This window comes from Streptococcus australis (assembly GCF_019930045.1).
Classification (GTDB): domain Bacteria; phylum Bacillota; class Bacilli; order Lactobacillales; family Streptococcaceae; genus Streptococcus; species Streptococcus australis_D.
The window spans coordinates 1-43,474 of the sequence record NZ_JAHZQQ010000012.1 but is presented as its reverse complement, the minus strand read 5'-3'; the positions used below and the strand labels follow the sequence as shown (position 1 = coordinate 43,474).

At 42.1% G+C, this 43,474-nt stretch carries 32 protein-coding genes and 2 pseudogenes; 8 read left to right on the top strand and 26 right to left on the bottom strand.

What is annotated here, in order from left to right:
- Positions 1-77: 77 nt before the first annotated feature.
- The 7 genes and pseudogenes from K1J10_RS04040 to pbp1b form a co-directional block, all read right to left on the bottom strand.
- Positions 78-1,049 (bottom strand): annotated as a pseudogene (locus K1J10_RS04040) (glycosyltransferase family 2 protein); the annotation flags it as partial.
- The gene (locus tag K1J10_RS04035) at positions 1,042-1,182 is read right to left on the bottom strand and encodes a hypothetical protein (protein WP_006595142.1); all 141 of its coding nucleotides are present in this window, start codon (positions 1,180-1,182) and stop codon (positions 1,042-1,044) included. The pseudogene K1J10_RS04040 and the gene K1J10_RS04035, both read right to left, overlap by 8 nt.
- A 9-nt stretch (positions 1,183-1,191) precedes the next feature.
- Positions 1,192-1,980, bottom strand: coding sequence for a hypothetical protein (locus K1J10_RS04030; RefSeq protein ID WP_223355952.1), 789 nt, complete (start codon positions 1,978-1,980; stop codon positions 1,192-1,194).
- Positions 1,981-1,982: 2 nt separating this feature from the next.
- Positions 1,983-3,134, bottom strand: a complete 1,152-nt coding sequence (wecB, locus tag K1J10_RS04025; RefSeq protein WP_223355951.1) for a non-hydrolyzing UDP-N-acetylglucosamine 2-epimerase — start codon at positions 3,132-3,134, stop codon at positions 1,983-1,985.
- Between the two features lie 389 nt (positions 3,135-3,523).
- Entirely contained in the window at positions 3,524-7,177 is a 3,654-nt protein-coding gene (gene rpoC, locus K1J10_RS04020; protein WP_223355950.1) for a DNA-directed RNA polymerase subunit beta', read from the bottom strand.
- Between the two features lie 150 nt (positions 7,178-7,327).
- On the bottom strand, positions 7,328-10,897 hold the full coding sequence (gene rpoB / locus K1J10_RS04015) for a DNA-directed RNA polymerase subunit beta (RefSeq protein ID WP_048717467.1): 3,570 nt from the start codon (positions 10,895-10,897) through the stop codon (positions 7,328-7,330).
- 421 nt (positions 10,898-11,318) lie between these two features.
- A complete protein-coding gene (gene pbp1b / locus K1J10_RS04010; RefSeq protein WP_223355949.1) occupies positions 11,319-13,760 on the bottom strand; it encodes a penicillin-binding protein PBP1B in 2,442 nt (813 codons plus the stop codon).
- A 199-nt stretch (positions 13,761-13,959) separates the two neighbouring features.
- Between pbp1b and tyrS the strand changes: the two genes are divergently transcribed.
- Positions 13,960-15,216, top strand: coding sequence for a tyrosine--tRNA ligase (gene tyrS, locus K1J10_RS04005; RefSeq protein WP_048717469.1), 1,257 nt, complete (start codon positions 13,960-13,962; stop codon positions 15,214-15,216).
- Between the two features lie 56 nt (positions 15,217-15,272).
- Complete coding sequence (locus K1J10_RS04000) at positions 15,273-16,115, top strand: methyltransferase domain-containing protein (protein ID WP_223355948.1); 843 nt, start codon at positions 15,273-15,275, stop codon at positions 16,113-16,115.
- Positions 16,116-16,164: 49 nt separating this feature from the next.
- On the opposite strand, the gene K1J10_RS03995 is transcribed toward K1J10_RS04000, so the two are convergent.
- The 10 genes from K1J10_RS03995 to K1J10_RS03950 all read right to left on the bottom strand — a co-directional run bounded on the left by K1J10_RS03995 (position 16,165) and on the right by K1J10_RS03950 (position 30,541).
- Positions 16,165-17,463 carry a response regulator transcription factor gene (locus K1J10_RS03995; protein WP_223355947.1) on the bottom strand — a complete coding sequence of 433 codons (1,299 nt, stop codon included), beginning with the start codon at positions 17,461-17,463 and terminating at the stop codon, positions 16,165-16,167.
- Between the two features lie 12 nt (positions 17,464-17,475).
- Positions 17,476-19,122, bottom strand: coding sequence for a sensor histidine kinase (locus K1J10_RS03990; RefSeq protein WP_223355946.1), 1,647 nt, complete (start codon positions 19,120-19,122; stop codon positions 17,476-17,478).
- Positions 19,123-19,124: 2 nt separating this feature from the next.
- Complete coding sequence (locus K1J10_RS03985; protein ID WP_223355945.1) at positions 19,125-19,736, bottom strand: YesL family protein; 612 nt, start codon at positions 19,734-19,736, stop codon at positions 19,125-19,127.
- 194 nt (positions 19,737-19,930) lie between these two features.
- Positions 19,931-21,412, bottom strand: coding sequence for an ABC transporter substrate-binding protein (locus K1J10_RS03980; protein WP_135783139.1), 1,482 nt, complete (start codon positions 21,410-21,412; stop codon positions 19,931-19,933).
- A gap of 63 nt (positions 21,413-21,475) precedes the next feature.
- Positions 21,476-22,408, bottom strand: a complete 933-nt coding sequence (locus K1J10_RS03975) for a carbohydrate ABC transporter permease (RefSeq protein WP_195612386.1) — start codon at positions 22,406-22,408, stop codon at positions 21,476-21,478.
- 13 nt (positions 22,409-22,421) lie between these two features.
- Positions 22,422-23,351, bottom strand: coding sequence for an ABC transporter permease (locus tag K1J10_RS03970; protein WP_048691310.1), 930 nt, complete (start codon positions 23,349-23,351; stop codon positions 22,422-22,424).
- Positions 23,352-23,566: 215 nt separating this feature from the next.
- Complete coding sequence (locus K1J10_RS03965) at positions 23,567-25,447, bottom strand: beta-N-acetylhexosaminidase (protein ID WP_223355944.1); 1,881 nt, start codon at positions 25,445-25,447, stop codon at positions 23,567-23,569.
- Positions 25,441-26,310, bottom strand: a complete 870-nt coding sequence (locus tag K1J10_RS03960) for an ROK family protein (RefSeq protein WP_223355943.1) — start codon at positions 26,308-26,310, stop codon at positions 25,441-25,443. The genes K1J10_RS03965 and K1J10_RS03960 overlap by 7 nt, the downstream gene beginning before the upstream one ends.
- Positions 26,311-26,394: 84 nt before the next feature.
- The gene (locus tag K1J10_RS03955) at positions 26,395-29,040 is read right to left on the bottom strand and encodes an alpha-mannosidase (protein WP_223355942.1); all 2,646 of its coding nucleotides are present in this window, start codon (positions 29,038-29,040) and stop codon (positions 26,395-26,397) included.
- Between the two features lie 220 nt (positions 29,041-29,260).
- Complete coding sequence (locus K1J10_RS03950) at positions 29,261-30,541, bottom strand: glycoside hydrolase family 125 protein (RefSeq protein WP_223355941.1); 1,281 nt, start codon at positions 30,539-30,541, stop codon at positions 29,261-29,263.
- A gap of 193 nt (positions 30,542-30,734) precedes the next feature.
- On the opposite strand from K1J10_RS03950, the gene K1J10_RS03945 reads away from it, so the two are divergent.
- Positions 30,735-32,813 (top strand): GH92 family glycosyl hydrolase, encoded by a 2,079-nt coding sequence (locus K1J10_RS03945; protein WP_223355940.1) that lies wholly within the window; start codon positions 30,735-30,737, stop codon positions 32,811-32,813.
- 53 nt (positions 32,814-32,866) lie between these two features.
- On the opposite strand, the gene K1J10_RS03940 is transcribed toward K1J10_RS03945, so the two are convergent.
- The 9 genes from K1J10_RS03940 to K1J10_RS03900 form a co-directional block, all read right to left on the bottom strand.
- Complete coding sequence (locus K1J10_RS03940; RefSeq protein WP_223355939.1) at positions 32,867-33,412, bottom strand: DUF6287 domain-containing protein; 546 nt, start codon at positions 33,410-33,412, stop codon at positions 32,867-32,869.
- A gap of 384 nt (positions 33,413-33,796) precedes the next feature.
- Entirely contained in the window at positions 33,797-35,296 is a 1,500-nt protein-coding gene (locus tag K1J10_RS03935; RefSeq protein WP_223355938.1) for a zinc ABC transporter substrate-binding protein AdcA, read from the bottom strand.
- Positions 35,297-35,304: 8 nt separating this feature from the next.
- A complete protein-coding gene (locus K1J10_RS03930) occupies positions 35,305-36,108 on the bottom strand; it encodes a metal ABC transporter permease (RefSeq protein WP_223355937.1) in 804 nt (267 codons plus the stop codon).
- A complete protein-coding gene (locus K1J10_RS03925; protein WP_223355936.1) occupies positions 36,101-36,805 on the bottom strand; it encodes a metal ABC transporter ATP-binding protein in 705 nt (234 codons plus the stop codon). Before K1J10_RS03925 ends, K1J10_RS03930 begins: the two co-directional genes overlap by 8 nt.
- Positions 36,805-37,242, bottom strand: a complete 438-nt coding sequence (locus K1J10_RS03920; protein ID WP_223355935.1) for a zinc-dependent MarR family transcriptional regulator — start codon at positions 37,240-37,242, stop codon at positions 36,805-36,807. The genes K1J10_RS03925 and K1J10_RS03920 overlap by 1 nt, the downstream gene beginning before the upstream one ends.
- A gap of 517 nt (positions 37,243-37,759) precedes the next feature.
- Positions 37,760-37,957, bottom strand: coding sequence for a hypothetical protein (locus K1J10_RS03915; protein WP_223355934.1), 198 nt, complete (start codon positions 37,955-37,957; stop codon positions 37,760-37,762).
- A gap of 36 nt (positions 37,958-37,993) precedes the next feature.
- Positions 37,994-38,806, bottom strand: a complete 813-nt coding sequence (locus tag K1J10_RS03910) for an Nmad3 family putative nucleotide modification protein (RefSeq protein WP_223355933.1) — start codon at positions 38,804-38,806, stop codon at positions 37,994-37,996.
- A complete protein-coding gene (locus K1J10_RS03905; RefSeq protein ID WP_004182165.1) occupies positions 38,803-39,492 on the bottom strand; it encodes a hypothetical protein in 690 nt (229 codons plus the stop codon). The genes K1J10_RS03910 and K1J10_RS03905 overlap by 4 nt, the downstream gene beginning before the upstream one ends.
- A gap of 292 nt (positions 39,493-39,784) precedes the next feature.
- Complete coding sequence (locus K1J10_RS03900; RefSeq protein ID WP_223355932.1) at positions 39,785-40,231, bottom strand: helix-turn-helix transcriptional regulator; 447 nt, start codon at positions 40,229-40,231, stop codon at positions 39,785-39,787.
- 321 nt (positions 40,232-40,552) lie between these two features.
- Between K1J10_RS03900 and K1J10_RS03895 the strand changes: the two genes are divergently transcribed.
- From K1J10_RS03895 to K1J10_RS03875, 5 genes and pseudogenes are all read left to right on the top strand, one after another.
- Entirely contained in the window at positions 40,553-41,026 is a 474-nt protein-coding gene (locus K1J10_RS03895; RefSeq protein WP_223355931.1) for a hypothetical protein, read from the top strand.
- Between the two features lie 40 nt (positions 41,027-41,066).
- The gene (locus K1J10_RS03890) at positions 41,067-42,263 is read left to right on the top strand and encodes a replication initiation factor domain-containing protein (protein ID WP_223355930.1); all 1,197 of its coding nucleotides are present in this window, start codon (positions 41,067-41,069) and stop codon (positions 42,261-42,263) included.
- 2 nt (positions 42,264-42,265) lie between these two features.
- Positions 42,266-42,652 carry a hypothetical protein gene (locus K1J10_RS03885; RefSeq protein ID WP_061599443.1) on the top strand — a complete coding sequence of 129 codons (387 nt, stop codon included), beginning with the start codon at positions 42,266-42,268 and terminating at the stop codon, positions 42,650-42,652.
- A 59-nt stretch (positions 42,653-42,711) separates the two neighbouring features.
- Positions 42,712-42,906 (top strand): DUF3173 domain-containing protein, encoded by a 195-nt coding sequence (locus K1J10_RS03880; protein ID WP_000598356.1) that lies wholly within the window; start codon positions 42,712-42,714, stop codon positions 42,904-42,906.
- 3 nt (positions 42,907-42,909) lie between these two features.
- Positions 42,910-43,350 (top strand): annotated as a pseudogene (locus tag K1J10_RS03875) (tyrosine-type recombinase/integrase); the annotation flags it as partial.
- Between the last annotated feature and the right edge of the window lie 124 nt (positions 43,351-43,474).

The window sequence follows — 43,474 nt, the reverse complement described above, 5'->3', positions numbered from 1 at the left end:
CTGACACACTTGAAAGCTTATTTGATTAACACTCCGCAACTTTACTTGAGTGTTTACACAAAATTATTGACAGAATCCAAATCAGAAAGAACAATGGCAAAGTTAAACCAAAAGAAGATACAAGAATAGTTAAAGACTTCTAACTTAACACGCCAGTTTCCTTTGCCAAATAAGTGTTTAAAGTTGGAAAGTACAACCTCGTAGTTCCCTTTTGCCCAACGTTTCCGTTGCATGTAGTAGGTTTTTAGGGTCTCTGGCTCTTGTTGGAAGGCTTCCGAGTTGTAGGCCAAAGCGATCAGTTTTCCGCTTTGCATGATCTTGAAGGAAATATCCGTGTCCTCCGTCAAGGCACCATTCTTCCAACCACCGATACTTTTGACAAATTCTGTTTGGATAATAAAGTTGGTACCTGGAATCCGTCCGATTTTGAAGAGATTCCACATCCCGACGTGGTGAACCCGTTGGGTCACGACGATTTCTTGGTTGATACAACGCGTCAAGAAATTCTGGTTGGCATTTCTCGTCTTGTTGCGTCCAAATGAAGCAACATGGCGTTCTGGATCTTTAAGAACTTCCTTGACCAAGAAATAAAGAGCATTTTTCTCAGGCATGGCATCCGCATCATAGACACAGATATAATCTCCTGTCGCCATCTTCAAGGCATCATTCAATACTCCAGCTTTCCCACCTGTACCGGTACGGTCAATAATGGTCACGTCTCGGCCAGCGTATTCCGGAAGGGATTTGACAGCTAGACATTCCTCATAGGTACGATCCGAGCAGTTATCTGCAAATAGAAGCAACTCCACACGATCATGAGGGTAATTCATATCCAAAATCGCCTTAGCAGTTTGAGCAATCACCACATCTTCATTGTGGGCAGGTACCACGATAGTTACTTTAGGATAATAGAGAAGCGGGCTTGTATCCACACGGAAATCACTGTGTTTCAACCAGAATTGAACCGCTGAAATCAAGATCACCAAGCCCCAGGCTAGAGACAACCAGATAGAAATCAAGGTGAAAATCATTAAAATTTGACTAATCATGGTCCACCGCCTTAAAGTTTTTGTTTACCCGATGGTAGATGACCAAGTAGGCAATGAATAATGCACAGAAGCACACCGCAAAGAATAGACTAATCCCTAAGGCTAGCCCAAAAAATAGGTTTGTAAGAGTCATCGGTTCCTCCTAATATTCCACAATAATATCCGTTTCAAGTTGACGTTTCAAGTTACTAATGGCTTCCTGGTAGCTATGGAATTTCGTCCGATTGGTCGAATCCACCACCAAGTATCCTTTTTGGAATTGAATCGCTTGATTACCGTCTTCTCCCTTAAAGACCAGAGATTCTAATTGATTTTTTAAATACAACTGATAATATTCTTGCAAATTTCGTTGCTGACTATTCGTAAGTACTAGGAAATTGCCATCTGAAACATAATAAAGTCTCTCATCTTGTATCAAATGGTGGCCAATCAGATAATGAATTTGGTTCAGCGTCCGATTGTACTCACGAGGATGAATTTGATAGAAGAGTTCCTCATGCGACCAATGAATCAAAAGAGCTTGTAATTTCTGTTCTTGTTGAACACCTGAGTGTTCCAGCAAGCCACGGTAGGCAACTCCAGCGTCTTCTTCTTGATTTTGAACCTTGGCAACTTCTTTAAATAAGTAGTAGCGAATTTTTGATAGTATTCCAATCAGAATAGGGAAAGAGAAAAGCAATAACAGTGCCTGGTTTGCAGGGATATACACAACTCCTGCCACCAGAAAGACAATTCCTAAACCGACTGAAATTAAAATCGTCCAGGTCAGAAGCAAATTGGATAAGACAAGAGAGGCAAACAAGGCTAACACGAGAAAGAGAGCTTCCTCAATGATAATTTCCCGTGCAAAGAATAGACAGTATATCAGGACGGCCAATACAAAGCCGACTAAAATAAGCATCCAGTCTCCTAAATAATTCCTTCTTTTCATTCCTAAATCTCTCCCTCTATAAATTCAGATACCGAGTCAACGAGGCCATAATAGTGCTGAATGGCTTGAACAATCCGCTCAGATGCCTTCCCATCTCCATATGGATTTCGAGCCGAAGCCATTTTTTGATACAGATCTGGATCCGTTAACAGAGCCGTCATTTCCTCCTTCACGCGCTCAGGGTCGGTTCCGACCAATTTTAAAGTTCCAGCTTTGACACCTTCTGGACGTTCGGTCGTATCCCGAAGGACTAAGACAGGCTTGCCTAGAGAAGGGGCCTCCTCCTGAACTCCTCCCGAATCAGACATAATAAAGTAACTTCTCGATGCGAGGTTATGAAAGTCAAAAACGTCCAAAGGCGCAATCAAATGAATGCGGTCGTGCTCTCCTAAAATGTCTTTAGCCGCCTCTTGAACAGCTGGACTGAGGTGAACTGGATACACAACTTCCAATTCCGGATGGGCATCCACCATTTCTCTCAAGGCACCAAACACAGCTCGCATCGGTTGGCCTTGGTTTTCCCGACGGTGCATAGTCACTAAGACCAACTTCTTCTGCGGATCCAACTGATCAAGGACCTGGTGGTGATAATCCTCTTGTACTGTTAATCGCAGGGCATCAATCGCCGTATTCCCTGTAATGAAAATGGACGGCTCTGGATGATGTTCCATGAGAAGATTGGCCTTGCTTTCACTGGTTGGGGCAAAATAGAGATCCGCCAAGTTATCCGTCATTTGACGGTTCATCTCCTCAGGGAAAGGCGAATACTTATCGAAGGTTCTGAGCCCCGCCTCTACGTGACCGATACGAACTTGGTTATAGAAGGCAACAAGACTAGCCGCAAACGTCGTCGTTGTGTCCCCATGGACCAAAATCATATCCGGTTGCACTTCTTTCACGACTGGATCAAATTTTTCAAGAATTCTAGCCGTGATATCTAAAAGAGATTGGTTTTTCCCCATGATGTCTAGATCGTAATCCGGTTGAATACGGAAGGTTTCTAGTACTTGATCCAGCATTTGACGATGCTGTGCAGTTACCACTGTGATCGTTTCAATGGTCTCACTTTGCTTTTGGAGCTCTAAAACCAGGGGAGCCATTTTAATAGCTTCTGGGCGCGTTCCAAAAACAACCATCACTTTAATCTTTTTCATCATCTCACCTTTTTACCTTGTGATTTTATTAACAAAATCAACAACATATTTCCCATTCATTCTACCGCCAATAGCTTCAAAAGTCAAACTATCTCAATGCTTTCGTAATACATTTAATGGATTTTTAATAATCTGTAATTTATGTGTAATATTTGTGAGCCTCAAGTCCTTAAAACCCTTGAAATGACTGGTTTTTATACCATATTTATTTTAACATTCAAATGTTTCTAAAGCTTGTTTTAAAATCATTAAATATGAATTTTATCAAATATATATTCATATTTACGCATATTTTTGACCTGGTATTATAGGAGAAAACAGTGTCTTTCTATTCATTTTTAGGCATAAAAAAGAAGCCTTACTGAAGATCAGTAAAGCTTCTTTTAGGATTAATTTTCTTCCACTACAGTTGCTTCAACCATTTCAGTTGTTTCTTCTGTAACAGGAATTTCTTCGATAATTTCGACTTCATTGACTGCTTGTGGTTCCAAGTTACGGTAACGAGCCATACCTGTACCAGCTGGAATAATCTTACCAATGATAACATTTTCCTTAAGTCCAAGGAGATGGTCTTTCTTACCACGAATCGCTGCGTCAGTAAGGACACGAGTTGTTTCCTGGAAGGAAGCCGCCGACAAGAAACTATTGGTTTCAAGAGAGGCTTTGGTAATTCCCATAAGGACAGGACGAGCCGTCGCAGGAACCCCACCAGAAATAACCACATCACGGTTGGCATCTGTAAAGTCTGTGATATCCATGAGAGTACCCATGAGAAGGTCTGTATCTCCTGGATCCATAACGCGAACCTTACGGATCATTTGACGCACCATTACCTCGATGTGTTTGTCGCCGATTTCTACCCCTTGGCTACGGTATACTTTTTGTACTTCCGCAAGGAGGTAAGTTTCAACTGACAAGACATCACGGACAGCAAGGAGACGTTTTGGTTGGATAGACCCTTCTGTCAATGCCGCACCGCGAGAGACTTGATCTCCCACTTCGACTTTCATGCGGGCTGTGTAAGGGACAACGTATTCTCCCTCTCCAGTTGCACCACGTACAAAGACTTTCTTGGTACGTGTAGAAGCATCTTCTTCAATAGCCGTGACTTCCCCTTTGACCTCAGTGATGACCGCTTCCCCTTTCGGATTGCGGGCTTCAAAGATTTCTTGAACACGAGGAAGACCTTGCGTGATATCGGTATTTGAGGCAACCCCACCCGTGTGGAAGGTACGCATGGTCAACTGTGTACCAGGTTCCCCGATAGATTGGGCAGCGATGGTTCCGACTGCTTCACCAACTTCAACCGCATCACCAGTCGCCAAGTTGATACCATAACAGTGACGGCAGACACCATGACGAGTGTTACATGTGAAGACAGAACGGATGGTCACTGCTTCAACACCTGCATTGACGATGTCGCGAGCGATATCTTCTGTAATCAAGGTATCTGGACCAACGATGACTTCTCCTGTTTCAGGATGTTTAACAGTTTTCTTGGTATAACGACCTGTCAAACGTTCTTCCAATGGTTCAATCATTTCTTTACCATCTGTAATAGAGGTAATCAGAAGTCCACGGTCAGTTCCACAGTCATCTTCACGAATGATCACGTCTTGGGCAACGTCAACCAAACGACGAGTCAAGTAACCTGAGTCGGCTGTCTTAAGGGCCGTATCGGTCATCCCTTTACGCGCACCGTGAGTAGAGAAGAACATTTCCAAAACGCTCAAACCTTCACGGAAGTTTGAAAGGATCGGCAATTCCATGATCCGTCCGTTTGGAGCGGCCATCAAACCACGCATACCGGCAAGCTGTGAGAAGTTTGAGATGTTACCACGGGCTCCAGAGTCCATCATCATAACGATTGGGTTCTTCGGATCTTGGTTATCAATCAGACGTTTTTCCAATTTCTCACGGGCTGCACGCCATTCAGCTGTAACCGCATTGTAGCGCTCATCATCTGTAATCATCCCTTTACGGAACTGTTTGGTGATTTGTTCTACACGTTTGTGAGATTCTTCAATGATTTCAGCCTTGTCTTCAACAACTGGAATATCGGCAATCCCCACTGTCAAACCAGCAAGGGTTGAGTGGTGGTAACCTAAGTCTTTCAAACGGTCCAAGAAAGCAGATGTTTCTGTTGTACGGAAGCGCTTGAAGATTTCCGCGATGATATTTCCAAGGTTTTTCTTCTTGAATGGAACGTTTAATTCCAATTTCTCAATCGCTGCTTTGACATCTTGACCAGGTTCCAAGAAGTACTTAGCTGGAACGCCTTCTGTCAAGTTGGCATTATTTGGCTCTTGGAGATATGGAAGTTCTGCAGGCATGATATCGTTAAAGAGGATCTTACCAACAGTTGTCAAGAGAATCTTGTGTTGTTGCGCTTCTGTCCATGGCTTGTTCAAGCTATCGGTCGCAATTCCGACGCGAGTATGCAAGTGAACATAGCCATTGCGAAGGGCCATAACCGCTTCATCACGGTCTTTGAAGACCATGCCTTCACCTTCACGACCAGCTTCTTCCATAGTGAGGTAGTAGTTCCCCAAAACCATATCCTGTGATGGAGTAACAACCGGTTTACCATCTTTAGGGTTCAAGATATGCTCAGCAGCCAGCATCAAGATACGAGCTTCTGCTTGGGCTTCTTCTGAAAGCGGTACGTGAATGGCCATTTGGTCACCGTCAAAGTCGGCATTGTAGGCTTCACAGACAAGTGGGTGCAAGCGAAGGGCTTTCCCGTCAATCAAGACAGGTTCAAAGGCTTGGATACCCAAACGGTGAAGGGTAGGTGCGCGGTTCAAAAGTACTGGGTGTTCTTTGATCACTTCTTCCAAGATATCCCAGATACGCTCATCTCCACGTTCGACCAAACGCTTCGCTGCTTTTACGTTTTGCACAATGTCACGCGCAACGATTTCACGCATCACGAATGGTTTAAAGAGCTCGATGGCCATTTCACGTGGCACACCACATTGGTACATCTTAAGAGTCGGACCAACGGCGATAACGGAACGTCCTGAGAAGTCAACACGTTTACCGAGCAAGTTTTGACGGAAGCGTCCTTGTTTCCCTTTAAGCATGTGGCTCAATGATTTAAGCGGACGGCTACCTGGTCCTGTGATCGGACGACCACGACGACCGTTGTCGATCAAAGCATCAACGGCTTCTTGGAGCATCCGTTTTTCGTTTTGCACGATGATACCAGGGGCATTCAACTCAAGCAAACGTGCCAAACGGTTGTTCCGGTTGATCACACGACGGTAAAGGTCATTCAAGTCAGAGGCAGCAAAACGGCCACCATCCAATTGGACCATCGGACGAAGATCTGGTGGAATCACGGGAAGGATGTTGAGAACCATCCATTCTGGCTTGTTGCCAGATTTGTAGAAGGCATCCAAGACATCCAAACGGCGAACAGCCTTCACACGTTTTTGACCAGTTGCAGTCTTCAATTCTTCTTTCAAGACAGCAATTTCAGCTTCCAAATCCACTTGTTTCAAGAGGTCTTGGATCGCTTCTGCCCCCATCTTAGCGACAAAGGAACCTGGTCCGTATTCACGCAAGCGTTCACGGTATTCACGTTCTGTCATGATAGACTTGTGCTCAAGCGGTGTATCTTTTGGATCGATCACCACATAAGCTGCGAAGTAGATGACTTCTTCAAGGGCACGAGGACTCATGTCCAAGGTCAACCCCATACGAGAAGGGATGCCTTTGAAGTACCAGATGTGTGACACAGGTGCTTTCAATTCGATGTGTCCCATGCGTTCACGACGAACCTTGGCACGTGTTACTTCCACACCACAGCGGTCACAAACGATCCCTTTGTAACGAATCCGTTTGTATTTTCCACACGCACATTCCCAGTCTTTTGTCGGTCCAAAGATGACTTCATCAAAGAGACCTTCACGTTCTGGTTTCAATGTACGGTAGTTGATTGTTTCAGGTTTCTTGACCTCTCCATAAGACCATGAACGGACCTTGTTTGGAGAAGCTAGGGTGATTTGCATACTTTTAAAACGATTTACATCAACCACTATTTCTTACCTTTCTTTATGTTCATTATCGATTGTATGTTCTTCTGCTTTTTGGCGAAGGAGAGAAGGAATTTCCTTCACTCCTTCAAGCCTAAAGCCTGGGATAGAGAACCTTCTCAGGTTTTCCATCCTCTTGAACTACATATTAAATTATTCTTCTTTCCCTTCAGCTTCAAAAGCTGCGCGAGCTTCCTTGGCTGCTTTTTCACGTGCTTTTTCTAGATCATCTACGTGGATGACATCGTCGTCTTCCCCTTCGTCAAGATCGCGAAGTTCGACTTCTTTATCATCTTCATCTAAGACACGCATATCCAATCCAAGTGATTGTAATTCTTTCACGAGTACTCGGAAGGACTCTGGTACACCTGGTTTTGGAATTGGTTTTCCTTTGGTAATCGCTTCATAAGCTTTCAAACGTCCGTTGACATCGTCTGACTTGTAGGTCAAGATTTCTTGAAGGACATTAGACGCACCATAAGCCTCAAGGGCCCAAACTTCCATTTCCCCGAAACGTTGTCCACCAAACTGAGCTTTACCTCCGAGTGGTTGTTGGGTAACCATTGAGTATGGTCCGACAGAACGAGCGTGGAGTTTATCATCAACCATGTGGTGAAGCTTGATCATGTACATGACACCGACAGAAACACGGTTGTCAAATGGCTCACCTGTACGACCATCGTAAAGAATGGTCTTGGCATCGCTATCCATACCAGCTTCACGAACGGTATCCCAGAGGTCTTCTGAGCTTGCTCCGTCAAAGACTGGTGTTGCGATGTGGATACCCAAGTTACGAGCCGCCATACCAAGGTGAAGTTCCATAACCTGACCGATATTCATACGTGATGGCACCCCAAGTGGGTTCAACATGATATCAACTGGTGTACCATCTGGAAGGTAAGGCATGTCTTCAACAGGAACAATACGGGATACAACCCCTTTGTTTCCGTGACGACCGGCCATCTTATCTCCGACGCGGATCTTGCGTTTTTGTGCGATGTAAACACGAACCAACATGTTGACACCAGATTGCAATTCATCTCCGTTTGCACGCGTAAAGATCTTGACATCACGAACGACACCATCTCCACCGTGAGGTACACGAAGAGAAGTATCACGCACTTCACGAGATTTATCTCCAAAAATCGCGTGGAGGAGACGTTCTTCAGCAGAAAGATCTTTTTCACCCTTCGGTGTCACCTTCCCAACTAAGATATCGCCTTCTTTTACTTCCGCACCGATACGGATAATACCCATTTCGTCAAGGTTTCTGAGAGCATCTTCCCCAACGTTTGGAATTTCACGAGTGATTTCTTCAGGGCCTAACTTAGTGTCGCGCGTTTCTGATTCGAATTCTTCCAAGTGAACAGATGTGTAGACATCTTCTTTCACCAAGCGTTCGCTCATGATAACGGCATCCTCGAAGTTGTAACCTTCCCATGTCATGTAGGCAACGATTGGGTTTTGACCAAGGGCCATTTCCCCTTTTTCCATCGATGGACCGTCTGCGATAAAGTCGCCTTTTTCAACGACATCGCCAACTTTTACAAGGGTACGTTGGTTGTAAGCCGTACCTGAGTTTGAACGACGGAATTTTTGGATATGGTAAACATCAAGAGATCCATCTTCCCGACGAACTTCTACCTTGTCAGCATCGGCATAAGTAACCTTCCCATCATGTTGCGCAATGACTGCAGCTCCTGAGTCATGGGCTGCTTGGTATTCCATACCAGTACCCACGTAAGGCGCTTTTGGATCGATCAATGGCACAGCCTGACGTTGCATGTTGGCACCCATGAGGGCACGGTTGGAGTCATCGTTTTCCAAGAAAGGAATACATGCTGTCGCAACGGCAACTACCTGTTTTGGAGATACGTCCATGTAGTCGACTTGATCAGATGGGAACTCTTGGTTGTTACCACGGTGACGTCCCATAACGATTGGCTCAGCAAAACCACCTTTTTCGTTCAACTTAGAGTTGGACTGGGCTACGATGTACTCATCTTCTTCATCAGCTGTCAACCAAACGATTTCGTTGGTGACCACACCTTTTTCACGGTCTACTTTACGGTATGGCGTTTGGATGAAACCATACTTGTTCAAGTGTCCATAGGATGACAAGTTGTTGATCAAACCGATGTTTGGTCCTTCAGGTGTTTCGATCGGACACATACGACCATAGTGAGTGTAGTGCACGTCACGGACTTCATATCCAGCGCGGTCACGTGTCAAACCACCAGGCCCTAAGGCAGACAAACGACGTTTGTGGGACAACTCAGAAAGTGGGTTGTGTTGGTCCATGAACTGGGACAATTGAGAAGATCCAAAGAATTCTTTGATTGCTGCAGTTACTGGACGGATGTTAATGATTTGTTGAGGTGTTAATACTTCGTTATCTTGAACAGACATCCGTTCACGAACGTTACGTTCCATCCGTGAAAGTCCAAGACGCACTTGGTTGGCAAGCAATTCACCAACGGCACGGATACGACGGTTTCCAAGGTGGTCGATATCATCCACTCGGCCAAGACCTTCAGCCAAGTTAAGGAAGTAGCTCATTTCAGCAAGGATATCGGCTGGGGTGATGGTACGAACCTTATCATCTGGATTCGCATTGCCGATGATGGTAACAACGCGGTCTGGATCCGTTGGTGCCACAACCTTGAATTTTTGAAGAACGACTGGTTCTGTCAATACTGCTGAATCATTTGGAGTGTAGACAATCTTGTTCAAATCACCGTCCAAATGTTCTGAGATGCTGTCGATGACATCGCGTGTCATCACGGTACCAGCTTCTACAAGGATTTCTCCTGTTTCAGCATCTACCAATGGTTCTGCGATCGTTTGGTTCAACAAACGGTTCTTGATATTGAGTTTCTTGTTGATCTTGTAGCGACCAACTGGGGCCAAGTCATAACGACGTGGATCAAAGAAACGGGCTACCAACAAGCTACGTGAGCTTTCCGCTGTTTTTGGCTCACCTGGACGAAGACGCTCATAAATTTCTTTGAGGGCTTCATCTGTACGAGAATCCATTGGGTTTTTGTGGATATCTTTTTCAACAGTGTTGCGAACCAATTCGCTATCCCCAAAGATATCAAAAATCTCGTCATCCCCAGAGAAACCAAGGGCACGAACCAAGGTCGTAAATGGAATCTTACGCGTACGGTCGATACGAGTATAAGCAATATCTTTTGAGTCTGTTTCAAGCTCTAGCCAAGCTCCACGGTTCGGAATAACCGTTGATCCATAGCCAACCTTACCGTTCTTGTCCACCTTATCATTGAAGTAGACACCTGGTGAACGTACGAGCTGAGATACGATGATCCGCTCTCCACCATTGATGATAAAGGTTCCCATCTCGGTCATGATTGGGAAATCACCAAAGAAGACTTCTTGAGTTTTGATTTCGCCTGTTTCCTTGTTGACCAAGCGGAAGGTTACAAAGATTGGGGCAGAATAGCTCGCATCATGGATACGTGCTTCTTCCAAGGTATACTTTGGTTCTCTGATTTCATAGCCGACGAATTCCAACTCCATTGTGTCTGTGAAGTTCGAAATTGGCAATACATCTTCGAAAACTTCTTTCAAACCATGATCCAGAAAATCTTTAAATGAATCCGTTTGGATTTCAATCAAATTTGGTAAATCAAGAACTTCTTTGATTCTTGAAAAACTACGACGGGTCCGATGTTTCCCGTATTGAACGTCATGTCCTGCCAAAGTTTTAACTCCTTTTCTATACTAGGATGCCAGCTAGGGGAAGCCCCTCTCTGAAGATCCGGTTTCTAGATCGCTTCTGACCACATCAGAATAGTTCTGATCCAATCGAAACGACGTTATGAAGGGGGTGTGATCTACATCACGTGAGAAGAAAACTCCTCCGTATCATTCATCCTTTTTGGAATTTTTAGAAAGATTAAGTTTGTGTGACAAACTCGGTTTTTTCTAAAAATAGGCACAAAAAGAGCAGCTAAATCGACTTTTATAAAGTTTGATTTAACTGCTGTAAGCTTCTATTTGGACAATATTTCAAATAAAGCGCACGACAAATTACTTGTCCTTATTATATCGTATTTTCACAAAAAACACAAGTTTTTCTCTAGACATGAAAACGATTTTATGGTATTGTCCCTGATAATTTTTACCGGTTTTGTCCACTCGATGATGAACTACTTGGCGTGCTCGAATTGTTTGTTCGGTTGGTATTGCGATTTCCATTGGAAGGATTAGCTGAACCACCTAAGATTCCAGCCCAAGCGCTAGCATAATCACTGTCTGATCCACCAATCGCAAAGCGGTAGGTCGTTTGTGGAGCACCATTTTTAGCCCAATAGCTGGTAACCGTCGCACCCGACACGTCGATATCACGACCATTGACATTGACACGACCAGGTCGTTGTCCTGTCGATTTGAGAACAGTCGATGAAATGACACTGCTATCTAGGGTGAAGCGATCTTGAACGCCCCAAGCATTTGGATCTGCTTGATAGATAGCATTGGCTAAATAGGCCATGTAACTTGCGTTGTTGTTGTAACCTGTCAACGGAGCCATAGAAGCATTGTTGTCATGTCCAATCCAGCCACCTAAGGTGAGATTTGGAGTAGACAGCATGAGCCACATATCTCCATTCTCATTGGTAGTTCCGGTTTTCCCGATCCAATCGGCATTAGCAAGGGTTGGGTTGACCTGACTGATTCGGCTCTTGAAGGTCGTTGTCGCACCAGAGCTAATGACACCTCTTAACAGGTCCTGCATGATAGTCGCAGTTGCTGCTGAATAGACTCGAGTTGGTTTGCTTTCGTGCTGGTAAACAACTTTTCCGTTTTGATCCATGATTTTTTCAATCATGTAGCGTTTTTGGTAATTCCCATTATTGGCAATGGTTTGATAACCGTTTGTATGTTGGGCGACGCTTACTTCGATCCCGCCTCCCATTGGCAAACTTTCAATGCCGTACTCAGCGATATCATAGCCCATTTTTTCCATATAGCCAGGGACATCGACACCCTTTTCACGGAGAGTACGATAGGTCCAATAAGCCGGGATATTCCATGAGGTATTGAGGGCCTCTCGGAGGTCCATCATACCAGTTCCTCGGTTATCCACGTGCATAATTGGCTCTCCACTAGAAAAGTTAGTTGGGTAATTGGAAACGATACTATTGCTTCCCATCAAGCCTTGGTCAATGGCAATTCCATAAGCCAGCAAGGGTTTAATGGTAGATCCTGGAGAACGCTCTGTATCAAAAGCGTGGTTATTCTGATTCCCGTCAAAATTCCGTCCCCCAACAAAGCCAAGAATCGCTCCTGTTCGGTTGTCCATGAGGACATTCCCGACTTCTACCGTACCCGTCCCATCGTCCAAGATACCGCCATAATTGGCAACTGCTTCTTGCATGGCATTGTAGATAGCTTTGTTGATAGTGGTCTGGACCGTATAGCCACCCTCTCTCAATTCCTTCTTCGCCAACTCTTGATAAGATTTAACCGTCGAATTGTTTTTTAGGTCTTGGCTAGAGACGTTGTCTCTCTTGATTAGATACTCATACATGGCATCTTCCGCTTCACTAACGGCTTGGAAATACAAGTAGTCGTGCGGCGTCTTCTCGATGCCATTTGACGGAAGGAAATCCTTGCTCAAATCATATTGACTATACTGGTCGTACTCTTCCTTGCTGATAGCACCTGTCCGATACATGTTGTACAAGACATCCTTGGCACGATCCAAGCCTAAAGCTTGATTTTCTGGGGTCTTGAGGCTGCCATCAGAAGCGTAAGGTGAGTAGACAATTGGACTCTGTGGCAAACCAGCAATGAAGGCTGCCTGTGGAACAGTCAAGTCTTTGGCAGAAACACCAAAAATCCCTTGAGCTGCAGCTTCCACTCCTGCGATATTTTGTCCCCGGTTGTTTCGACCAAATGGAGAGACATTGAGGTAGGTCGTTAAAATTTCGTCCTTATCCATTACCCGTTCCAGAGCAAGGGCATCGATAATCTCAGCGGCCTTCCGTGAGAAGGTCGGTGCATCTCCCACAACTTGTTGTTTGATCAACTGTTGGGTCAGAGTCGAACCACCACTAGAGGACCCTACTCCAGCAACTGAACCCAAGGTAGCCCGGATTACCGCTTTCGGAACAACCCCGTTATGGCTATTAAAATTTTCGTCCTCAGTTGCAATAACAGCCTTTTTGACATTGTCCGAAATCGCATCCTTTTGGACAGGAATCCGAATCAAGTCACTGTCAATATCAGAAATGATGCTTCCATCTGAGTAGGAAATCTTTGAAACACTCGAAATATTTCGCACTTGTTGAACCAATTGGGTCGGATCCGGTGTCTCTGTCTCATTAAAGAGGCTGGCTGCATAGCCAATCGCAATCCCTGCACCAAACAAGAGACCACCTAAAGCAAACACCAATAGCACATCCCAAAGGAGTTTCATGGTCCGGAGAATCGTTGCCACGAAATCTCCTAGTGACCAGCCCTCCTTGTCTTCTTTCTCATCGACTTCAACAGTCATCTTGGCAAAGAAGTCTTTTATTTTCTTCCCGCACTTTGTAAAAAATTCTCTCATTTGACTCACTCTATTTCTCCTTGTCCTTCCTATTATACCAAATGGACCTCTTTCTTTTCAATTCCTAAAGTTGCGAACACTGCTTCCGATTGGATTTTTTTCGTCCATTCATTGCTATTTCAAGTCATTATGGTAAAATAGAGAGAAACCATACAGATACTGGGCTGTTTTCATCGATCCGGCCAGTAGCTTAGAAAAGGAGAGAACGATGCACATTTTTGATGAGCTAAAAGAACGTGGTTTGATTTTCCAAACGACTGACGAAGATGCTTTGCGTAAAGCCCTAGAAGAAGGACAAGTATCGTATTATACTGGCTACGATCCAACTGCTGATAGTTTGCACCTTGGGCACCTTGTTGCAATCTTGACCAGTCGTCGCTTACAATTGGCAGGCCACAAACCTTATGCGCTTGTCGGTGGTGCGACCGGACTCATTGGAGACCCTTCTTTCAAAGATGCCGAGCGCAGTTTACAAACTAAGGAGACTGTAGACGGTTGGGTCACTTCTATCCAAGGGCAATTGTCTCGTTTCTTAGATTTTGAAAATGGGGAAAATAAGGCTGTCATGGTCAATAACTACGACTGGTTTGGCAGCATCAGCTTCATTGACTTCCTTCGCGACATCGGAAAATACTTTACTGTCAACTACATGATGAGCAAGGAATCTGTGAAAAAGCGGATTGAAACAGGGATTTCTTACACTGAATTTGCCTACCAAATCATGCAAGGCTATGACTTCTTTGTTCTGAACCAAGAACACAATGTCACTTTGCAAATCGGTGGTTCTGACCAGTGGGGAAATATGACAGCTGGTACAGAGTTGCTTCGTCGGAAGGCGGATAAGACCGGTCACGTCATCACTGTTCCCCTCATTACAGATGCGACTGGTAAGAAATTTGGTAAATCTGAAGGGAATGCGGTTTGGCTCAACCCTGAAAAGACTTCTCCATACGAAATGTACCAATTCTGGATGAATGTCATGGACGCTGACGCTGTTCGCTTCTTGAAAATCTTTACCTTCTTGTCTCTTGATGAGATTGAAGAGATCCGCAAACAGTTTGAAGCTGCGCCACACGAACGCTTGGCTCAAAAAGTCTTGGCGCGTGAGGTGGTCACCCTTGTCCACGGCGAAGAAGCTTACAAAGAAGCCCTTAACATCACGGAGCAACTCTTTGCAGGAAACATCAAAAACCTTTCTGTCAAAGAACTCAAACAAGGCCTTCGTGGTGTGCCAAACTACCAAGTCCAAGCAGACGAAAACCACAATATCGTAGAATTGCTTGTATCTTCTGGCGTGGTGAATTCCAAACGCCAAGCCCGCGAAGATGTTCAAAATGGAGCTATCTACGTCAACGGCGAACGTATCCAAGACCTTGACTATGTCTTGAGCGATAGCGATAAATTAGAAAATGAATTGACCGTTATCCGTCGCGGTAAGAAAAAATACTTTGTTTTGACTTACTAAAAAGAAGACCTCTGAAGCTATGACTTTCAGAGGTTTTTTGGTACACTAGAAGTATTATGACGATCAAACCAAAATTACAACGATTTCAAACAGCCACTGCTTTTGCCTGTCCCATCTGTCAAGAAGCCCTCGACCTGATCCAACAAAGCTTGGTCTGCACGAACCGCCACTCCTTTGACTTGGCTAAGTTCGGCTATGTGAACTTAGCCCCACAAGTGAAGGCTTCTAAGGACTATGACAAAGAGAATTTTCAAAACCGGCAACTCGTTCTAGAGAACGGTTTCTACGACCATATCCTCACTAGTCTGTCAGAATGCTTGTCTCCACTGGACCATCCAGCCAACATTTTAGATATTGGTTGCGGAGAAGGCTACTATTCGCGCAGCTTGCAAGAACGCTATCCAGACCATTCCTTTTACGCCTTTGATTTATCTAAGGAATCGATCCAACTGGCTGCCAAAAGCGACCAGGAATGGAAGGTCAAGTGGTTTGTCGGAGATCTAGCCCGTCTCCCTCTTTTAGACCAGAGCATGGACCTGCTCCTAGATATCTTTTCGCCAGCAAATTATCAGGAATTTAAACGGGTCCTGGCCCCAGACGGTCGCCTTATCAAGGTCATCCCAACAGCCACCCATCTGCAAGAGATTCGTCAGAAGGTGAAGGACCACCTGGATCAGGCCGATTATTCCAATGAGCAGATTATTCAACATTTCTCTGATCATTTTACGATTGAAAACACCATCCATTGCCAGGAAACCTTCGAACTCACACCAGCATTGCGAGAGGCTCTTCTGAGCATGACGCCTCTCCTCTTTCACGTCGATCCAGCTCAGATTGACTGGACCGATCTGACTCAGGTCACCATTTCTGCTACGATTTTAATCGGAAGAAGCATTTAAAAATACCCTCCATTGATTAAAAATGGAGGGTATTTTTCGTGTTTTCAGATTAGTCACTTTCCTCTACGCCGATTTGTTGACGGTAGGCTTTGGGAGACTTGCCACACAACTTGCGGAATACTTTATAAAAGTAACCGACATTACTGTAGCCGACCTCATAGCAAATATCTTCGATACTTTCCGTTGTGGATAACAGCAACTGTTGAGCTGCTTTGATCCGTTGTTTATTCAGGAGTTCCGCAAAGGTGGAATTGGTCTCACGTTTGATCAATTGCCCCAAATAAACAGGATTGATATAGAGATCCTTGCTGATAACCTTGAGCGACAGTTCCTTCCGATAGTCGCGCCCAATTACTTCTAAGACGGTCGCCACATTATTGTTCATTCGATATTGAGAGAAGAAAGTCTCCAATTGGTGCCGAACGCAGGTAACAAGATCCTCGAAAGTCGTTGTCTCATGAACAGCCTTCACAACTTCTGTCAGATCATCTCCCTGCAGATGTTCAAATAAATGAAAGACATCCATAATGAACTGAATAAAGAGTTGCTTGGCTATCGCCACTTTTGGAGTATGGCTTTTCACGGTTTCTTCCAACCAAGTCAACTCCTCTAAAATCTGTTGGATATTCCCCTGGATGATGACACGGTAGATGGGTTCGTAGTAATTAAAGACCCCATCTTCTTCTTCCAGAGGGAGATCCCCATAAAACAGGCTTCGTTCAACAAGCTCTTTAAATTGTTGAAAATGTTCTTTGTAAGGTGCTTGGAAACGGCGCTGTAGGAAAGCTCCCTCATCCTCATCTGAAAGATAGAGTTGAAGATTTTTTCCTAAGACCTGATAAGACGAACTGGCAAAGCCTTTCCTCTCCTTATCCACCCCAATCCAGAGTTGTTTTCTCCCCCGAATGGCTTGTTCGAATTCTTCCTCTGACCAGTCTTCATGAAGGAGGCGATTGGCTGTCTCTTGGTCTGGTTTTTTTAGAGTTTGAGATAATTTTTCTAGGATATTCCCCAGCTCCACCTTATTGACAGGCTTTAACAGATAGTCTGCTACCCGGAGATTCAGAGCCTTTTTTACATAAGCAAAATCTTGGTACCCCGACATAATGATATAGGCTGCATGGGGAAGAATGGACTGCATTTGATCAATCATTTCCAGACCAGTTTTTCCTGGCATATTGACATCCGTAATCACGATATCCACTGGATAATCCGCAACATAGGCCAAGGCCTGATCTGCATCCTCTGCTGTGTAAACAACTTCCATGTCCCATTTTTCAAAGGGAATCAGTTTTTTCAACCCCTCCGTAATCATATATTCGTCGTCAACCAATAAGACTTTATACACGATTTTTTCCTCTTAAGCATCCTCGATGGTAATCGTATAGAGGACACCTTTTCCTTTTTCTGATGTAATTTGAATGTGGTAACGATCCCCAAAGTAGAGAAGGAAACGCTCGTGGACATTGACAATCCCAATGGATTGCCGTCCCTTACTTTCTTCTACTTCTTCTCGAGGATCCCTATGACTCAATATTTGTTGGATCCGTTGCAACTGGCTCGGTTCCATTCCTCTCCCATTGTCTTGAACACGAATTTCCACCGCTTCTCCAACACGACGGACTTTGATGCTAATAACATTATCTTTGCGCTTGTGATCAATCCCATGGACAAAGTAATTTTCTACTAGTGGCTGAAGAGTAAACTTCGGAATAATCATCTCTTCTAGACCGGGTTCAATTTTAAAGCCATAGGCAATCGATTTTGGATAACGTACCATACAGAGATAGCTGTATTTTCTACAAAATTCCAACTCATTTTCGATGGTCGTCTCTTTCTCCTCTGAAATATTGTTTCGAAGGAGACTACTAAATTCGTAAATAATATCGGCTAATTCTTCTTGATCCTGCATGACTGCATACATGCGAATAAACTCCATGGTATTATACATGAAATGCGGATTAATCTGCGCTTGCAAGGCCTTCATGTTGGCATCTTTTTGACTCAGTTGTAGCTGATAGATATCCCGGATAGACTTGTCCATATTGTCCAACATGGTATTGGTCATTTCCGCAACTAAGAGGAGCTCCTGCTCTTTGGTATCCACATTGATCCGTCGCTCGGAATCCCCCTGGCTGATGGCTTCCATGGTATCCACCAAATCCAACACTTGTTTTTGGTAATTACGGAAAATACGTTGAAGCAAGAGATACAAGACCAAGACCAGGATTAGGGCGATCGAAATCATCCAGGTAAAACTAAATAAGGCTGTTCGAACCGTGTAAGAGGTCGGGATTCCAACCCAGATTTGATAGCCGTAAGCAGTATCTCGCACAATCCACTGGCTATGATCTTTAGGGTTGATATCCCCTCTGTGGTAAAAAACCTTCCCCAAGGGATTATAGATCTGGACGGCTACTGGAATCGTGTCTTGAATATTGTCGACAACAGAATCCAAAAGTGCTGGATTGATTTTAATGTAGGCTAGTCCAATATCCTGGCCAGTCGTAACATCCGTTAAGGAGACTGGGATGGCTTGCGAGCTAGCTATGTATTGATCCGCTGGAACTTGTTCTCCCCCTTTTTTATTCTTACTGGAAACAAAGACCGTTGTATAATCGTTTAACACCAAATCGATTTGGTCGAGTGCGTCGTGTTCCAAGTAAAGAGTCTCAACATTGCGGTGCAGGGAGACTTGAATATAGTTGGAAAAGTAATTGTCCAGTCGCCAACTTTCGTATTCAGAAGGCGACATTGAAAAGTACTTGTAAACTCCTTCGAGCTTGGCAGGGTTTTCTACCAGACTCTTTCCCCATTGTGTCGATCTTTTGTAGATATCCTCTACCTCAGCAGTCAAGCGCGAGGAAATCAACTGAGCGATTCGATCCGTCTCTGCCCGTTGATTATGCCAATAGACCAAGGATACTGTTACGCCTAAGGTCGTGATGATCCCCACCATGATATAGGCATAGAACTTCAAAAGAGTCGCTAACCATATTTTTTTCATAATTAAGAAACCACTTTAGAGCGAATTGTTTCGTAGACGGGTTGAAAAATGTCATTGACAAAGAAATGCCACAAGCCCAGTAAAACAAAGAAAAACAAAGCCGGAACGAAATGGGTAACAACCCCTAGAAGAAAGGTCCCCAAGAGAAACTTGGTCACTGCACGAATATCCAGAAAAGCACCAATGAAACTCAACTTCAAGCTGTTGAGATAGGACAAGTCAAAATGGACTTGAAGCTTGAGATAGACTGCAAAAGTCAGGGGAGCCACCAATAAGAAAATCAAATTGACCAATAAGATAAAAATCTGAAACAGGGACAAGTGGGGCAATTGAACCATCAGATACATGCCATAAATAAGAATGGCTTCGATTGAAAAAAATGTATAGAAAACCTGGTTGGCTCGACGGAAATTTTCTTTATAGAGCGCCCAAGCCTCAGACCAACCATATTGCTTGTAATCAGATCCATGTTCGGCATATAGACTCATAATCGTTGCACTAGCTGGCCCAAATCCAAACAGGATCCCTCCACAGAAGGTTAAAGCCCAAAAGATCCCTGTTGCCAACATGGCTAAGTAGACCCTTGTAAAAATTAATTCAATCATTCTTCCCATAATTTGTCTCCATGTTCATTTGCTGTAGAGGGGAGCTTACGACTTAGTATAGTTTCCCTAGTACAACTGATGATTATACCCTATATTATAGCACATTTCCCCTGATGGTTTCGATTTCAAAATCATCAACAGAAAAGACTTTGAAGTGCGAAGACCTCAAAGTCTTTTGATAGACTTAAGCAAGTAATGTTAGCTTATTTCTTAGCTGCAAGGTACTCATCGTATTGTTTTTGGATTTCATCCAATACTTTTTGGTAGGCACCTTCTGATTTCAATTTTTCAAGCATCTTAGGAATTTCAACTTCAGGATCTACTGTACCTGTATTGATGGCACTTGTGAATTGGTTCAAAGTGTTAGTAAGGGCAGTGATTTCTGATTTCACGTTTTCAGTATTGAAGATGAATCCAAGTGCTGGAGATTCTTTTGCAGTTTCCAAGTCTTTCTTAGATTGTGCAATTTGCTCATCCGTTACGTTTTCGTTGATGTAAAGAATCCAGTTGTTACCAGTGTTCCATCCAGACATGTGAGTGTTTCCGTTGTAGCCATCCAAGACTTTCACACGGTTTTCTTTACCTTCAACTTTTTCCCAGTTCTTGCCTTCTGGTCCGTAAACAAGACCGTTCAAGAGTTCTGGGTTTGTATTCAAGAGGTTCAATACTTCCATTGCTTTTTCTTTGTTCTTAGAGTTGTTTGAGATGACAAAGTTTGCAACTTGAGTAGTGTTGTTCTTCTTGTAAAGTTGAGTGAATGGTTTAATTTCGATCTTACGGTTTGCTACACGAGTAAGCAAGCTGTTACCGTAGTCAGCAGGTCCTACTGTTTCTTCACGTACCAACCAAGTATCTTGAGAAAGGTCATATCCAGTGTCGCTTGTAGCTACGTCTTTTGGAATGTAGCCAGCTTCATAGTATTTATGAAGAGTCTTCAAGTTTTCAACATAACGTGGAATAGTGTAACGGTCAACGATCTTAGTTGTGTCACCTTGCAAATCGACAACGAATGGAAGTCCATCTACTGCAATGTAATCGAAGTCATCAGAAGGTCCACCGTAGCTCTTGTTCATTGCGAATGGAACAACGTTTGGATCTTTTTCTTTGATCGCTTTCAAGACTGGTTCAAGAGAAGCATAGTCTTTTACATTTGAGATGTCGATACCATATTTTTCAAGAAGTGGTCCGTTGAAGGCAAAGTTTTGTGAAGATGCAACATTGGCTGCAACTGGAACAGCATAGATCTTGCCGTTTACAGTATTCCCTTTGATGTAAGCTGGGTCAAGTGCTTCATAGAGCTCTTTTCCTTCTTTCTTGTACAAGTCTGTCAAGTCAGCGTAAGCACCTTTTTGAGCGTTGATGACATAGTTGTTTGCGAAGGCAATATCGTAGCTTTCACCAGATGAAATGATAACGTTCATCTTCTTGTCGTAGTCACCCCAACCAAGGTATTGGATGTCTAATTTAACGCCAGCTTTTTCTTCGATGATCTTGTTGGCATTTTCTAACAAGGTATCCAAGTTATCCGGTTTATCACCGATTTGGTACATTTTGATAACTGTTTTGCCATCTTCACTCTTAGATGATTTTTGGTTATCACCTGTCAAGTTACCACAAGCAGCAAGAGTTGCTCCAAGTGCGAGAACGCTAGCAGAAGCTAAAGCATATTTTTTCCAATTTTTCATAAGAAAAACTCCTTTTTTATTTTTCTTTATTAACATAATGTAGGGTGGGTGAGAAAAGTTCGCTTACTCTTTCACACCACCGATGGTCAATCCTTTTACAAAGTAACGTTGGAAGAATGGATAGAGGATAGCGATTGGAACTGTTGCCACCACCACCATGGCCATCCGTCCAGTTTCCTTAGGAAGGGATTGGACCGCACCAGCGATTTGGCTAGATGCACCGACGGATTTAGAGATGTAATCCATATTATTTTGGATTTGCATCAGCAAGTATTGAAGGGGATAGAGGTTTTCACTCTTGATATAGAGGAGAGCGTTGAACCAGTCATTCCAGAAGGCGAGGGCTGTGAAGAGACTGATGGTCGCAATCCCTGGGAGAGAAAGTGGCAAACAGATCTGGAAGAAGATCCGTGTCTCACTGGCTCCATCTATCCGAGCAGACTCAAGAATGGCTTCTGGGATCGTCCGTTTGAAGAAGGTCCGCATCAAGATAATGTTAAAAGGACTCAATAACATCGGAATGATGAGGGCTCCAACGGTATCTCCTAAATGAAGCAACTGAGTGGTAACGATATATCCTGGTACCATCCCTGCACTAAAGAGCATACTCAAGAGGGCAAAGACAGTAAAGAAGTTTCTGTACTTAAAGGTTCTACGAGAGATCGCGTAGGCATAGGTCGTTGTAATGAAAACATTACATGCTGTCCCTACAATCGTTACAAACAAGGTAATAAAGAGGGCTTGAAGAATCTTATCCTTAAATTGAACAAGGAAAAGATAGCCATCTGTACCGAATTTAGCAGGCCAAAATTGGAAGCCGTGAATTGCCAAACTTTGTTCATCTGTCAAGGAAATCATGACAACGAAGATAAAGGGCAAGATACAGGATAGAGCAACCAAGCCAACGATACTACTAAAGAAGATGTCTGCTTTCTTACTGAAGGAGTGGATCCCAACATTATCAACTTTTTCTTTTTTAATTTTTGATTTTGCCATGGTATCCTCCTTTCTAGAAGAGCGCTGCATTCTTATCAATCCGACGTGCTACAATATTAGAAAGTAAAACGAGAATCAATCCGACAACTGATTGGTAAAGACCAGCCGCTGCGGCCATCGCAATATCTCCTGATTTAGCAAGTCCGTTGTAGACATAGACATCAATTACGTTTGTCACACTATAAAGGGCACCTGAGTTATGTGGGATTTGGTAGAACAATCCAAAGTCAGCACGGAAGATATTTCCGATGGCAAGGATGGTCAAGACCGTGATCAAGGAAGCCAACTGAGGAATGGTAATGTGGCGGATTCGCTGCCACTTAGATGCTCCGTCCACTGTTGCGGCTTCGTAGAAGGTTGGGTCAATCCCCATGATGGTTGCATAGTACATAACACTGCTATAACCAAAGCCTTTCCAGATTCCTAAGAAGAGGAGAAGCGCTGGCCAAATGGCAACCTCTGTATAGAAGTTGATTCCTTTCATCCCAAGTGATGTTAAGATGTGGTTAATCAAGCCTTTATCGACGTTTAAGAAAGCATCTGTAAAGAAGCTGATGATAACCCATGATAAGAAATAGGGGAACAACATTGATGTTTGAAACACTTTAACCAACCGTTTGGAACGCATCTCACTAAAGATAATGGCAATCCCAACAGAAACAATTAAGCCCAAGAAAATAAAGGCTAGGTTGTAAAGGACGGTATTTCTTGTAATGATATAAGCATCTTTAGAACTAAAGAGGAATTTGAAGTTATCAAATCCTACCCACTTACTCTTCATTACACTATCAATAAATCCCTCTCCGGTGATATGATAGTCTTTAAATGCGACAACGTTTCCCAAAACAGGTATGTAGAAGAATAAAATCAACCACGCTGCACCTGGTAAAACCATCAAGAAGAAAATAAAATTTTCTCTCAAGGTCTTAACAAACTTTTTCATCTGACTCCCCCCTTTGTCATTTTATTTTTTGGTAACGTTTACATTTTTTATTATAAAACTCTATGAAAACTTTTTCAAACTCCTAATTATAGAAAAAATTCTACAAATTTATGACATAGCCTTAAAAATGGAGAAAAAAGGAGAAGAAATTCCTCTTTTCATTGGAAATCCTTCTCCTCCTTAAAATTCATTTTCTTTAAAGATACCCTTTTGGATTAGGTCGTATAAATAGTCGAAGCTGTCGCAATGGTATGCCACTGATTAGCTGTCGTCGCTGCAAAGTCCTTATCTCCGTAGAAATCATTAAATGGCAGAATCTCTACTTCTAGTTCTTCGATGCGGTCAATTTGACCAGCAAGATAAGCCTCAATACGACTTTCTGCTCGCTTGATGCGTTGCAAGAGCCCACCCATACGGATATCTACTGTATCCAAGCCAAAGACCTTGTTTTCTTTCAACCATTGCTGACTAAAGAGCTTGTGGAAGGTTTCAATCTGGTTTCTGAGTTTTGGTAATTCTTCCCTAGCAATTTGTTGCAAGCTCTCTTTATCACCTGTTTGATAGGCTTGACGAATGCGTCGTCCCACATCAACCTTGCCACTTAAAATAGCATTCAACTGGGCCTGAGTTTCGAAAAGATAAGCATAGACTCCAGCTTTTTCTTTAATAGCAGCAAGAGTCTCAGCTGCCTGGGCAAAGTGAGGTTTGTCCTGTTCAGGAGTCATGTGCTTGTCAAGAATTGGGCAGAGAACATCCTGATAAAAGGTATAGCGGTTAGGGTTGATACCATGTATATTACCTGGCAGGTCTGGTAAGAGGTTGGCAAGATCCAGTTGCATAAAGTCCTCAACGGATAGCCCTGTATTGGTCTTGAAATGAGCTGACAAACGGTCTAAATCATTTCGGTAGCTGAGTTCTGCCCAGATTTGCAAGCTTGGCAGAATAGAGAACTGAGCTGTTTCACCACCATTATCTCCCCAACCGGTCACAATGACTTCCCTAATCTGGTTGGCACGGCAGGCTTTATTGGCTTCAATAGCTACTAAGCGGCTAAAATGGTTGTGTGGTGTGAAACCAATCCACTTCCAAGCACCACCTGCAAAGGCAATATCCTGGCTAATCTTGTGGTGATTACCGAAGTTACGGTTGTATTTTTCTTCGCTATCTTGGTAATAATCCCAGTAAACCAAGGTCACACGGTCTTTGAGACGGTCAAGGTAAACACGCGTTTCTTCTGGAATTTCCACCTCACGGTCGTACTGGCCATCTGCTGACATGAGTTTGAAGAACATATCGCTCCACATCTGGCAGTGGAAACCATACTTGTCTGCGATATCCAGCACGCGCTCCAAATGTTGACACATGAGGAGGCTACGGTCCACAACACCGTTTAAGATGAGATAGCGTCCCAAACCAACCAAGTGGGCTTCGTCCATGCCGATATTGACCTTGCGTGTTTGGAGCTTAGACAAAGTCGCAAACATGCCGTCAATTAGGTCGTAAACTTTTTCTTCGCCAATGAGGAGAATGTCCTCTACATCACGAAGTTGCTGGACTTCTTTAACACCCCACTTGACAAAGGCTGATAAGTGGGCCAAGGTCTGGATACAAGGAACAAAAGTCATGTCAAACTGCTGGGCATAGGCTTCGATTTCCTGTAACTCTTCAGCAGCATAAGCCCCACGGAAATAACCAAAGTAAGGCTGCCCCTCAATCTGATAGGTGTCTTCCATATAGAGCTCAAAGGTTGAATAACCCATGAGAGCCAAAACTTCAATCATCTGCTTGGCAGATGCAACATTTAGAACCGCATTTCGCGAACAGTCCGCCATATAGGCTAAATCTTCATAGGCCGCCTGCTCTTCAATCTCTACCTTGTCCCCTTCTGCTAAAGCTGTTGCCAGCACAGACAAGGCGCGGTAAAGTTGATGAGGTTTGCGGTAGGTCAGTTGATACTGCCCATTCTCACCCTTGATAGAGATAGAAGCTTGGTCAGACTGAGCGACTGCCACCTCTACATCCGGTAGAGAGATGTGATTTTTTAATACTTCGATAGCTTGGACTTGTTTAGGACTAAGTCCTGTAAAACTTACCATTGGTTTTCCTCCTGTAACCAGTTGACAAGGGCACCGTAGAGATTGGCATCTGCCTGATAGGTGCAAGCTTGAATCACTGGAGCAATTGTATATTCTTCATAGGTTTCAACAAAAGTGTCTACTGCTTTTTGCACCCCTTTGATAAAATCTGGGTTCTGACTGATAGAGCCACCTAGGCTGATGACATCTGGGTCGATCAGGTACTGAATATTGAGGAGCCCTTGAGCAAGATTACGATTCATCCGCTCAATGGCTTCTTGGCAAAGGGCATTGCCTGCTGCAGCCTCTTGGTAAACCTTTCGGCCATCCCAATCGGTTTGACCAGATTTTTCGATGACATAGCGAACCATGCTTCCTGTAGAAGCTAATAGCGACCAGTTGTTGAGTTTTTCTGCTGGTTCGATGGTTGTCATGTAGCCAAACTCTCCACCCAAGCCATGGCGACCACGGTGAAGTTTCCCATTGATAATCATGGCCCCACCAATCCCTGTGCCAATGACAACACAGGCTGCATTTTCAATCTCAGGATGAGCTAGCAGTTCACTAAGTCCAACACAGTTGGCATCATTTTCTAGATGGACAGGTAGCTGGTGATGAGCAAGGGTCTCATACCATGAAAAACCATGGATGTAAGGAATGGCACTAATTCCCTCGATTACTCCTGTTTCTTGATTGACCGCTCCTGGAACACTCATAGCGATTCCACTGTAGTCTTGTTCCAATAAGCGTTGGTCCAACCAAGCCAACAAATCTTCTAAAGTTTCTGGAGTTGGGGTGCTGGTCTTATCTAAAATCTTTCCATCAGGAGTTAGACTAGCAAACTTAATGCCAGTCCCTCCGATATCAATCGTTGCAATGGTCATTGATTTCACCTGCAAAAAGGAGCGAATCAGCAGTTGGTTCTTACTTTTTCGCTCCTCCTTTCTGTTTATGTTTTCTTTTTGAAATTAAATTTCTTCTTTTTGAATGAATTCTGTACGAATTTCCTGTGGTGCCAATAGTCCTGAATGGACTGGATATGGGCGTTCCAGCAGATCGACAACCGTTTGTTGTCCTTCTGACACGCGCACATTTTCTTGGCTCATGTTGTAATAGCGAAGGATGTAACCTTCTTCATTTTCTGCTACCTTAAAGGCTGTTGGACAAACCTGAGGATGCGTCAAGGCGGTATGCTTGAGTAAGCTACCAGACGCTGCTACACTTCCTTCTTGTTTTTCAACTTGAAGGCTGGTCATCGGTGTCTGCAAAGCTTTCGCTCGGCGATAAGCAGAGAAGCGCCCCTGAGCCTGATGGCATTCTACTGCATATTCCACCTCAAAGTCCCGCAAACATTGAGCTTCTGGTGTTGGGAAATAGCCCCAGTCACCAAGTTCACCGGAAGCCCGGAGAAGGGTTACAGCTATCGTATCGTCCCCTAAAATTTCGTATTCATGTAATCCTTTATTGGCCACTGTTACCCCTTTAACATCATCATACAAGCTGACAAAGGCTTGTTGGTGTTGGGGATTTTCAGGATTTTCCCAAGAAGCAGCCGGTTTATTTGGCCGTGTCACAACTTCATAGATGCTTTCAGAATCATTGCTTGGACGCGTATTGTGAGTCTTGACCAGGAGACGGATGCGGTGATCCTTGGCTGTATTGGTAAAGCGCGTCTTGAAGCGAATTTGCGGATCATCTACAAAGATGGTCATCTCCGTTTCAAGAGGGATAGATGTCAGCTCTTCTGAGCGACTTGCCTTGCGGTTCATAAACTCGATAATGCCTCTTTGTTCCGCATCCAATTGTTCATCCGCGCTGACCGGGATCGTCAAGTCATGCTTGAGTAAGATTTTGGCATAGCGAGCATTGTTTTCCAAAACCTCATAAGCTGTTAACTTCGCATAGATCGGCTCGGTTCCTTTTGGTTGGAAGTAGATATATTCATTTCCGATATCACCACGATCTTCAAAGCGAAGGAAATCCTCATAAGCCTCATTGGTCGTTTTATCATAGAGGGTCAAGCCATCATCGATACTAAGGGTTACAAATGGCGTATCGATCACCCCATTTTGGAAAAGACCATCATGATGAGGTGCTTTGCCTTCCAAGAGCTGGAAGGTGGTCCAAGAAAGAGGCGCTAGGTGAACTGGAACCGTCACGCGCACTTGACGTGCAATATAGGGTTGGCGGAATTTATCCTTAGGCAGAGTATAGCCAAAGCTTGCTCCCAAGTCCTCAATCTCTGCTTCTACAAGATGCCCATCTAAATCTTCTACGTGGTAGTCTGGCAAGGTCAAAGCAGCCATTTTCTTGAAGCCCTCTGTCGGATGCAATTCCTTAAACGGACAAACCGCTACATCGACAATCGTGCTGACGGTATCTACCTTATTATGCAAGCCAGTATTGATGACCGTAAAGAGGTGATCACTCTGGGCTTTTTGAGTCGCTAGTTTACCCTTCCATTCGTTCAGAAGGTTGGTCTTGACAAAGTTTCCAACTTGGTTGACCTTGGCAAAACGAACTTCCATTTCACGGTGAACATCATCCACGCTACATCCACAAATACTATCGTGTGGCGCATTTTGTAAGAGTGTCTTCCAGGCATAGGTCAATTGATCCTTGTGATTGTGCCCACCAGTAATGATGGTCAAAGGTTCCACCACTTGCTCTAGCAAATTGCTGTTCTCTTGAAAAGCTTGTTTGAGGTAAACGCGTGAAGAAGAAGTATTGGCAAGAGTGTACCAGCCATCGGTTTCCTGACTGGTCAATTCTCCTGTAACCGTTGATAATTGCTCAGGAAGCGCACTTTCCACTGCTTGCACATAGTCATCAAAGGAACTATGAATAAAAGTCACGTCAGGGAAGAGTTCGTTGGCCACGCGAATAGCTTCACTCAAGTTTCGTTGAACCGGTTGGTGGTCACAGCCGTTCATCATCAACCATTGGTTGGTTGATGCATAGTCACGAACGTCTGCCAATTTTTGTTTCCAGAAAGCCAAAGCTTCATCTTTATCCACTGGAATTTCGTTCCCGTTACTGTACCAGTTGGCAAAGAGAATACCGAGCACACGGCTACCATCCGCACCTTGCCAGTACATTTCAGAAAATTGAGAGGTGAATTGCTCATCTTCGAGGACTTGGTTGTCAAATCCGATTGGTTTGACCCCACGCCCAAAGGCTGCTACGTGAATGCCTGATTTTTGGAGGATTTGAGGAGCTTGCCCCATATTTCCAAAGGTATCAGGGAAGTAACCAATCTGAGTAGATTTGCCCCATTTGGCACATTCAGCTTGTCCAATCAAGGTATTGCGGACATTGGCTTCACTGGAGATCAAGTAATCATCCTGCAAGATATAGAAGGGACCAATCTTAAGCTTGCCTTCGTCGATATAACGCTGCACCTTGTCGCGGTTTTCAGGGCGAATTTCTAAATAGTCATCAAGGACGATGGTTTGGCCATCTAAGTGGAAGCTCTTGAATTCAGGGTCATTTTCAAAGAGATCAAAAAGATTATCAAATAGTTCCACCAACTGCATCCGGTGGCTTTCAAAAGGTAGATACCACTCACGATCCCAGTGACTGTGAGAAATAATATGTACAACAACATTTTCCATGAGTAAAACCTCATTCTAACTTAAATTTAAAAATATATTTGTGATTCTTTACAAGAATCAGTGAAGCTAAAGCGTGCTCCTTGTACTCAATGAAAATCAAAGAGCAAACTAGGAAGCTAGCCGCAGGTTGCTCAAAGCACTGCTTTGAGGTTGTAGATAGAACTGACGAAGTCAGTAACATATATACAGCAAGGCGTTTGAATTTGATTTTCGAAGAGTATTAGCGGATATCCAAGTAATCCAAGACTAATTCACAGAACATCATGTTGGCCCAAGAGAACCATTCGCGCGAGTATTTGGTTGGATCATCCACGTGGAAACTTTCGTGCATGACACCTGTGCCTCCATCGCAGGCAACCAACTGGTCCAGCAAGAATTTTTTCTCTGCCTTATCCGTCGTTGTCAATCCTTGAATGGATAAAGCAATCGGCCAGATATAGCGGTAGAAGGTATGAGAACTTCCGATTCCACTTGCGTATTTCCCTTCATAAAAGTAAGGATTTTCCGGACTCAGAATAGTGCGACGAGTGGCTTGGTAGACTTCGTCGTCAATCTCGCAGTAGCCCAGATAGGGAGCAGCCAACAAACTTGGTACGTTCGGATCATCCATGATGCTAGCATTTCCCAAACCGTCTACCTCAAAGGCATAGATTTTCTCTCCCTTGCTGTTAGTGGTGTAGGCGTAGTTTTCGATTCCTTCTTGAATCTCAGCTTGCAGGCGTTTGGCATCAGCAATAATGCTTTCGCTATCAGCTAGATTCAATGTTGCAAAGATTTCTTGCACATAACCCAAGACAACCACTGCGAACATATTGGACGGAATCAAGTAGCTATACTGACAGCAATCATCACTTGGACGGAAGGCTGACCAGGTCATCCCTGTCACAGCGAAATCTGGCCCAAAGCCGTTATTGACCAAGGTATCTTCTTTACGGTCTGTATCCCGAACGAAGCGATATGGTGAGTTGTTATGGTCTTGTTCAACCGTCCATAAATGAAGAATTTCCTTAGTCGCAGTGACAAAGGTTTCATCAAATTGGCTAGTCTCACCAGTTTCCTTCCACAGAAGATAAGCTAATTGTAAAGGATAGCAAAGTGAGTCTACTTCATACTTGCGCTCCCAAATCCAGCCATTCAAATCGGTGTGGTCGGTTTCGTGGTGTCCTTTCCAGTTCTCCTCAATATTGAAGGAGTTGGCATAGGGATCCTTGAGGATCAAGGTCATCTGGCGTTTGACCAAACCAGCAATGGTCTGGCGCAAACGAGGGTCTCTTTTTGCCACATGAAGATAAGGTCTCAATTGAGCCGTTGAGTCACGCAACCACATAGCTGGGATGTCCCCTGTTAACACAAAGGTTGACCCATCTTCTAAAATTTCAACTGTATTATCCAAAGTGTCTGTATAGCAACGCTCAAAGACATCCACCCACTCCGGGTACTCCTTGGCACGTTCTGCTACTTGGTCCAGCCATTCTCTGACGATTTCTTTTGAATAAGTCATTCCTTTTCCTCACACTTGTCGATTCTTTCCTATTCAGTATAAAAGATTTCAGATGGGAAATACATACGCAAATTATAGCCCTTTTTCTACAAACTTTTCTAGTTTTGAAAAAGACTTTCCCATTTGAGTGGCTTCTGCTAAAATAAAGAAAGAAAAGGGCTTGAAGGCCCTCGTATGACACAGGAGGTCCCGCATGAAGACCGGTATTACTCACATTGATACCCGCTTAGGAACAGACAATCACTCAGCATACTCTAACGGCAACACCCTCCCTTACACAGGAGTTCCTTTTGGGATGAATTATTTCCTCCCACAGACGACACATGAACAGGGGGCTTGGTTTTTCAACCCCAACCTTCCTATCTTTCAAGGTATTCGCTTGACCCATCAGCCTAGCCCTTGGATTGGAGATTTTTCCTGGTGTCTCCTCACCCCTCTGACAGACATTCCGACTCAAGAAGACCTCTATTTCAGACAGAGCAGTTACCGGATCCAAGAAGCTGTCTTTCAGCCCCATTATTTAGCCCTCACCTCAGAGCGCTATCAAGTCCATACAGAGCTGACACCCAGCCTCTACGGGGCCATTCTCCGCTTTAGAGGGCCGTCTGCACTTTCACTGGCCATTCATTGCCCCAATGGACTAGCTGAAGTAGAATTCGGAGAAACGAATCTACATTTTCACATCCTAGACCAAAATCATACCGACCAACAAGACTTTCCTTTCTATCTTCATGTTGAATTTGACCAAGCCATCACTCGCACTCACTGGCTAGGACAGGATTTGATCCTAGAATTTGACAGCCCTAGGCTAGAAGCTCGATTAGGCACTTCCTTTATCAACCCTGAGTTGGCCAAATCTCACCTTCCTACAGCTAGCTTTGAAGAGATGAAAGAAAAAGCGAGCCGCAAATGGCAAGAGCTAATGGACCGATTTGACATTTTAGATACGGGCGGAGAGGATCGAACCTTTTTCGATCACTGTCTCTACCGTAGTCTGCTCTTTCCTCAGACTTGTTATGAAGTAACCCCTGAGGGGAAAGCAGTCCATCGCGATTTCGCCCACAACCGCATTCAAGAAGGAAAATACTTCACGAGTTTGGGCTTCTGGGATCTCTTTCGGACCACCTTTCCTCTCTATAGCCTAGTCTATCCCGAGCTTTACCAGGAATTTCTCGAAGGCTTCCTCAGCCATTACCGAGATACCGGTTTCCTCCCTAAATGGCTAGCACCGGACGAAAGAGGCATGATGCCTGGAACCCTCATTGATGGGGTCATTGCCGATGCCATTCAAAAAGGCCTGGCTCCCGACCTCCACACGGAGCTTTTTGAAGCCATGCTGGATACAGCTAGAAAGGAAGACCCAAATGGTCATTACGGTCGACGAGGAGCTAAAGAATACAAGGAATTAGGCTATCTATCCACTGACTATCACGAAAGCGTGAGTCACACCATTGACTTCTCCTATAGCGATTTTTGTATCGCCCAAACTGCCCAGCTACTTGGCAAGGAAGAGTTGGCCAAAGAATATGCCCAGTCTAGTCTTTCCTATCGAACCCTCTTTGATCCAGAAACAGGTTATATCCGGGCCAAAGATAAGAAGGGCCATTTCAGACCAGACTTTTCCCCCATCAGTTGGGGACGCGACTATGCAGAGTGCTCTGCCATTCAGGCAACCTTAGGCGCCCTTCACGACATCGAGGGCCTCAAGCAACTCTTTGGTGGAGAAGGAGGATTTACCCACTACTTAACTCGACTAGCCACTCAAGCACCGCATTACGAAGTGACGGGCTATGGCTACGAAATTCATGAAATGAGTGAGATGGCCCAAGCTCCTTTTGGACAAATTGCCATTTCAAACCAACCGAGTTTTCACATCCCCTATCTCTTCCGCTATAGCCAACACCCGGAATACACTAGCATCCTAATCCAGGCCCTTCGCAAGGAAGCCTTCCAGCCAAGCTTTCAAGCCTATCCAGGAGATGAAGATAATGGCAGCCTATCCTCCTGGTATATCTGGTCGGTTTTAGGACTCTATCCAACTTGTCCAGGCAAGCCAGTCTATGACCTAGGGATTCCCCTCTTCAAACACTTGCGCCTCTTTCTCCCTCAAGAGAAAAAATGGCTGCATATCCATAGCACAGCTCACACAGCCCAAGCACACTTTCTTCAAGATGCTTCTCTTGATGGAAAAAAGGTCGACAGAGTGAGCCACCAAGACCTCTTGAAAGCGGAGAAGCTAGACTTCTACCTTTCTTGGCTCCCTAAAATCTAAAAAAGAATGAAGAGTAGGACACTCTTCATTCTTTTTCATTACACATATACTAGCTAATTCCCAACCTTATAGAGGAAAGAACCTTGTTCCGTAAAACTGTACATCCCAGTTCCGGTCCAGAGACGGTCCTTATTAACATCAGAATCATCATGGAAGATGACTTCTCCATTTTCGTCCGTTTGGTCATCAATCGTAAGCCCGGCAGGGATGAATTCCATCAAAAATCCTCCTGTAACTCCTCCGTAGACTCCTCCTGAAACAGTTCCATAATCCGTCAAGGAAAGACCATAAGACTCATATTCGTTAGAGACCAAACCATTTTGATCAAAGACGAGTTTATTCCCCTTATCATCTTGCCAGACACCAGCTACGCTACTATAATCCCCTTGAGCGATTGCTTCAATATCCATCTTTGTTTTCTCTTTCTTATCACTCGAACTCTCAGCCTTCTTTGCTTCACTAGTAGCTGAGCTATCCTTCGATTGACGAACTGTACTTTCTTTACTTTCAGATCCTGTCTCCTGTTTTTTATCACCACAGGCTCCAAGGAAAAACAGTAGAGCAGAAAGCAACAATAGCAAACGATACTTTTTCATCATAAATCTCCCGACATTCAATCTATTCTATAAGCCTAATTTTATCCTTTTTCTAGCAATTTGACAAGTTTCTGTTACTATCAATAAAGGAACCAACTGGTTCCTTCTTGAATGCAGACAAGCTATTGTTTTACATAAAACAGCTAGATGATTTTCAAAAAATGATTATATTTTTTAGTAATTTAAGAAGATGAAAAACTTTCCGCTGTGAGAAAAGTGCCTGAAACAGAGTTGTTTCAGGCACTCGGGAGTTTTGGAACCTTAGATCCAAAACTAAGTCATGGAACTTCTTCGAAGTTCGCTGACGTCCGTACTCACCTAAGGAAAGTTTCTAAAATTACTTTGTCTTCAATCTGAAAGGAACCAACTGGTTCCTTCTCTATTTGATTAGTGGGCCAACATTTCCTGCGCAATTTCGAATCCGGATAAGTCACTTGGGTAGTAAGTAGGCCAATTTTCCAATTCCTTATACAGAGCCTCTTGGCTTTCCCCACCGAAGAAAATATGGAAGTGAGCTGCTTTATTAGGAGCAATTTGGTGGTCACTGAATTGAACATACTTGAATTCACCCGCATTCGGATCAGTTGCTTCGAAGAGATACCGCACTCCACGATTCCCTTTTGTATAGGTTAGCGTATGCTTCCCAGCATAGCGGTATTCGAACTTCTTCTCTTCGCCATTCTTATAGAAGGTCATGGTTTTGTCTGTAATGACAATCCGGTCGACATCTGTTTTATAACCTGTGGTGTAGTAGGCTTTATACTCTTCAGCTGTTTTGGACTTGGTTAATTTAGCTTTGTAGTCAAAGACTTGATCCAAGGTTCCATCTTTTAGATAAGGATACACAGACTGCCAATCACCTACATAGTCTGAAAGAGTTCGGTCCTTAATAGCACTGTCCTCAAAGTAGCCATTGGCTACTGTTTTGGTGTCTTCTTCCTCTTCTGGAGCGATTTCTTTTCCAGCTTGAGTCGTTGTTAACTCCAAAGATTTGAGGTTGGCTCCCATGATCGAGATGTAGTCTTCACCATCTTTCATCTGCTCATCTGTCAAGCTCTCTAATGGATTCAAAACAGCTAGATCCACACCGGTTTCAGCAGACAAGGTTTTCGATAAGGATTTAGAAGCATTTTCTTCAAAGTAGATGACCTTGATGTCGTTCTTCTTGATGTACTCTGTCAATTCACTCAAGCGAGTCGCAGACGGTTCACTATCTGGTGACAAACCTGAGATAGAGACTTGATTCAAGCCATAGTCCAGGGCCAAATAACGGAAAGCTGCGTGTTGAGTGACAAAATTTTTCTGTTTTGCTGCATATAAGCTCTTCGTATAGCTATCATCCAATTTTTTCAACTTGGCAATATAGGCATCCGCATTAGCTGTAAAGCTAGCCTTTTTATCTGGGTACTGTTTCACCAGTTGATCACGAATCGTTTCCACCATTTTAATAGCTCTCTGCGGAGAAAGCCAGACATGGGGATCGTAGTCATGATGGTGTTCTTCCCCTCCCTCATGGTCATGCTCTTCCTCACCACCTGGTAAAAGCAGCATATTTTCCGTCGCTTTGACAACCTTGGTTTTCTTGCCATCCATTGATTTCAACAACTGAGGCACCCACGTTTCCATGTTCTCATTCTCATAGACAAAGACATCTGACTCTTGGATTTTTGCGCGCCCCTTGGCAGACAATTCAAAATCATGGGGTTCCGAACCAGACCCGATCAAGAGCTCCACATCTCCCTCGTCTCCAACGACTTGCTTAGTAAATTCATAGACAGGATAGAAAGTCGTCATGACTTTCAATTTCCCTGACTGATTTTGACCACCACTACAAGCTACTAAAAGAAGACTACAAAAGGCTAACACGAGCCATACAAGTTTTTTCATAAGATCACCTATTTTCTAAATTTAACAAAAAGATTTGAGAGCAAAAAGAAGGATACAAATAAGAGGGTAATGGTCGCACTAACCGGTGTATCCGGGTAATAAGAAAGAATGAGACCACTGACCATCCCTACAAAACCAATGACCACTGCCAGAAGCATAACCGAACGGAAGGTCTTTCCTAGCTTTAAAGCAATACTAGCTGGTAAGACCATAATAGTAGATACCAACAAGGAACCTGCAGCCGGAATCATCAAGGCAATAGCCACCCCTGTCACAATATTAAACAAGATAGACATGAGACGCACGGGTAAACCATCTACATAAGCTGTATCCTCATCAAATGTAAGGATATACATGGGACGAATAAAGAGAATCGTTAAAACTAGGACAATGGCTGCAATGATAAACAAAGCAAGCACTTGCTCATCCGTAATGGTCAAGGTAGAGCCAAATAGGTACTGGTCCAAACTCATGGAACTTTTACCGCCACCCTTCATGATCACCAAAGCCAAGGCCAAGCCGGTCGACATAAGAATCGCTGTCCCAATTTCCATAAAATCTTTATAGACTGTTCGTAAATACTCTAGAAATACAGCCGCTACGATGACCACAATAACTGTAGAAATAGTTGGAGAGAAACCAAGGAAGAGGCCAAAAGCAACCCCTGATAGAGAGACGTGACTCAGCGTATCACTCATCAAACTCTGACGACGCAAAATCAAAAATACACCTAAGATAGGAGAGAAGAGACTCATAGCAACCATCGCCAACAAGGCCCGTTGCATAAAATCATACTGAAAGAGACTAAGCATGGTCCTCACCTCCATCTTTCTCATGGACATTAAAGCAACGCCATGGAGAATTTTGTTTTCTCACCAGGTGGATATTGCGATCTGCGTAATGGCTCACCTCTTCAGGATCATGCGTAATCATCAAAACAGCCTTCCCATGATGATGGGCACTGTGGTGCATCAATTCATAAAACTCATCCTTACTGCCAGCATCCATCCCAGTAGTCGGTTCATCCAACACAAAAATATCTGGATCAGACGCAAACATTCGTGCAATGACAGCCCGTTGTTTCTGGCCACCGGATAGAGCCCCTAAAGGTTTATCACGATGCTCTAACATCCCAACAGCAGATAAACTAGCTAAAATGTGCTCCTCATCGTGATGATTTAAGCGACGAAACCAACCCTTACGAGGATACCGCCCAGATTTCACAAACTCATAAACAGAACTGGGAAAGCCAGCATTGAAGCTTGCAATTTGTTGCGGAAGATAGGCAATTCGTAATTTTTTACCAGCTACATTTTCCTTAGCAATTTCAACCGTCCCTACTTTAGGTTTTAAGATGCCAAGACTTGCCTTGATCAAAGTAGATTTGGCGGCGCCATTCTCACCAGTCAGCGTCACAAACTCCGCGCTATCCAAGTAGTAATTCACACCTTCTAGAACCGGTTCTCGATCATAATAAAACGAAAGATCTTTAACAGTGATATAACGCATTAACGAAGATCCTCCAATAAGCGAGATAAAAACCTAGAAATAACCATTTGTTCTTCTTGAGAAAATTCGCTCAAAACTTGATTATAAGCAGCCAAAGTATGATCATGATGATGAGAATGTTCCTCAGCAACTGGACGCCCCAAATCTGTTAAACGGTACAAAACGATGCGAGCATCTTTCTCATCTTTTAAAGCTTCTAACATCCCAAAAGAAAGTAATTGTTTAACAGCCTTAGTAACAGCAGCTTGACTAACATTCAGCAATTTAGCAAGCTCAGAATTGGAATAATTATTCTTTGATAATAACATTAAAATGTGTTCTTGCGTATTGGTTAAAGAAAAACCACTTGTACAAGAACCTATCAATACTTCATGCTGATTCTCAGAAATAAGTAAGATAGAATTCAAAAACTCATCTATCTGATTAGCAACCCTCATAGAAACTTCCTTTCTATTAACCAATAAATACTTTACCGGTTAATTATAACACAGTGAAGGAAAATAGTCAAAGTATTTTCAGAAAACAATAAAAACAATTTTTAGTAACTGTTAAGTAACTCAGCATCAAAAATTCAACAAAAAAAAGAAAAAGACAAGGTCCGAAAACCTTGTCTTTAATACTATACCGGCGGCCGGGGTCGAACCGGCACGTCCTTGCGGACACTGGATTTTGAGTTCCATAACTACATTTTTTGAACCTTATAACCTTGATTTAATAAGGTTTTAGGACTTTTGAATCTTGCAAAATAGACTCGTTTTTCAAATTTTAGTAACTTTTTGGTAACACTCCATATCTTAGCGTTCTAAGAGCATCATCAGAGAATAGACGATATGTCCCAACAGGTTATATTATTCAAGACACTTGTACGTACGATTATTTGAGGTATATGGAATATTAACAAACTAAACATAAATTAGGTCTAGTTTTTGTATAAATGACTCTAATATTTTTCTTTTAGAAAATTCCTAAAGCATCTTTTACTACTCTAATACCATCATCAATACTTCCGGCATACTGAATGTTTTGTTTAGCTTGATCAATTTGAAAATCTGAAACAAATGTTCCTGGTGTGAAACTTTGACTATCAAATCCATTCGAAACTATAAACGTGTATTTCCCAGTCCAATCTTTTTCAACAGTTAATGTAATCATTTTATTTTCTCCTTTAATTAGGGTATGTGCTTTTTACTATTTTAACAAAAATAACTCTTTAGCCCAAGAATTTGATAATTCATTTTCTAACAAAACTTTTTCTTGCCATATACCAGAATATTTTAAACCACAATCTTTAGCAGAATTTTTATGATTCCCCTTTATATTTTCAGGCATAAGCGCTGGTATCTCTTTCCATACACTTCTTGATTTACCATTCATTGTTAATACTCTGTCATCGTGAAAATTAAAAGTTCCATATCCTTTTTCTTGAGGTAAAAACGATAAATTTTCACTTGGGATATAAAGCATATTTGATTGCAAATTACTCATATGGTCGCAAGAATGAGGATGAAATGGATACATATTTTGCAGAGATTCTTTATCATTCATCATATTACCAATTTGCAAATAACCATAAATGATATTTAGATCCGGGGCATCTTTTTTAAAATGCAATGTTCCGTTGTAAAGATCTCCTTCGGTTTGTCTAAACCATCCGAAAAATAGAAAAAGATCCCCGATAGAAACATTTTGATTTCTTAATAATCCCTGTGAGCTTTTAATTTGACCAAATGCTGCTCTCCAGTTAGAAACAGGAGTATTCCTAAGATTTTCTCTTATATCTGGATCAAGATGACAATTATAATGATTTGTTTTATCTTCTTTCCCTTTTAGTTGTCTTAAGATATCTGAAAATAACACTCCGTTATAGTTTAAGTCGTCAAAAGAGATACTATCAAACTTGGCAGGTATTGGCAATGAAAGTAGCGTCCCATCAGGTAATATAGGACTCGGGATGGAACCATTGGATGAATCAAATCCCTTTCTTGATAAAATTATTTTCACAATTCTTTTCCTCGTATAAAGAATGGATGATAGGGCAAATCCATTACTTTGTTTTGTGAACCTAGTATAGTTTCAGCAAATTCCATTAATTCTAACACATCAGTAAATCTCTCTTCCGAATTATAAAATCCATTTTTAGCATTCCATCTTGGGAATGGTTTCCCATTCATTCTTGCTCGTTCTCCCATCGGAAAAAAATCTAAAATTTCTTTAGGAATTTCAAGTGGAGACTTACCAAAATAATTAAAACGGTCTGCAAGAATCACTATTTCATTCATAAAACTTGATTGGTTTAATCCATTCTTTTCAATCAGCCACTGATAAGTGTAAGCATCTCTTCTATTATTAGATTTTGGAGATAGTAAATATTCTTTCATTGTTAAAATTTCACTAATTTTAGCAACAAAAATTAGATGATTATATTTTGGAGTGATAAACATTCCTTGATCATCTCTCCATTTTTTCCCATCATTTGAATGCCCTGCTACAGCCATTATGTAAGCATCTACCGATTTAGAGTTTATTTTATCCGCCCAGTTCTTTTTAATATTCCTTCTTAACTGAAGCATACACCCTCCTTCGGTAAGAAGATTGGGAGTTGTATCATAATTTTCTGTAAAAACACAAGGATTGATACCATAATCATGAGTCATTCTATAGCAGTAAAAAATGGTTTGTTTGTCCACTCTTTTATCTCCTTCTCTCCAAAATTTTTTGTATTCTAATTAAATATAGTATATCAAAAATGCTATTTTGAAGATAAGTAGCATCTACCAATCTATTCAGAAATAGCACTACTGGAAAAAAATCTAGTATACATTTGAAAATTTCAAGTTGTTAATCCCTTAATCAACTTTCAATATTCTCCATTTTCTATTTGTAATATCATGTCTTTCCCCACCTATTATATTCAATATATGAAATTCTGTCAATGTTTTAGACAAATTTTGGGAGGAAATTTTGAAGACTAGCGTCCTTCTAATTTTCCCAATAAGTTTTAACTTCTTCAAAAATCTTATTCAAAAGTTCTGCATCTTTTTCTGACAACTGATTTTTTTCTATAACTCTATCTTTTAGTTCTGTTGCCTTTATTTTATTTCTTGCCACCGAAACTGCTATTGAATGTTTCAAAACATCAAACTCATCCTTTGAAAAGTTTGCAATATTGGTAAGATCTAATTGTTCTAGAGGTAAACTACTGATAATTGAATAAGGTTTTTGTCCCAGCAAATAATCTGTAGTAGTACCAAAAATATTTGCTAATTTTACAACGAATTCTAATCCCGGTTCTAACGTTCCATTCTCCCAACGAGAATATGTCCCTTGTTGAACTCCAATTAATTCCGATATTTGTACTTGAGTTAATTTTTTTGATTTTCTGAGAGTTTTTAATCTATCTGAAAATTTATAATCCTCTGTATACATAAGTCTCCTATAAATATTCTTAATCGTATATTTTAACTTGACAAAATATTCTAAACGGTATAAAATAGAATTATTCCATAAGGAATATTTATTTTAAGATTAAATATTCCATTGAGAATATTATAGCATAAAAGGAGGTAAAAGCGTATGTAACTAGTAGTTCGAGTTAAAAAAATTTAGTAAAGGAGGTAAGATTCGACAAAATAAAAAAATCTTGAAACAAATGTGCCGTTCGTTCCAAGATCAAAACATATTATGTAACAATTATACCACAGAAAACTCTTCAGTTGTAAAAGAAAATTTCGGAGGTTTCACAAAAAGATGACCAATAAAGAGTTAGTCAATCAAGTTTCTGGCCTAAACTCTACCTCTACTCTTAAAAATTGGATTCAACTGATTAAAGAGATAAGTGGCAAGGAATTTAAGAAAATTAAAATTCCTATCAGTAGAAATCCAAGAACTCGCCAATTAAGTTATACAGTTGCCTATGACTTTACAGACGAAGACCTTAGACAATTTCAAAAGTTAGCTAACCTAAAACTTGAAATAGGTCTAAAAGAGGCTATACGAGCCGTATTTGGGAGTCTAGAAGACAATGAGCAAGAATCCCTAAACCAAGTAATAGATGAGCTCTACGATGAACTGAGCGCCTTAAAACAGGAATTTAAGCGAGAAATACGGCTGATACAAATTGAGAATACCAACCTAAAAAAGAGAATCCAAGATATTGAAGAGTCGATGCAAACCGGCTTACTAGGGTTTGTTAACAAGAGGTCAAAAAATAGGTTCGGCTAATAGCGAGTTTTCGGCTGAGCCATGAGGCAGAAAGCCGAAAATGAGCGTAAATGCGGACGGACCATTTTTGACCGATGGGGTGTGTAGTAACACCACCCTCTGCAAGTTAGGTGTACCATCGAAAGAATTCAGTATTTCCAAGGGTTTCGGAGATTTTAAGGGTGGCAAAATTAGGCAAAAAGTTGAATCAAAATCTATGGCAAAAAATGAACATTTACGTTCTGTATTTGACTGGATTCAAATTCAGTTTGATAAGACTGAATTTTCGCCAAGAGAAATAATCGAAGACATTCTATTTCTTGACTATGACCTATTTATTGAGAATAAAGGGAGCCTTAAATACTATAACTATGATAGCCAGCTTCATTATGGGAATATCCGTATCTACTATGGAGCGAAAGAGTCGTCCTACATGCTTGTCATGTCAGGACAGGCACTCGAGTTCTATAGAGATATGGTATTAGATCCAAATAGTCTGTCCGAAAGACAGTTTCTGAACAACCTCTACTACAATTACAATCAATTTTCAGTAAGACGAATTGATATTGCAATAGATGATTTTAATGATACACCCTATTTCACTCCTAATCAGCTTCTAAAGGTTTGTCAGAAAAAACGCTTTATATATGGAAAAAGCACCTACTACAATACCTACGGAGATGAAACAATCGGCCAGACCTTATATTTGAGAAAACCCAATGATGATGAAAGACTTAGAATTTACGATAAGCGCTTAGAACGAGCTGAGAAGCTCGGTATCAGCAAGCGGTATATAGAAAATTGGATAAGAACTGAGTTAGAACTTAGGAAAGAAAAAGCTCACTACTTCATTCAAGAATGGTTGCATTCAGAAATAGATCTTCTCAACTTTACCAAGGGATATCTCAAAGAAAAAGTGAGGTTCTATAGTGATAGCTATTTCTCAAAACCTCTGAGATCTTGGGAAAAGTTTTTAGGTCACTCAAAACCTGTCTCTATCATTATTTCAAAACCAAAAACAGAACTGGAACAAAAATTAGAATGGTTTACCTATAAAGGTTCAGGAGCTATTCTAAAAGCGTATAAGTTTTTATACGACAATAACTTACTGCATGAGTATGAGAAAGCTAACTATCTCGCACTCAAAAATATGGAATATCCACCAGATTTAGCAAGTGGATTAATAGAAAGGGCAATACTCTTTAAAAGAGAGGATTTAATCCCTACAATCAAAGAAAATATCAAAAGGAGAAATTAACTATGGCAAAAATGCTTTCACAAAATGACTGGAATTTTAATAACATTGGAACAAAATTTGAATTGGATGAAGTTATTCCAAAATTTGAAACGGAAGTCCGAGCAGATGCAAACGGAGAAATTATCAAAAACCGAGATGGTAGCGAAAGACGTTTTAATACCGATAAAATCATTGGTTGGAAATACAATGTAACAATCAAGGATGGACAATTCAAAAAGAAATCAACCCAAGTCTCTGTAGACAATCCAGAAGCATTAGTTGATAATGACTATATCCAAGCAATGGATGAAGTACCAGTTACATTCGACAATTTACAAGCCACTATGATTAGTACAACAATGTATTACAAGGCGGATGCTATCCATTTAGTAGATGTAAAACAAAAATAAATATCAAACAAGGGGAGTTAATCCTCCCCTTACTTAATCTAATTAGAAAAGGAGATCACATGATTAAAACTGTAACAAAAGATGACCTTATCGAACTTGGATTTGCTCCAGGAACTGCAAGAAAGATTATCCATACTGGCAAATTACTATTAGTGAATCGTGGTTTTAACATCTACGATAACAAACGGATTGGTACAATTCCAGCCAGTGTCGCTGAAGAACTACTAGGAATTGAACTCCAGAAAGAAGCATAATGAATGACTATTCGTAAAACTAAAAGTGGTAAATGGACCGTTGATGTTTCTAATGGTTTCCACCCAGTCACACAAAAAAGAATACGTATCATTCGAAAAGGATTAAAATCTAAAAAGGAAGCACTAGAACTAGAACAACATATTCGAGTTGTAGAATTAAAAGAAAAACAATTTGACTTTGTAGTAACAACAGATATGTTATTCCAGTTGCTTGAAGAAGACGATTTGAAAAATGGCAGAAAAATAAGCTATACAAGTACACAAAGAAACAATTATGAGCGTCATATTAAACCATATTTTAAAAATACAAATTTAAATAAATTAACGTATGACCATATATTCGAATTTCGTGAATACCTAAAAACAAAACCTAAAAAACAAAATGAAAATGAAACTTTAAGTTTTAATACAATTAATAAAGTTCTAATTCTACTTAAAAAAATTTTGCCCTGTTGTAAAATGAAGTGCAACACAAAAGACACGTTCATCTAATATACTAGAATTGCGAAAAACAGCATAAAGGAAGATGAACATGTCTACTAATTATTCTACCACAAATCAATCCTAC

What these genes read in the sequence shown, in the direction of transcription:
- K1J10_RS03950 (WP_223355941.1), bottom strand. Translation starts at nt 30,541, where the DNA reads ATGACTTATTCAAAAGAAATCGTCAGAGAATGGCTGGACCAAGTAGCA.
- K1J10_RS04030 (WP_223355952.1), bottom strand. Translation starts at nt 1,980, where the DNA reads ATGAAAAGAAGGAATTATTTAGGAGACTGGATGCTTATTTTAGTCGGC.
- K1J10_RS03885 (WP_061599443.1), top strand. Translation starts at nt 42,266, where the DNA reads ATGGCAAAAATGCTTTCACAAAATGACTGGAATTTTAATAACATTGGA.
- K1J10_RS03990 (WP_223355946.1), bottom strand. Translation starts at nt 19,122, where the DNA reads ATGAAAAAAATATGGTTAGCGACTCTTTTGAAGTTCTATGCCTATATC.
- K1J10_RS03900 (WP_223355932.1), bottom strand. Translation starts at nt 40,231, where the DNA reads ATGTATACAGAGGATTATAAATTTTCAGATAGATTAAAAACTCTCAGA.
- K1J10_RS03945 (WP_223355940.1), top strand. Translation starts at nt 30,735, where the DNA reads ATGAAGACCGGTATTACTCACATTGATACCCGCTTAGGAACAGACAAT.
- wecB (WP_223355951.1), bottom strand. Translation starts at nt 3,134, where the DNA reads ATGAAAAAGATTAAAGTGATGGTTGTTTTTGGAACGCGCCCAGAAGCT.
- K1J10_RS03920 (WP_223355935.1), bottom strand. Translation starts at nt 37,242, where the DNA reads ATGAGGGTTGCTAATCAGATAGATGAGTTTTTGAATTCTATCTTACTT.
- K1J10_RS03930 (WP_223355937.1), bottom strand. Translation starts at nt 36,108, where the DNA reads ATGCTTAGTCTCTTTCAGTATGATTTTATGCAACGGGCCTTGTTGGCG.
- K1J10_RS04035 (WP_006595142.1), bottom strand. Translation starts at nt 1,182, where the DNA reads ATGACTCTTACAAACCTATTTTTTGGGCTAGCCTTAGGGATTAGTCTA.
- K1J10_RS03895 (WP_223355931.1), top strand. Translation starts at nt 40,553, where the DNA reads ATGACCAATAAAGAGTTAGTCAATCAAGTTTCTGGCCTAAACTCTACC.
- K1J10_RS03915 (WP_223355934.1), bottom strand. Translation starts at nt 37,957, where the DNA reads ATGATTACATTAACTGTTGAAAAAGATTGGACTGGGAAATACACGTTT.
- K1J10_RS03955 (WP_223355942.1), bottom strand. Translation starts at nt 29,040, where the DNA reads ATGGAAAATGTTGTTGTACATATTATTTCTCACAGTCACTGGGATCGT.
- K1J10_RS03925 (WP_223355936.1), bottom strand. Translation starts at nt 36,805, where the DNA reads ATGCGTTATATCACTGTTAAAGATCTTTCGTTTTATTATGATCGAGAA.
- K1J10_RS03965 (WP_223355944.1), bottom strand. Translation starts at nt 25,447, where the DNA reads ATGGTAAGTTTTACAGGACTTAGTCCTAAACAAGTCCAAGCTATCGAA.
- K1J10_RS03970 (WP_048691310.1), bottom strand. Translation starts at nt 23,351, where the DNA reads ATGAAAAAGTTTGTTAAGACCTTGAGAGAAAATTTTATTTTCTTCTTG.
- K1J10_RS03985 (WP_223355945.1), bottom strand. Translation starts at nt 19,736, where the DNA reads ATGGGAAGAATGATTGAATTAATTTTTACAAGGGTCTACTTAGCCATG.
- K1J10_RS03975 (WP_195612386.1), bottom strand. Translation starts at nt 22,408, where the DNA reads ATGGCAAAATCAAAAATTAAAAAAGAAAAAGTTGATAATGTTGGGATC.
- tyrS (WP_048717469.1), top strand. Translation starts at nt 13,960, where the DNA reads ATGCACATTTTTGATGAGCTAAAAGAACGTGGTTTGATTTTCCAAACG.
- K1J10_RS03935 (WP_223355938.1), bottom strand. Translation starts at nt 35,296, where the DNA reads ATGAAAAAACTTGTATGGCTCGTGTTAGCCTTTTGTAGTCTTCTTTTA.
- K1J10_RS03980 (WP_135783139.1), bottom strand. Translation starts at nt 21,412, where the DNA reads ATGAAAAATTGGAAAAAATATGCTTTAGCTTCTGCTAGCGTTCTCGCA.
- K1J10_RS03880 (WP_000598356.1), top strand. Translation starts at nt 42,712, where the DNA reads ATGATTAAAACTGTAACAAAAGATGACCTTATCGAACTTGGATTTGCT.
- K1J10_RS04000 (WP_223355948.1), top strand. Translation starts at nt 15,273, where the DNA reads ATGACGATCAAACCAAAATTACAACGATTTCAAACAGCCACTGCTTTT.
- K1J10_RS03890 (WP_223355930.1), top strand. Translation starts at nt 41,067, where the DNA reads ATGAGCGTAAATGCGGACGGACCATTTTTGACCGATGGGGTGTGTAGT.
- K1J10_RS03940 (WP_223355939.1), bottom strand. Translation starts at nt 33,412, where the DNA reads ATGATGAAAAAGTATCGTTTGCTATTGTTGCTTTCTGCTCTACTGTTT.
- K1J10_RS03960 (WP_223355943.1), bottom strand. Translation starts at nt 26,310, where the DNA reads ATGACCATTGCAACGATTGATATCGGAGGGACTGGCATTAAGTTTGCT.